A 55,421-nucleotide genomic window follows, 5' to 3' on the forward strand; every position below is an offset into this window, starting at 1 on the left:
ACCTTTCCCTCGGCGTCACACCTGTGATGTCCCTGGGGACACTGCTGCGAAAGGTGTGCGCGTCGCGATGAGACGTCGTTGGTGGTGGGCGGCCGCGCTGACAGCGGCGACGGTGACCGGGGCACTGGTCGTCCAGGGCGTGCCCGGTGATACGTCGGACAGCGCCGCGGACGACGGCAAGTCACGGCCCGTCAGGAGCACTGACCGCGCGGCCGAGCTGACTGTGGCCGCCGACGGCGCCTCGGCCCGGCTCGCCCAGCGGGACACCGCGGACTTCAGTCTGCTCGGCCTCACCTGGTCGGACCCGTCCGCGCGCGTGGCCGCGAGGATCGAGGCCCGTGCCCGGGACACGAGAACCGGCACCTGGTCCCCGTGGCTGACGCTGGACACCGCCAACGGGCCGGGCGAGGACGGGGCCACCCGCGGCGGTACGGAACCGGCCTGGGTCGGGCCCTCCGACGGCGTCGAGGTACGCGTGGACGGCAAGGCCTCCGCCAAGCTGCCCGCGGGCCTGCGCCTCGACATGATCGACCCCGGCTCCGCCACCGGCTCCGACGTGGAACCGGGCGCCTTCGCGCCGGACGACACCGCGACTTCCGCCGCCTCCCCGAGCACGGCGGCCACGTCCCCGGCCCCGGCCGCCGGTTCGGCCTCGGCGACGCCCACCGCGTCGTCCGGCGCCCCGGCGTCCGCGGTCCCGCGGCCCGCGATCACCTCGCGGGCCGGCTGGGGCGCCGACGAGTCGATCAGCCCGCAGGAGCCGGAGTACCTACCGAGCGGCAGGATCAAGGCGGTGACGGTCCATCACACCGTCGGCTCCAACGCCTACACCTGCGCCGAGGCCCCGGCCGTCGTCCGCGGCATCTACGCGTACCACGTGAAGACGCTGGGCTGGAGGGACATCGGCTACAACTTCCTCGTGGACAAGTGCGGCACCGTCTACGAGGGCCGCAAGGGGGGCGTCGACCAGCCGGTGCTGGGCGCGCACACCTACGGCTTCAACACGCAGACGGCCGGCATCTCCGTCCTCGGCACCTACACGGACACCGCCCCGAGCACGGCGGCGATGACCTCCGTCGCCCGGATCGCCGCGTGGAAGCTGGGCCTGTACGGCGTCGACCCGGACGGCACGACCACGCTGACGGCGGGCGCGACCGGCGGGAACTTCTCGGGCAGGACCTGGACGCTGGGCGCCCGGCTGGAGTTCCCGACGATCATCGGCCACCGCGACGGCTACAACACCGAGTGCCCTGGCACCGCCTTCTACGCCGAGCTGCCGACGATCCGCTCCTGGGCCGCGGGCCCGGTCACCGGCCTCGCCCTGAAGTCGGTCACCGGCTCGGGCACGGTCGGCTCGACGGCGTACACCAATGCCTCGGTCACCCTGAACTGGTCGATCACCAGCCCGGCCGCCTTCGTCTCCCGGTACGAGGTGCTGGTCGACGGCGAGGTGGCCGCCACCGCCGCCGGCTCCGCCACCTCGGCCAAGGTCACGCTGCCCGTGGGGACGCACAAGGTCGCCGTACGCGCCGTCCACCAGTCCGGGAGGTCGACCACCACGGCGACGGCCACGGTCGTCGCGGAGACCACCGCGCCCACCTTCTCCACCAGGCCCGCCCCCGCCCTGCGCACCGGCACGGTGAGCGCCACGGCCGTCCCGCTCACCCTGAAGTGGAAGGCCACGGACTCGGCCGCGCTGAAGGAGGTCAGACTGACCGCCCCGGCCACCGCGACCTACGGCCCCACGACGACCAGCACCCTCCAGAACGCCAGGCCCGGTACGGCCACCACCTGGTCACTGAAGGCCTACGACCAGGCCGGCAACACCGCCGGCGCCTCGGTCAGCGGCACCCCGGTGATCCTCCAGGAGACGGCGGCGACCAGGTCGGGCACCTGGACCGCCAAGTCCTCGTACAGCTACCTGGGCGGCACGTCGTACACCAGCAGGACCAAGAACTCCTCGCTCAGCTGGACGTTCACCGGCCGTTCGGCGGCCTGGGTGGTCTCGCGGGCCTCGACCTCGGGGCGGGCGTACGTCTACGTGGACGGCAAGAAGGTCGCCACCGTCGATCTGAGGTCGACGACGACCTCGTACCGGAACGCGATCTGGGCGAAGACCTGGTCGAGCGGTGGCAAGCACACCGTCAAGATCGTGGTCGCCGCCACCAGTGGCCGTCCGACGGTGACGACGGACGGCCTGGTGTACCTGAAGTGAGCTGACCGTGCCCGGGCGAGCGTGCGATGCTGGCCGGGTGAACCGTGAGGATCTGGTGCGACTGCGCAAGGCCCGTGACCGTATGGACCGCGAGTACACCGAGCCGCTCGACATGGCGGCCCTCGCGGGCACCGCGCTGATGTCCCCGGGCCACTTCCAGCGCAGCTTCAAGGACGCCTACGGAGAGACCCCGTACGGCTATCTCATGACCCGCCGCGTCGAGCGCGCGAAGATGCTGCTGCGCCGCGGTGACCTCACCGTCACCGAGGTGTGCATGGCCGTCGGCTGTACGTCCCTCGGCTCGTTCAGCTCCCGTTTCACCGAGCTGGTGGGCGAGACACCGAGTTCCTACCGGGCCCGGTCGCACGAGGAGAGCGCGGAGATCCCGCCCTGTGTGGTGCGGGCGTACACCCGGCCGAGACGGGCGTGAGGACGGTGTCGGCCATAGGTTGGCCCCATGGACCTGAGACTCCACACCTGTTTCATCGCCGTCGACGACCACGACAAGGCGATCGCCTTCTACTGCGACGTCCTGGGCCTTGAGGTCCGCAACGACGTCAAGTACGAGGGGATGCGCTGGACGACCGTCGGATCACCGCTGCAACCGGACGTGTCGATCGTCCTGGAGCCGCCGGCCGCCAACCCCGACCTCTCCCCCGCCGACCGGGACGTCATGGAGCAGCTGCTGGCCAAGGGCGTGCTCCGCGGGGTCAACTTCACCACCGCCGACTGCGACGCCCTCTTCGCCCGCGTCCAGGAGTCCGGCGCCGAGGTGCTCCAGGAGCCGACGGACATGCCGTACGGCGTGCGCGACTGCGCGTTCCGTGACCCCGCCGGAAATATGCTGCGGTTCATGCAGGCCCCCTGACCTACGATCCCCGGCATGAGCATCCGCTGGACGTACGCCTTCATCGACCGCCCCGCCGAACTCGTCGCCCGCGCCCATGAGTTCTGGACGGCGGTCACGGACACGCGACTCTCCCCGTTCCGGGGTGAGTTCGTGACGCTGGTGCCGTCCGGTGCCGACCCGTGCGTCAAGGTGCAGGGCGTCGACTCGGGCGCGGGTGGGGCGCACCTGGACTTCTGCGTGGACGACGTACCGGGGTTCGTGCGGTCGGCGCTCCGGCTCGGGGCGTCGACGGCCGCCGAGCACGAGGGGTGGGCCGTACTGCGGTCCCCCGCCGGGCAGTTGTTCTGCGCGGTGCCCTGGCACGGCGAGTCAGTCCGCCCGCCCGTCGTCGACGGCTCCCGCCTCGACCAGGTCTGCCTGGACCTCGCGCCTTCGGCCTACGAAACCGAAGTGGCGTTCTGGACCGCCCTGTTGCCCGAGTGGCAGTCCCGCGCCGGTTCCCTCCCCGAGTTCCACGTCCTCGCGCCACCACCCGGTCTCCCGGTCCGTATCCTCCTCCAGCGCCTCGGCGAGGACCGCCCCGCCTCCGCCCACGTGGACCTGGCCTGCGCCGACATCGAGGCGACCCGGCTGCGCCACGAGAAGCTGGGCGCCGAGACGGTCGCCCACGGCCGGCACTGGACGGTGCTGCGCGACCCGGCCGGCGGCACCTACTGCCTGACCGGCCGGGACCCGGAGACCGGCGGGCTGCCTAGCGTGTCCTGATGAAGCACAGGGCGTCGCCCTTGCCTTCCGTGAGCGCCGGGCACATGCTCTCCCACCCCTCCGGAAGCGAGGGCGCTGGGCTGAACTCCGTCCCGCCTGCGGGCTGCTGCGGCTCGCCCGAGTCCTGGAGCCACCAGGTGAGCCCGGCCCCGACGGCCACCACGACCGCCCACACGACCAGGACCCACCGCCATAACCGGGGCCGCCTCGTCACCCCCACGCCTCCACGTCGACCACGGCGTCCACCGCGAGCGGCCCGTAGATGTGCGGGAACTCGTCGGCGCCGGGCTCCGGGGCCTCCCATTTCAGGGGCACTCCGAGCCGGTCGGGGTCGATGACCAGCAGCACCAGTTCGTCGGGGCCGTCGTAGGAGCCGTACAGGAAGGCCGCGACCTCGGGGAGCTGGGCGCGGGTCGAGCAGTGGATGAAGCCCTCCTGCTGAAGGGTCTTGCCACGGGTCGACATCTCGTACGTTCCCCGGGCGCGGGCTTCCTCCCAGAGGGAGCGTTCGGTGAGGTGCACGATGCGTTGGGACATGCCGCCACGCTACGGCCTCAGCCGGGCCGCCCGCCTCCGCAAATAGCGCTGCTCGGGCAGGCTCAGGGTCTGCGCGGCGGCCGACTCGTAGGCGGCGCGGGCCTCGTCGTACGACCCGGCGCGCTCCAGCAGATGCGCCCGTACGGCGTCCCGGCGGTGCCCCAACCCGCCCTCCAGCACGTCCAGTTCCGCGAGGCCGGCCGCCGGACCATGGACCATGGCGACGGCGACCGTGCGGTTGAGGCGTTCGACGGGGCCGGGGACGAGGCGGACCAGGAGGTCGTAGAGGCCGAGGATCTCCCGCCAGTCGGTGGTGTCCGCGGACGGCGCCTCGTCGTGGACGGCGGCGATGGCCGCGCGCAGTTGGTAGGGGCCGGCCGGGCCGTGCGCGAGGGCCGTGGTGATCAGGGCGACGCCCTCCTCGATCGCGGCCTTGTCCCAGCGCTCGCGGTCCTGTTCGTCGAGGGGCACGAGATCGCCGTCCGGGCCGGTGCGGGCCTCGCGGCGGGCGTCGGTGAGCAGCATCAGGGCCAGCAGCCCGGTCACCTCGCCGGTGCCGGGGAGCAGCCGGTGGACCGCGCGGGTCAGCCGGACGGCCTCACCGGCGAGGTCACGGCGTTGCAGCGCCGGGCCGGAGGTCGCCGTGTAGCCCTCGTTGAAGATCAGATACAGGGTCTGCAGGACGGCCGGCAGCCGTGCCTCCCAGTGGTCCGGCCGGCCGAAGGACACGCCTCGCACCTTCTGCTTGGCGCGGCTGATCCTCTGGGCCATGGTCGCCTCGGGCACCAGGTACGCGCGGGCGATCTCGGCCGTCGTGAGGCCGCCGACCGCGCGCAGGGTGAGGGCGATCTGGGCGGGCTGGGGCAGGTCGGGGTGACAGCAGAGGAAGAGGAGGGCGAGGGTGTCGTCCTCCCGCGGCGCCCGGTCCGCCCCGGACGCCAGGCGTTCGCCGAGCGCCGCGGCCCGCTCCTCCCGCGCCCGCAGGGCGTGCTCCGCCCGCATTGCGTCGACGAGCCGCCGCGAGGCCACCCTGATCAGCCAGCCGCGCGGATTGTCCGGGACGCCGGCCGACGGCCACTGCCCGGCCGCGGCGAGCAGTGCCTCCTGTACCGCGTCCTCGGCGGCGTCGAAATGGCCGTACCGCCTGATCAGCGCGCCGAGGACCTGCGGCGCGTGCAGGCGCAGCAGGTCCTCGGTCTCGGTCGTCCGTCGCACGGGGCTCAGATGTCGCCGGCGCCGTCCAGGATGGGACGGATCACCACCGCGTAGACGGGTGCGCCCGCGGGTTGCGGGCAGCGGGTGACGCGGTCGGCGATCTCGGTGACCCGCTCCAGGCTCGCGCAGTCCAGCACCCAGTAGCCGGCCATCAGCTCCTTGGTCTCGCTGTACGGCCCGTCCGTGATCACGGCCTTGCCGTCCGCGCCGAGCGTGACGTGACGGATCTTCGCGGGCTCGGCGAGACCCTGTGCGTCGATGAACTCACCGGTCTCGGCGAGGTCGTCGTTGATCGCGGACATATGGGCGTACATCGCCTGGATCTCGTCGTCGTTCCAGGCGGGGGAGCTCTCGGAGGCCTTGCCGCGCATGGCCTCGTAGTCCTGCTGCGTGCCCTGCACCATCATGAGGTACTTCATGGGTCCGCTCCTTCGGCTCCGGCCGCGCCTTCCGTGGGCGGCTTCTCATCGGGGACGTCGGAGCCGGGCCGGGGTTCTCGACAGTTTCACGACACGGGTTCAGGAATTCTTTCCGGCGGATTCTCCGCCGACCTGCCCGGCGGGCTTCCTGGCGGACCTTCCGGCTGCTCTCTTCGCGCGCTCGTCGTCGGGCTCGGTGCCCTCCTCGGCGTATGCCGCGCAGTCCGGATTGCGACAGGGTCCCGCCACCCAGACCGGGACCCACGCGCCCAGCGTCTTGTGACGGTGGACGACTGTTTCGACAGGCTGTCCGCAGACGGGACAGACGCGTTCTTCGCTGTCCATGCCTTCAGGGTAGGGCGGCCCGGGCGTCAGCGCTTCCTGCTGTACGCGCGCACGACGACGCCGTTCTTGAAGACGCGGACCTCGTCGAGGGCGAACTCGGCGACCGAGAAGCCGGCGGCGAACATCGGCATGCCGGTGCCGAGGGCGACCGGGTAGGTCTTGATGACGAGCTCGTCGATCTCGTCGCGCAGTTGGCCGGCGAGCTGTGCGCCGCCGCAGAGGTAGATCCCCAGCTCACCCTCCTCCGCCTTGAGTTCGCGGACCTTCCCGAGAAGGTCGGCGCCGACGATCTCGACGTGCGGGTCGGGGGACTCGGTGAGGGTGCGGGAGGCGACGTACTGGCGCAGATGGTCGTAGGGGCTGGTGATGCCCTCCTTCAGGCCGACGTCGTAGCTGCCGCGGCCCTGGATGACGGTGTCGAACCGCCTGGGCGGCAGGTCGTGGACGCCGAGGGCCCTGCGGCCGTGGGCGGCCATGGTCTCCGGGTACTCGGCGGTGAGGAACGCGATGAACTCCTCGTCGACGTACGGGTACATGAAGGACGCGTCGCCGCTCTCGTCACCGATGAAGCCGTCGATCGAACAGGCGACGAAGTACGTGAGCTTTCGCAAGCTGGTCTCTTTTCGTAGGCTGCGCCCTGTCGTGTGAACCACTCCAGATGTAGTGCTTCAGTTGTAGTACTTCACTTGTAGTGGTTGCAAGGGTTTTTCTGTGCGTGAGTGGAAGTACCGGAAAAGAGGAGAGGTGATTCCGCATGGCCGGCAATCCGGAGCGGCGGGCGGCGCTGGTCGACGCCGGGGTCGCGGTGCTCGCCCGGGAGGGGGCGCGGGGGCTGACGTTCCGCGCGGTGGACGCCGAGGCCGGGGTGCCGGTGGGCACGGCCTCCAACTACTTCACCGGGCGCGACGAGTTGCTGCGGCAGATCGACGCGCGGCTGCATGTGCGGCTGGCGCCCGATCCCGAGGTGCTCGCCGGGCTGCTGGCGAGGCCGAAGGACCGGGCGCTGGTCACGGCGTTCATGCACGACCTGATGTCCCGCGCGACCGCCGACCGCACCGGCTATCTGGCCCTCCTGGAGATGCGCCTGGAGGCCACCCGCCGCCCCGAGCTCCGGCAGTCCTACACCCGCTCGGTGCGCGCCGACCTGGAGCAGGGCATGGAGTTCCACCGCGACGCGGAGCTGCCCGGCGGCGACGAGACGGTCACCGTCCTCTACCTCGCGATGCTCGGCCTGCTCCTGGAACATCTGACCCTGCCCGGCGTACTGGAGGGGGTGCTGCCGGGGGTGGGGGTACCGGAGGGCCTGGTGGAACGGATCGTGGAGACGGTGGTGCCGGAGGGGTGAGGAGGGCGGCGGCAGGGGGCGAGGGGTGGGGTGGACGTGGGCTGCGGGCTCGTGCGGTCGGAGGCGGGGGCGCAGGATCGTGGTTCAGGCGTCGACGACCTTCGCTCCGGCTCCATGGGGTAGGGGCTGCAGCTGGGGCGTCAGGCCGAAATGCGGGCCCGCGGGGCGCAAGTGCGGGCCTCGCTGAGCGAGAGGTGTGGGCCGCGCCGGTGTCGGCGGCTCGAGTGTGGAGGCTGCTCGGTCAGGGGCGGGGTTCGCGCCACATCGGCCACATCTGGGGGCCGTCGGGGAGGTCCAGCGGGCGGTTCTGGAGGGCGAAGCCGAGGCGTTCGTAGAGGACGCGGCTGCGGGCGCTGCTGGCCTCCAGGTAGGCGGGCAGCCCCTCACGGTCGCAGCGGTCGAGGACGGCGCCGATGAGGGCGGTACCGAGGCCCGCACCCTGACGGTCGGGGCTCACGCCGATCATCCAGAGGTATTCGTGGGCGCGGCCGACGGGGTGGATGTCCTCCGTGAGCCGGGCGATCAGCTCGATGCGCTCGTTGGCGGGGTCGATGCTCGCGCGCATCTGGGCGGGGCCGTCGTCACCCTCGCCTTCCTTGTCACCGCCCTCGCCGTTCGCCTCGGCCGGCATCGGGAGCCACAGCGCGCAGGCCGCGCCGTCCTCGGCGAGGTCGATGCGGCCGTCGGCCAGCACGACGTCGGTGAAGGCGGCCATGAGCTTGTGGTGGGTGGCGCGGCGGTACTCGTCGCCCGGGAAGACCCACCGGCTGACGGGGTCGTTCTGGAAGGCCCTGTCCAGCAGCCGTACGACCAGATCGCGGTCGTCCTGGCCCGCCGCCCGTATCGCCACACCCATGGCCCGCCCCTTTTTCTCAACTGGCCGTGCTCGTCCGGCCGTTGACTCTATCGGGGACGGTGTGGCGGGCGCGCCGAAGGGGCGGGGCCCGCACGCCGTGGGGATGTGCGGGACCCGCCGGACCGGAGCCCCTCGGGGCCGCGCGGGGTCAGGAGCCGCGCGGCCCCGGGGGTTCCGGGGTCTGGGGTCGGCCGCCTGAATCCGCCGCGCCCCTGTCCGTAGCCGTGCCGGTGCCGGTGTCTGTACCTGTGTCCGTGCAGCAGTACGGCCCTCTGTTGTCCCAGCGCTCAACCGCCGCGCCGTGTCACGTACTCCGCGGGGCCCCGCAGTGGAGCGGGGTCACCGCCAGCGGCCGATCTCGACGTTCTCCAGGACGCCGAGCGCGTCCGGCACGAGGACCGCGGCGGAGTAGTAGGCGGTCACGAGGTACTTGATGATCGCCTGTTCGTTGATGCCCATGAACCTGACGGACAGGCTCGGCTCGATCTCGTCCGGGATGCCGGCCTGCTGGAGTCCGATGACGCCCTGCTCGGCCTCACCGGTACGCATGGCGATGATCGAGGTCGTACGGGCCTCGGTGACCGGGATCTTGTTGCACGGGTAGATCGGGATACCGCGCCAGGTCGGGATGCGGTTGCCGCCGACGTCGATGGTCTCGGGGACGAGTCCGCGCTTGTTGAACTCACGGCCGATCGCGGAGATCGCGCGCGGATGGGCGAGCAGCAGCTTGGTGCCGCGCCGCCGGCTGAGGAGTTCGTCCAGGTCGTCGGGGCTGGGCACACCGTCGTGCGGCTGGAGGCGCTGGTCGTACTCGCAGTTGTGGAGCAGTCCGAACTCACGGTTGTTGACCAGCTCGTGCTCCTGGCGCTCCTTCAACGCCTCGACGGTCAGCCGGAGCTGGTGCTCGGTCTGGTTCATCGGCTGGTTGTAGAGGTCGGCGACGCGGGAGTGGATGCGCAGGACGGTCTGGGCGACGCTCAGTTCGTACTCGCGCGGCCGGGCCTCGTAGTCGACGAAGGTGTGCGGGATGTCCGGCTCACCGCTGTGGCCCGCCGCGAGCGCGATCTCCTTCTCGCCGTATTTGTTGGTGCTCTGCTCCGGGATCGAGCGCAGCTCCTGGAGGTGCTCACGCAGGGTGTCGGTGCGCTCGGCGACCTGGTCGACGTCGCCCCGCGGCAGGACCAGCACCGTGCAGGCGGTGACCGCGCGGGCGGTGTACTCCCAGATGGCGTCGGGGTCGAGCAGGGCCTGGTCGCCGAAGTAGGCGCCGTCGGCGAGGACTCCGAGCACGGCGTCGTCGCCGTAGGGTCCTGTGCCGATCTTCTCCACCTTGCCGTGCGCCAGCAGATAGACCTCGTCGGCCTGGCTGCCGAAGGAGGCGATCACGTCGCCCGGCGCGAACTCACGCTGCTGGCAGCGCCGGGCGAGTTCGCCGAGCACCTCCTCGTCCTCGTACGACCTGAGCGCCGGCAGTTCGCCCAGCTCGGCCGGGATGACCTCGACGCGGTCGCCCGTCTTGACGAAGGTGACCCGGCCGTCCCCCACGGCGTAGGTCAGTCGGCGGTTGACGCGGTACGTACCACCCTGGACGTTCACCCATGGCAGCGTGCGCAGCAGCCAGCGGGAGCTGATCTCCTGCATCTGGGGTGCGGACTTGGTCGTGGTGGCCAGGTTCCGCGCGGCTGCCGTACCGAGACTCTGCTGCGGACGGCCCTGCTCCGCACGGACCTCTTCGCCTACCGACATATGAGAAACGCCCTCCCGTACATGCCCGGGCGCCGGTCTGCGCCGGGACATCTGTACGCGCAAGCCTTCCTCACGGAGCGTGGCGGTGGTATTACCCGAAAGAGGGGGACTGGATCTTCGATTGCTGGGCATTGATGCAGCTCTCGCACATGCGTGCTGTTCCGGTCGGCTCCACGGCCTTTGTCCGAAACGGCTCGCACGCCGTACGAACAAGGAGTCCCGGCCGTCCGCTTTCGGTACAAGCACCGTGACGAGACGTCCGCGGCAGGCGGCCGTCGGCGCGCAGCTGAAGGAGGCGGCATGGCCCCACCCATGTCCGCGGCGGATTTCCTGGACGCCCTGAGGGGCGAGGGCGTCACCGTCGTGGAGGTCGGCGACTGGAGACATCACAACCGCAACCACAAGGGCCCGTGGGGCCCGGTGCACGGCGTGATGATCCACCACACGGTCACGCAGGGCAGCGAACACACGGTCGAACTCTGCCGCGACGGTTACGCGGAGCTCCCCGGCCCGCTCTGCCACGGCGTCATCACCAAGGACGGCCGGCTCCACCTCGTCGGCTACGGCCGCGCCAACCACGCGGGCCTCGGCGACGACGACGTGCTGCGCGCGGTGATCGCCGAGAAACGCCTCCCGCCGGACAACGAGGCGAACACCGACGGCAACCGTCACTTCTACGGCTTCGAGTGCGAGAACCTCGGCGACGGCCACGATCCCTGGCCGGACGCCCAGCTGGAGGCGATCGAGCGGGTGTCCGCCGCGATCTGCCGCCACCACGGCTGGACGGAACGGTCGGTCATCGGCCACCTGGAGTGGCAGCCCGGCAAGGTGGATCCCCGCGGTTTCACCATGGCGTCGATGCGGGAGCGCATCGGAGACCGCCTCCGGTGACAATGGGGGCGTGACCGGCCTCGATCTCGCCTCCCTGCGCCCTCGGCTCCCGTCGCCGTTGCAGGAGATCGAGGACGACCGCTGGTCCCGCCACGGCGTCCGCCTGCTCCTCAAGCGCGACGACCTGATCCACCCGGACCTGGTCGGCAACAAGTGGCGCAAGCTGGCCCCGAACCTGGCCGCCGCGGCCGGCCGCCCCCTCCTCACCTTCGGCGGCGCCTACTCCAACCACCTCCGCGCCACAGCCGCCGCCGGCCGACTGCTCGGCCTCCCGACGGTGGGGGTCGTACGCGGCGACGAACTGGCGGACCGCCCCCTCAACCCGTCCCTGGCCCGCTGCGTGTCCGACGGCATGCGGCTGCACTTCGTCGACAGATCGACCTACCGCCGCAAAGGCGAGCCTCCGGTGCTTGGGGAGATCCTGCGGGCAGCGGGGGCTCAGGACGCGTACGTCGTACCGGAAGGCGGCAGCAACACCCTCGCGGTACGAGGGTGCCGGGCGCTCGGCGAGGAGCTGCGGGACCGGGCGGAGGTGGTCGCGGTCGCGTGCGGCACCGGGGGCACGTTCGCGGGGATGGCCGCGGGCCTGGGGGCGGGGCAGCGGGCCCTGGGGATACCGGTTCTCAAGGGCGGTTTCCTGACCGCCGACATACAAGGCCTCCAGGAGGCCGCCTTCGGGGAACCCCGCGGCGACTGGTCCCTCGACGACCGCTTCCACTTCGGCGGCTACGCCCGTACGACCCCCGAACTCGACGCCTTCGCGAAGGACTTCAAGGACCGGCACGGGGTGGCAGTGGAACGTCTCTATGTCGCCAAGTTGCTGTACGGACTTGTCGCTCTGGCCGGGGAAGGGGCGTTTCCGGTGGGGAGCAGGGTGGCCGCGGTGGTCACGGGGGCGCCGTTCACCGGGTGACTAGCGGGACTTCTTGCGGAAGCGGCTCTTGGTGGACTTCTTGGCGGTGAGTTTCTGGGCTTTGCGGTTCTGGCCCATCCGCTTGTAAGTCGCTGTCAGGACCTGGACGGTCTTCTGCGTGTCCTTGTGGCCGTCCCCGAGTATGCCGCGACGGCGCGCCAGTACGTCTTCGAGCACCGCGGCGGCGGCCTGGAAAGATCGCGCTTCGTACAGGATGGCCCCGAGGTTGAAAGCGGGCTTGAGGGTCTCCGGGTGATCCTCCCCGTATGCCTTGCTCCGCCAGGCGACAACGTCCTCCAGGAGACGCACAGCCTCCGTGTACTGCCGCAACTCGCTCAATGTGAGCGCGAGTTGGTTCATCGCCACCAGGGTCTCGGCATGATCCCGACCCAGGACGCTGCGTTGCAAGGCCATGAGGTCCACGAGGATGCGACGGGCCTCTTCATGGTTGTTCAGGCCGAACATGACGCAGGCATAGGTGTACGTCGCCCTCCTGCTGTCGGGATGGCTCTCCCCGTAAATACGGCGACACCGGTCCAGCGCGTCCTCGATCATGCTCTTGGCCTCGTCCCTGCCCATCTCGGCCAGCGTGTTGGCCAGGCACCCGGCAGCACCGAGGGTCACGGGATGGTTGTCCCCCAGCGCGGTACGGCAGCGCTCCCAGGCTTCCGTGTGCATGCGGTGCGCCTCGGTCACCTCGCCGAGCTCGAAGCAGACCTCCCCCAACTGCAGCGCCGACCGAAGCGTCTCTGGATGGTCCTCCCCGAGCACACGACGCCGTCGAGCCAGCGTGTCCTCGTCCAACTCACGTGCCGCGGCGATGCCGCCCATCCGGTACAGGGACGCCGCGAAATTGGCAGCCGACTGGAGAGTGTCGGGATGGTCGTCACCCAGCACATGGCGGCGCCGGTCCAAGGTGTCCTGGTGCATGGCATGCGCCACGCTGTACAACCCGAGCCGCGTGTGGATGGCTGCGAGGTCGTTGGCCGACTGGAGCGTGTCGGGGTGGTCGTCACCCAGCGTCGCGCGGCGGCGGGTATGGGTGTCCTCGATGATCGGCCGCGCACCGTAGATGTCACCGAGGTCCGATGTGGCGTGGCCGAGAAACTGCGTCGCGGTCAGCACATCGGGGTGGTCACGACCCAGCTGAGCGGTCCACGTGTCGCGCAGGGTGCCGGCCAGTTCGGCGGCCGCCCGGGGCTGGGCGCTGCGGATGAGGAAGTTCACCGCGCCGCGGAGTGTCGCGCGCAGTTCCGGCCGGTGGTGGATGTCGATGTGCTGCGAGACCAAATGCGAGGTCAGGCTGGCCCACGCGGACCAGTGGCCCGGAGTCTCCGGGTCCCCCGGGGTGACGGAGGCCAGGACTGCCGCCACATCGTCACGGATCGCCTCCTTTCGCGCCGGGTCGACCTGGTCCCGAAGGACGGCCTGTGTCAGCCGGTGGACCTGGAAGCCCGAGCCGTCGATGCGTACGAGGCTGTTACGGCGCAGCGGTTCGAGCGTGGTCCTCATCCACGTCAGTGCGTCCGTCTGGGCCGGAATCGTGGACAACCGCTCCCGCGCGTCCACCAGCCACTCGGTGGGAATCGGATCGGGGCCGAGGAACGCGGCGAGCCTGAGCAGGGCCGCGGCGTCCGGGTGCTTCCCGTCGAGGTCCTCGACAGCAATGGCCACGGCGGCGGCCAGCGGCTCGGGATAGTCCGGGACCTCGCCCTCGCGCAGCACCGGGCTGGTGTTCTCGTGCAGGAGCCGTAGGTAGAGATCGACGTGCGTGCCGCGCTCGATCATGTCCGCGGCCTGGGCCAACGCCAGCGGAAGATCGCCGAGTTCGCGGGCCAGCACATCGGCGTCGGCTTCGCCGATCCCCGGCACCCGCGTCCTGAAATAGGCCAGCGAGTCCGCCCGCGCGAACACGTCGAGGGACGTCGGACGGGCCAGGCGGCGCCAGTTGGGGTTGCGTGAGGTGATCAGGACGTGTCCGGGGCCGTCCGGCAGCCACCGCTCCACCTGGTCCGGATCCTCCGCGTTGTCCAGGATCACCAGCCATCGCGACCGGCCGCTCAGATGCTGCACCAGCATCCGCGCGTTGTGCTCCGCCCCCGCCTCCTTGACGGCGATACCCAGCCGGTCGGCAAGCTCCGTGTAGTGCACCGGTATCTGGTCCGCCTGCTCCGCGTCGATCCACCACACCAGGTCGTACTGGCCGGCGAACCGGTGCGCGTACTCCAGCGCCAACTGTGTCTTGCCGATGCCGCCCATGCCGTGCAGGGCGTACACGACGGAGTGCTCGCCCCCAAGCAGACCGTCGCGGAGGTCGGCGATCTGGGCCTCGCGGCCGGAGAAGTCGAGGTTGCGGCGGCGCACGTTCCACACGTCGGGCCGCCCGGTGCTGCCGGGCAGACGGGGCTTGTCGGCAGCGCCCACCGCGACCACCTCGGCCACCGCCGCCTCTTCGGCCTCCGGTACCGGCAGCGGCGGAGCCTCCGTCGGCCTGCGACCGCCGTTCACGGCCTCCCTCAGGGCCGCCACCGCGGCCTCCTCCTCCAGCCCGTGGAGATCCTTCCGGATGCGCGAGGCGAGCAGGGGACGGACGTCATCGTTGGTGAGCGGTTCGATGGCGAGGGGGATGAACCGGTCCCGGCGCGCGACCGCGTTGGACCACTCGTCCCCGGTCCACCGCCCGTCCTCGAAGTACGCCTTGGAGAACAGCGCGACCACCGCGTCGGCACGCTCCAGCGCCTCGTCCATGCGCCGGACGAAGTCGTCCCCGGTACGCCAGTCCCACACGTCGAGGATGATCCGGTGGCCGCCACGCTCCAGGTGCCAGGCCACCCACTCCGCCCAGGGGCGGTCCACGCCCGCGTAGCTGATGAAGAACCGCTGCCCGGTGCCGGTCATCACGTCCCCCGAGTCACCCCGTACCGATCGTTTCCCTCCTATGATCCCCCGTCAGGCTGACAGCGGGGTACGGAACTCCGCGCACCGGCCTCGCCCTCACTCCGCCTCCCGGTAAGCCGCCGCCTCCTCCAGGTCCAGCCGGCGCAGCAAGGTGCGCAGCATCTCGTCGTCGATGTAGCGGCCGTCCCGGAGTTTCACGAAGACCGTGCGCTCGGCGCTGATCATTTCGCCGGAGAGACGGCGATAGGTGTCGTCGACGGTTTCGCCGGTCACCGGGTTGACCGCGCCGAGGCGCTCCCAGACGGCGTTGCGGCGGCGCTCCAGGACGGTGCGGAGGCGGTCGGCGAGCGGGGGCGGGAGGGTGTTGCGTTCGTCGGACAGGAGCTCGTCCAGGCGGCGTTCGGCGGCCCGGGAGGCCTGCGCCTGGGCGTTGGCCTCGGCGAGGGTCTCGGCCTGGGCGTCACGGCCGGGGAGCTTGAGGAGACGGATGAGCGGGGGCAGGGTGACGCCCTGGACGACGAGCGTGCCGATGACGGTCGTGAAGGTGAGGAAGAGGATCAGGTTGCGGCCGGGGAAGGGCTCGCCGCCGTCCAGGTGCTCGGGGATGGAGAAGGCGATGGCCAGCGAGACCACTCCGCGCATCCCGGCCCAGGCGATCACGAACGGGCCCTTCCAGGTGGGGTTCTCCTCGCGTTCCCTGATCCGCGCGGACAGCACGCGCGGGAGGAACGTCGCCGGATAGACCCAGATGAACCGGGAGGCGACGACCACGAGGAAGACGGCGAGCGCGTACCAGGCGGCGCTGCCCCCCTCGTACTCCCCGAGGCCCTTGAGGACGACCGGCAACTGGAGTCCGATCAGCGCGAACACCGACGATTCGAGAACGAAGGCAACCATTTTCCACACGGCGTCCTCCTGGAGGCGCGTCGCGAAGTCGACCTCCCACGCGCGGTGTCCGAGGAAGAGCGCCACCACGACGACCGCGAGGACCCCGGAGGCGTGGAACTGCTCGGCGGCCGCGTACGCGACGAAGGGGATCAGGAGGGAGAGGGTGTTCTGGAGGAGGGGCTCCTTCAGGTGGGTGCGCAGCCAGTGGATCGGCACCATCAGGACCAGGCCGACCACCACACCGCCGATCGCCGCGAGCAGGAACTCGCCGATGCCGCCCGCCCAGGACGCGCCCTCGCCGACCGCCGCCGCGAGGGCGACCCGGTAGGCGGTGATCGCGGTCGCGTCGTTCACCAGGGACTCGCCCTGGAGGATCGTGGTGATCCGGGAGGGCAGTCCGACCCGGCGGGCCACCGCCGTCGCCGCGACCGCGTCCGGGGGTGCCACCACCGCGCCGAGCACGAGCGCCCCGGTCAGCGAGAGGCCCGGCACGATCCGGTACGCGGCCCAGCCGACGACGAGGGTCGCGAAGAGCACGTACCCGACGGACAGCAACGCCACCGGCCGCATCTGTGCCCGCAGGTCGAGGTACGAGCTGTCGGTGGCCGCCGAGTGCAGCAGCGGGGGCAGGATCAAAGGCAGGACCACATCCGGGTCGAGCGTGTATTCAGGGACCCCTGGGACGTACGAGAAGACCAGCCCGGCGGCGACCAGCAGCAGCGGCGCCGGCACCGGGGTGCGCCGGGCCGCCGCGGCGATCGCTGCGCTCCCCGCCACCAGCAACAGCAGTGGCATCACGTCCATGGCCCTCGCCCGCCCTCGTCCATCGGTATCCGCCCCGCCGTCGATTTTCCGCGCGGCCGTCCGCACACCCGTCGTAACCTGGCAATCATGAAACAGTGCACGCACGCCGACGCGCTGCCGCACCCGGAACCCGCTCCGCTCAACGACACATGTCCCGAGTGTCTGCGCGACGGTACCCACCCGGTGCAGCTGCGGCTCTGCCTCACCTGCGGTCATGTCGGCTGCTGCGACTCCTCGCCCGGCAGACACGCCACCACGCACTACAAGGAGTCCGGCCACCCGATCATGCGCACGTTCGAGCCCGGCGAGGACTGGCGCTGGTGCTTCGAGGACCACGTTCTCGTGTGACCGGGTCCGGGTCGCGACCAGGCCGGTACCGACTCCGTTTCCGGACGGTTCGACGGTCTGACGTCTGGGTACGTCAACCCGGCGCGCGTTCTTCCCAATTGGAGCCGCAGACCCCTAGACACGGAGCGTGTCCACAGTTTTACTGTGAGTGACGGCACGGGGTCGGGGTCCCGGGGACAGGAAAGTTGAGAGCGCGATAGCGTCACCGCTGAACCACACTTCGCGTTACTCCGGGGGGCGACCCTCGGCCCCGAAAAGCTTGTACCACCTTGGAGGTGAGGGTGTCCCAGATCGCAGGCGAGCCCGCGACCCAGGACTTCGTGGAAGTCCGGCTGCCGGCTGCGGGTGCCTACCTGTCGGTGCTGCGTACGGCGACTGCCGGCCTCGCGGCCCGTTTGGACTTCACCCTCGACGAGATCGAGGACCTGCGCATCGCGGTGGACGAGGCCTGCGCGATCCTGCTCCAGCAGGCCGTGCCCGGCTCGGTGCTCAGTTGCGTCTTCCGCCTTGTCGACGACTCTCTGGAGGTCACCGTCTCGGCGCCGACCACGGACGGTCACGCCCCCGCGCGTGACACCTTCGCCTGGACCGTCCTGTCCGCTCTCGCGGGCAAGGTCTCCTCCGCCGTGGACGACGACAAAACCGTTTCGATCAGCCTCTACAAACAGCGCGGCGCGGGACCCGGGCCGGCGTGAGGACAGGGGACGGGCCGGTGCGTGACGAAGAGCGCGGCACACGGGAGCTGCCGGCCGAGGGCACAGGCGGGTCCCGACACACGGGGGATTCCATCGACGGCGCTGTCGATGCGGCCGGAGTCGCCGGCATCCCCGAACAGGCCCGGCCGCATCCGGAGGACGGCTCCCCCGGGGCCGGCTTCCTGGACGACGGGCAGCGGGATCAGGAAGGTGCCGTGCGGAGCACGCCTCTGGACGGACGGATCGGGGTCTCCCCTGTCCGAGCGGAGACGCCGGCTCGGGGAAGGGCGACGGGCAGGACGATGAGCGAGCACGAGCGAGACGATCAGCAGGGCGAGCAGAGCGGCCAGGCCACCCAGCACCACCCTCAGGACCGCAGCGGAGCGCGCGCGCTGTTCATCGAGCTGCGCAAGCTGCAGGACGGCAGCCCGGAGTACGCGGAGCTGCGCAACCGGCTGGTCCGGATGCATCTGCCGCTCGTCGAGCACCTCGCGCGCCGCTTCCGCAACCGCGGTGAGCCGCTGGACGACCTCACCCAGGTCGCCACCATCGGCCTGATCAAGTCGGTCGACCGCTTCGACCCGGAGCGCGGCGTCGAGTTCTCGACGTACGCGACCCCGACGGTCGTCGGCGAGATCAAGCGGCACTTCCGCGACAAGGGCTGGGCGGTCCGCGTCCCGCGCAGGCTTCAGGAGCTGCGCCTCGCGCTGACGACGGCCACCGCCGAGCTCTCCCAGCAGCACGGCCGCTCCCCGACCGTGCACGAGCTGGCCGAGAAGCTGGCCATCTCGGAGGAGGAGGTCCTGGAGGGCCTGGAGTCGGCGAACGCCTACTCGACCCTCTCCCTGGACGTCCCCGACACCGACGACGAGTCCCCGGCGGTCGCCGACACCCTCGGCGCCGAGGACGAGGCGCTGGAGGGCGTCGAGTACCGCGAGTCCCTCAAGCCACTCCTGGAGGACCTGCCGCCGCGGGAGAAACGGATCCTGCTGCTGCGCTTCTTCGGCAACATGACCCAGTCGCAGATCGCGCAGGAGGTCGGCATCTCCCAGATGCACGTCTCCCGTCTGCTGGCCCGCACCCTGGCCCAGCTGCGGGAGAAGCTCCTCGTGGAGGAGTGACGGTCCGGTCGGGGCTTTCCGGCGCCTGTGACGCCGTACGACCGACTAGCGCTCCCCGTCCTGTGCGCGACCCGGCCCCTTGATCCCGAGGGCCTGGGTCGTCGCCGGGTTGACCAGCAGGACCAGCGCGGTCACCGCGACGACCGCGAGGGCGATGCCCGCCGGGATCGCCATGCTGTCGGCCTGGAGCAGGTTGTAGGCCACCGGCAGGGCCAGGATCTGGGTGATGACGGCGGGCCCCCGGCTCCAGCTCCGCAGCGCGAGCAGACCGCGCGCGGCGAGCAACGGCAGCAGGGCGAGGACCACGAGCGTGATGCCGCCGGTGACGGCGGTCTGCCGGTCGTCGGGGTCGCCGGTGAAGCCCTCCACGAGCATCCAGACCCCGCCGACGACGAGCGCGAGCCCCTCCAGTGCGGCCAGGGCGGCGGCGTAGGTCAGGCGCCGCGGGCGCGGTCCTGCGGTTTCCTCGGGGGCGGGCGTCTGCTCTCTGGTCACCCCTGAAGGGTATCCGTCGCCCCTCCGGCTCCCCCGGCCAGGCGGGGTGACGCACGGCCGCTCGCCGGGGTTGCCCGGCCCGCCCGTGGCAAGATTCACGCACCGAAGTCTTACGTGATCCCTACCTCGGCCTGTGCCCGGTACCCCCCAGTAGGTACGCTGCAACTCATGCGTGCACTTCTCGTGGTCAATCCGGCGGCAACCACCACAAGCGCACGTACGCGCGATGTCCTGATCCATGCGCTCGCGAGCGAGATGAAACTCGAGGCGGTCACCACCGAGTACCGCGGCCATGCGCGCGACCTCGGCCGGCAGGCGGCGGAGAGCGAGGACATCGACCTGGTCGTGGCCCTGGGCGGCGACGGCACGGTCAACGAGGTGGTCAACGGCCTGCTGCACGCCGGCCCGAACCCCCAGCACCTGCCCGGTCTCGCCGTGGTCCCCGGCGGTTCCACCAACGTCTTCGCCCGCGCCCTGGGCCTGCCCAACGACGCGGTCGAGGCGACCGGCGCGCTGCTCGACGCCCTGCGCGAGGGCAGCGAGCGCACGGTCGGCCTGGGGCTGACCTCCGGCACACCCGGCACCGAGGACGAGGCCGTCCCGGGCCGCTGGTTCACCTTCAACGCGGGGCTCGGATTCGACGCCGGTGTGGTGGGGCGGGTGGAGCAGCAGCGTGAGCGCGGCAGGAAATCCACACACGCTCTCTACGTCCGCCAGGCATTGCGCCAGTTCTTCGGCGAGGCCCACCGCCGGCACGGGACGATCACCCTGGAGCGTCCGGACGCGGAGCCGGTGACCGATCTGGTCCTCTCCATAGTCTCGAACACGTCTCCGTGGACCTTCCTGGGCAATCACCCGATGTACGCATCGCCTAAGGCGTCGTTCGATAAAGGACTCGACGTACTCGGTCTCAGCCGTATGACGACGACCGCTGTCGCCCGGTATGGCACCCAGTTGCTCACTTCGTCCCCCGAGCGTGGACCCCATGGCAAGCACGCGGTGTCCCTGCACGACCTGGACCAGTTCACCTTGCATTCGAAGGTCCCTCTGCCCCTTCAGATGGACGGCGACCACCTCGGGCTGCGTACGAGCGTGACGTTCACAGGCGTACGCCATGCACTGCGTGTGATTGTGTGAGCAGAAAGGGCTGAAGTCCTTTCACTCGAACGTTTAGGCCAGCATCCACCCCATGGAAGTACGGCTGTGACCTAGTCGACACCGAGGAATCAAAAAAAACTTTCCAGAAGGGGTTGTATCCGCCGCTGAGGTTTGCGAGTCTCTACGTGGCGATCGGGACAGCCCGCAACACCGGCTCCACAGATCACCGGAACCCCTCTTCAACTCACAGGACCTCGCCAGGGAAACCTGACGGGCGGCCCTTCACTTGTTGAGGGATTCGTGAAAGCGTTCACATTCACAAGCAACTTGCACGTAATACCAAGGAGAGGTAGCAGCCATGGACTGGCGTCACAACGCCGTTTGCCGCGAGGAAGACCCCGAGCTCTTCTTCCCCATCGGCAACACCGGTCCTGCGCTGCTGCAGATCGAGGAAGCCAAGGCCGTCTGCCGTCGCTGCCCCGTTATGGATCAGTGTCTGCAGTGGGCGCTCGAGTCCGGTCAGGACTCCGGCGTCTGGGGTGGTCTCAGCGAGGACGAGCGTCGTGCGATGAAGCGCCGCGCCGCCCGCAACCGGGCCCGTCAGGCTTCTGCCTGACACACCCACCCCGCCTGAGCTTGGCGGCGCGTACAGCGAGTACGCATCTCCCGCCCCCGAGCCGCAGCGCGCAGTACCCCCGGTGCGCAGCACAAGCTGGCAACGAGCATTCGAGCCCCGGACCGATTCTGGTCCGGGGCTTCTTGCTGTGCCCTTGTTCTGAACACAGGCTGTTTCACTCTGAGTTGCCGACTTCGATCCCGCCTGCCGGTTCCGGCGCTACTTGTTGGCGCGCACCGGGACGTCGAGGATGACCCGGGTACCGCGCTCCGGCGCCGGGACCATGTCGAACGTGCCGCCCAACTCCCCCTCCACCAGCGTCCGTACGATCTGGAGGCCGAGGTTGCCCGCGGTGTGCGGGTCGAAGCCCTCGGGCAGGCCGACCCCGTCGTCCTGAACCGTGACGAGCAGGCGGGCCTCCTTGGTCGTGCCCCCGCGGACCGCCGAGACCTCGACCGTGCCGGTCTCGCCCTCACGGAAGCCGTGTTCCAGGGCGTTCTGGAGGATCTCGGTCAAAACCATCGACAGCGGGGTGGCGACCTCGGCGTCGAGGATGCCGAAGCGTCCGGTGCGCCGGCCGGTCACCTTGCCGGGCGAGATCTCCGCGACCATCGCGAGCACCCGGTCGGCGATCTCGTCGAACTCCACCCGCTCGTCCAGGTTCTGGGACAGCGTCTCATGCACGATCGCGATCGATCCGACCCGGCGGACCGCCTCTTCGAGAGCCTCGCGGCCCCGGTCGGAGTCGATCCGGCGAGCCTGGAGACGGAGCAGGGCGGCGACCGTCTGGAGGTTGTTCTTCACCCGGTGGTGGATCTCCCGGATGGTGGCGTCCTTGGTGATCAACTCGCGCTCGCGGCGCCGCAGTTCGGTGACATCGCGGAGCAGCACCAGGGAACCGATACGGGTGCCCTTGGGCTTGAGCGGAATGGCCCTGAACTGGATGACCCCGTCACCCGACTCGATCTCGAACTCGCGCGGGGCCCAGCCGCTGGCGACCTTGGCGAGCGCCTCGTCCACCGGGCCACGGGTGGGGGCGAGTTCGGCGGTGGTCATGCCGAGGTGGTGGCCGACGAGGTCGGAGGCGAGGCCGAGACGGTGGTAGGCGGACAGTGCGTTCGGCGACGCGTACTGGACGACGCCGTCGGCGTCGAGGCGGATCAGGCCGTCGCCGACGCGTGGGGCGGCGTCCATGTCCATCTGCTGGTTCGCGAACGGGAAGGAGCCGGCCGCGATCATCTGCGCGAGATCCGACGCGCTCTGGAGATAGGTCAGTTCGAGACGGCTCGGGGTGCGCACGGTGAGCAGGTTGGTGTTGCGCGCGATGACGCCGAGGACACGGCCCTCTCGTCGTACCGGAATCGACTCGACCCGGACCGGCACCTCCTCGCGCCACTCGGGGTCGCCCTCGCGCACGATCCGGCCCTCGTCGAGTGCGGCGTCGAGCAGGGGGCGGCGGCCGCGCGGGACGAGGTGGCCGACCATGTCGTCCTGGTAGGAGGTGGGGCCGGTGTTGGGCCGCATCTGGGCCACCGACACATAGCGGGCGCCGTCCCGGGTGGGGACCCACAGGACGAGGTCGGCGAAGGAGAGGTCGGAGAGCAGCTGCCACTCCGAGACCAGCAGATGGAGCCACTCGAGGTCGGAGTCGTCGAGGGCGGTGTGCTGGCGGACCAGTTCGTTCATGGAGGGCACGTGTGCGAGCGTACCTGGCGGTACGGACCAGGCCGGAAACCAGTCACCCGGCCCTGAGAACACCCGCGGGCCGCGGCGCCTGGGAGGGACCCTCAGCCCTCCCGGCACCGCAGCCCGGAGCAATATCGGCCACGGGGTGTGCGGTCCCGGACGGCCGAAGGATGAGGATCCGGGGCAGTCAGGGCAGAGAGCACCGGTTCCTCGGTCCGCCTTCCTGTGCGGGGAGGGCGGAAGTCTGTCGTGTTCTGTTTTCAACTCTCTTACGCATTGTGGACTAGACCACTCGGTGTGTCCATGCGTTGGAGGCTGTTTGTTGTTGTCAGTTCTCCGAGGGTCCCGCGAGCGCCTCGACCCGTGCTGGAGAACTACTGGGACGCCCTAGCATCCACCACGCAGCCTAACCCGTGTGGGTTCATGTGCGGGGCCAGATGGCCATGGCAATTTCCGCGAGCGCTTCCAGTTCCTCCCGGCTCGCCCCGTCCCGCGCCTGTTGCGACATGCCCTGGATCATCGCTCCCGCGTGCCGGGCGAGGGCCGCGGCGTCGGTGCCGGCCGGCAGCTCCCCCGCGGCGACGTCCGCCCTGATACGGCTCTCGAAGGCGGCGATGTTCGCGTTGCGCCGGTCGCGCAGGGACTCCTCGACCTCGGCGCTGGTGCAGTTGGTGGCCGCGTGGATGACGAGGCAGCCGTGCGGGCGGCCGGGGGCGGTGTACTCGACGGCCGCCTCGCGCAGCATCCGCTCGACGGCGGCCCGGGCGGTGGGCTCCTCGGCGAGGGCCCGGTCGCCGAAGGAGCCGTAGCGCCTGCCGTACTCGAGGACGACCTCCTCGAACAGGGCCCGCTTGTCACCGAACGCGGCGTACAGGCTCGGGGCGCCGATGCCCATGACCCGGGTGAGGTCGGAGACGGAGGTGGCCTCGTAGCCGTGCTCCCAGAAGGCGAGGATCGCCTTCTCCAGGGCGGTGGCACGGTCGAAGGAGCGGGGACGGCCACGCGGTTTCGCCTGCTTGACCTGCGGGTTCGTCTCCTCGATGCGCTCCATGGAGTGAATTCTATAGGGGCTGCTAGAGAAATGTCGGCGGACTGTTGTACGGTCTTTCTGTAGCGAACGCTAGGAAACTGAGAAGGGGGCGCCGACATGGGCGTGCTTGCAGGCAGGACGGCTCTCGTCACGGGGGCGAGCAGGGGTATCGGGCGGGGCATCGCCGAGCGGCTGGGGCGCGACGGGGCGCGGGTCGCCGTGCACTACGGCACGAACGAGACGGCGGCGAAGGAGACGGTCGCCGCGATCGAGGAGGCGGGCGGCTCGGCGTTCGCGATCGGGGTGGAGCTGGGGCGGCCGGGTGACGCCGAGGCGCTGTGGGAGGAGTTCGACCGGCACGCGGACGGGGTGGACATCCTGGTGAACAACGCGGGGATAGGGGTGTCCCGCCCGATCGAGGAGATAGACGAGGCGGAGTACGACCGTGTCTTCGCCGTCAATGTGAGGGCCCCCTTCTTCCTCGTCCGGCACGGCATGACCCGTCTGCGGGACGGCGGCCGCGTCATCAACATCTCCTCGGGCCTCGCCCGCACCGCCGCCATGCCGAACAACATGGCCTACGCGATGACGAAGGGCGCGCTGGACGTCTTCTCCCGGGACCTGTCCAAGGTCCTGGGCCCGCGGAACATCACGGTGAACTCGGTGGCCCCGGGCATCATCGCGACCGACAACACCCATGAGCTGCTGCACGCGAGCGACGAGGCGTGGGCACAGGCGGCGGCCTACTCCGCGCTGGGCCGGGTGGGCGAGCCGGCCGACGTGGCGGATGTGGTGGCGTTCCTGGCGTCGGACGCGGGCCGGTGGGTCACGGGGAGCTGGGTCGATGCGACAGGAGGTTCCCTTACGTAGGCCCCTCTTGGTTCGTGGCTCCTTGGCTTTTGGTCCTACCTCACCCCGCGTTCATCGCGTCTCCGTCACCTTGGCCAGCGCACGGGGCGCGTCCGGATCCTGGCCGCGGGCGATGGTGACCTCGTAGGCCAGGAGCTGCAACGGGATGATCTCCAGCACGGGTTGGAGTTCCTCGGGGACACCTTCGGTGGGCAGGACGAAACCGGCCGAGGCCTGCTCGACCTGTCCGCGCGGCCCGATGACGACCAGATCGGCGCCCCGCCCGCGGAGCCGGTCGAGGACGGGCTGGAGCGCCTCGCCGCCCTTGCCGTCGGTGACGACCGCGATGACCGGGGAGACGTTGTCGACCATGGCGAGGGGGCCGTGCAGCAGGTCGGCGCCGGAGTAGGAGAGGGCGGGGATGTAGCTGGTCTCCATCAGCTTGAGGGCGGCCTCCTTTGCGGTGGGGTAGCCGTAGCCGCGCGAGGTGATCACCATGCGCTCGGCGAAGCGGTAGCGGGCGGCAAGGGCGCGGATCTCGTCCTGCCGGGCCAGGAGCTGCTCGGCGAGGTCCGGCAGGGCCTTGGCTCCGGCGCCGTCTCCGTCGCGCAGTCCCTCGACGAAGAGATAGAGCGCGAGAAGGGAGGCGGTGTAGGTCTTGGTCGCGGGCAGGGCCTTCTCCGGTCCGGCCATGATGTCGAGGTGGTACTCGGAGACGCCGGCCAGCGGTGAGTCGGGGTTGTTGGTGACGGCGAGGGTGAGCGCACCGGCCTCGCGGGCGGCCCGGGTCGAGGCCACGAGGTCCGGGGAGCCGCCGGACTGACTGACGGTGACGACGAGGACGTCGGTGAGATCGGGACGGGCGCCGTACGCGGTGGTCGTGGACATGGAGGTGAGGCCGCAGGGCAGGCCGAGGCGGATCTCCAGGAGGTACTTGGCGTAGAGGGCGGCGTTGTCGGAGGTGCCGCGGGCGGTGAGCAGCACGAAGCGCGGCCGCCGGGCGGCGATCTCCCGGGCGGTCCGCCGGATGCCGGGGGCGCCCTGCTCCAGGATGCGGCGCAGCACCGCCGGTTGCTCGGCCATCTCGCGGGCCATGATCCGGCCGGGGAGGTCGTCCTGGGGGGCCTGGGGCGGAGTCGGGGCGGTCATCGCGGGGGCCTCCCGGGGCGTGAGGGACGGGGTGCGTAGGGATTCTGTACGGGGGGTGCGTACGGGTTCGGCGGCGCACCGGGCAGTGCGCCGGCAGTGCGCCGGCAGTCCCATTTCACTCCCCGGGGCGGAACGGCGCCTGTCCTCCGGGTGACGCAGGGTCGGCGTTCGGCTGGTGGGGAGCCGTCCGTCCTCGTCACCAGCGGCTCCGACCGGCCCCGCGCCCCCTCGTCCCCGCCCCTCGCCCCTGGGCCCGTTGGCCTGATTCTGTTAGATTGGTCTAAACCACATGGCCCTTTTGGGGTCCAGTCGAGCCCTCTCACAGACCGTCTCTCAGATCGGCAGGCCCAGCGTGGAAGTTGTCATCGTTCCGGACGCCAAGGCGGGTGGCGAGCTCATCGCCGAGGCCATGGCGCAGCTCCTGCGGCGCAAGCCCGACGCCCTGCTCGGGGTGGCCACCGGCTCGACGCCGCTGCCCATCTACCAGGCGCTGACAGCCAGGGTGCGGTCCGGTGCCGTGGATGCCTCGCGGGCACGGATCGCCCAGCTCGACGAATATGTGGGGCTGCCGGCGGAGCATCCGGAGTCGTACCGCTCGGTGCTGCGCCGTGAGGTGCTGGAGCCGCTCGGGATCGGGATGGACGCGTTCATGGGGCCGGACGGGACCGCGGAGGACATCCCGGGGGCCTGCGAGGCGTACGACGCGGCGCTGGCGGCGGCCGGGGGCGTGGATCTGCAGTTGCTCGGGATCGGGACCGACGGGCACATCGGGTTCAACGAGCCGTGTTCCTCGCTCGCCTCCCGGACCCGGATCAAGACGCTGACCGAGCAGACGCGGGTGGACAACGCGCGGTTCTTCGACGGGGACATCGCGCAGGTCCCGCATCACGTGATCACCCAGGGCATCGGGACGATCCTGGAGGCCCGGCACCTGGTGCTGCTGGCCACCGGTGAGGGCAAGGCGGACGCGGTGGCGGCGACGGTGGAGGGACCGGTGGCGGCGGTGTGCCCGGCGTCGGCGTTGCAACTGCATCCGCATGCCACGGTCGTGGTGGACGAGGGAGCGGCCTCCAAGCTGAAGCTGGCGGACTACTTCCGGCACACGTACGTCAACAAGCCGGACTGGCAGGGGATTTAAGCCGCCGGGTCAGGAATGCGTCGCAGGCGCCGGTCCCCTTGCGGGAACCGGCGCCTGTTCTGTCGTACGACTTCCTACTCCCCCGCGATGACCTCCGCCGCGGCCCGGCCGCAGACCCGGGCCGCGCCGTGCGTGGCGATGTGCAGGGCGCCTCGGGGCGGTGCCTGCGGGACGCCCATCTCGACCACGATCGTGTCCGGGCGGGTGCGCAGGACCGAGTCGAGGGCCGAGGTCATCCAGGGGTGGCGGTGTTCGTCGCGGACGACGGCGACGATGCGGCGGCGTCCCGCGGCGGCCAGGGCGGCCATGCCGGCGCCGTCCCCGGCGAAGCTGCCGGTGTCGGTGCCGGGGAGGAGGCGGGTCAGTTCCGCGGCCACGCCCCACGGGGTCTCGTCGCCGACCGCGAAGTTCGCGACCGGGGTGAAGGCGGCGACGAACGGGGCCTCGGTGGGCGGGGTGAAGCCGGCGGCGCCGGTGAGCGTCAGGGCGCGGCGGGCCGCGCGCAGGCCGACGTCCGGGTCGCCGGTGGCCGAGGCGTCCGCCGCGGATGCCGCCGCCGTCCAGCGGGCGAGGGAGCGGACGCGTTCGGCGGCGTCCGCGAGGCGTTCCTCGGGGAGGTCGCCGGAGCGGACGGCCGCGACCAGGGCATCGCGCAGGCGCCGTACGGTCTCGTCGTCGGCGAGGCCGCCGCCGACGCAGATCGCGTCCGCTCCGGCCGCGATGGCGAGGACGCTGCCGCGTTCGATGCCGTAGGTGGCGGAGATGGCCTGCATCTCCATGCCGTCGGTGACGATCAGGCCGTCGTAGCCGAGGTCGCCGCGGAGCAGGTCCGTCAGGACCTTGCGGGACAACGTCGCCGGGTGGTCGGGGTCCAGGGCCGGGACCAGGATGTGAGCGCTCATCATCGCGCGGCTGCCGGCGGCGATCGCGGCGCGGAACGGGGCCAGTTCGCGCTCCGGGAGGACCGAGGCGTCCGCGTCGATGCGGGGCAGCGCATGGTGGGAGTCGGTCGCGGTGTCGCCGTGGCCGGGGAAGTGCTTGGTGCAGGCGGCCACGCCCGCCGACTGGAGGCCGGTGACATAGGCGGCCGTGTGGCGGGCGACCAGGTCGGCGGAGGCGCCGAAGGAGCGGACGCCGATCACCGGGTTCTCCGGGTTGGAGTTCACGTCGGCCGACGGAGCCCAGTTGAGGTTCACCCCGCAGGCGGCGAGGCGGCGGCCCAGTTCGAAGGCGACCTCGCGGGTGAGCTCCACGTCGTCCACCGCGCCCAGGGCGTGGTTGCCGGGGAAGCTGGAGCCGGTCCGCACCTCCAGGCGGGTGACGTCGCCGCCCTCCTCGTCGATGGCGACCAGGACGTCGTCGCGTTCGGCGCGCAACTGGGCGGTGAGCGCGGAGAGTTGGTCGGGCGAGGCGATGTTGCGGCCGAACAGGCCCACCGAGGCCAGGCCCTCGCCGAGGCGGCGCAGCAGCCAGTCGGGGGCGGTGGTGCCGGTGAAACCGGGCTGGAGGACCGTGAGCGCGTCGCGCGTGAGGGTGTCGGTGCCCTTGGCGAAAGTCGTCATCGGGTGGCGTTATCCCTTCACCGCGCCGGCCGTCAGACCATTGACGGCCCTGCGCTGCAGGAAGACGAAGAGGATCAGGATCGGGACGGCGAAGAGGGACGAGGCGGCCATCGTCGCGCCCCAGTCGTTGCCGAAGGCCGTCTGGAAGCTGGACAGCCACAGCGGCAGGGTCTGGGCCTCGGCCTCCTTGTTGAGGATCAGGACCAGCGGGAACTCGTTCCACGCGGTGATGAAGCCGAAGAGCGAGGTGGACATCAGGCCCGGGGCGAGGAGGGGGAGGATCACCTTGCGGAAGGCCTGGCTGCGGGTGCAGCCGTCGACCATCGCCGCCTCCTCCAGTTCCTTGGGCACGGCGGCGACGAAGCCGCGCAGCGTCAGGATCGTGAAGGGCAGGATCATCATCATGTAGAAGACGGTCAGCGGGACCAGGCTGTTCAGCATGGAGGCGTCCCGCACGATCATGTACATCGCGATGATCATGACTTCCCAGGGCGCCATCTGGGCCAGCATGAACCCGATGATGAAGCCCCGGCGCCCCTTGAACCGCATCCGGGCGAGGGCGAAGGAGCCGAGCAGGGCGACCGTCAGGGACAGGGCGACCGCGCAGACCGTGACGATCAGCGAGTTGGAGACGTACGTCCAGAAGTGGTCGACGCCCGTGGCGGTCTTGAAGTGCTCCAGCGTGATGTGGGTCGGGAACCACACCGGGTCCTCGGAGATGATGTCGCCGGTCGGCTTGAAGGCCGTGGCGAACATCCAGTACACGGGGAAGACGAAGCCGATGAACAGGATGACGGCCGTCGCGTTGGGCCAGATGCGGCTGAACAGCGAGCGCTTCACAGCTCGTCCTCCTCTTGCTTGAGCACGATCCGCAGGTAGTACGCGGTGATGACCAGCAGGATCAGGATGGTCAGGACGGCGATCGCGGCGCCCATGCCGTAGTGCTGGTTGCCGACGCCCTCGATGTAGGCGTAGACGGGCAGGATCTCGGTGAGGCGGTCGGGGCCGCCGCCGTTGATGGTGAAGACCTGCACGAACGCCTTGAAGATCCAGATGACCTCCAGGAACGTCGTGGCGTAGAGGAAGGGCCGCAGGAACGGGAGCGTCACCGTGGTGAAGCTCTTCCAGGAGCCGGCGCCGTCCAGGGCCGCGGCCTCGTACAGCTCGCCGGGGATCGTGGTCGTGGCGGCGTACAGGTTGATGGCGACGAACGGGATCGACTGCCAGACGATCAGCACGGTCACCACGAAGAACGTCGACAGCTGGCTGCTGGTCCAGCTGTAGTCGGCCATGGAGTGCCAACCGAGCTTGTCCAGGACCCAGTTGACGACGCCGAAGCGCTGGGCGAAGAGCCACTGGTAGACGGTGGTCGCGGCGACCACGGGCATCGCCCAGGCCAGCACGAGCCCGATCATCAGGGTGACCCGCATCCGCTTGCCGAGGCGGGCGAGCAGCAGGCCGACCAGGGCGCCGAGGAGCATGGTCAGGACGACGTTGACCGCCGTGAACAGCACGGAGCGGCCGGTGACGCGCCAGAAGTCCTCGCCGGTGAGGGCCTGCTTGTAGTTGTCGATGCCGTTCCACTCGGTGACATGCTGGATCAGCTGTCCCATGTTGAGGTTCTGGAACGACAGCAGGAGGTCCTTCAGCAGCGGCCAGCCGAGCAGCAGCACGGTGGCCGCGCAGGCGGGCAGCAGCAGGAGGTACGGGGCGAGCGCGCCCGCGCGGGACGCCGGTCGCTGCTCACCGGGCCCTCGCTGGTCCACTTTCGTCACGTCCACCGGACCGGAGGGCGGCCGTTCGGTCTGCACGGTCATGCTCGCGTTCTCTCTACTCGACCTACCGGAACGCGGGGCGGGGACCGTTGGCCGGCCCCCGCCCCGTTGCCCTTACTGCTGCTGGGCGAGGCGCTTGTTGAACTCGCTCTCGACCTGCTTGGCGGCCTCGGCCGGCGTCTTGCCGTTGAGGACGGCGGTCATGTAGGTCTTGACCGGGTTGGGCGCGTTCTCGACCGCGGCCCACTCCGGGATCAGCGGCGTGGTGCCACCACCGGCGGCGGCCGGAGCGGCGGCCTCGGCGACGGCGTTGCCCGTCAGGTTGGTCTGGAGCGACTCCTTGTTCGGGATGACGCCGTTGAGCTTGGCCAGCTCGCCCTCGTACTTGTCGGACAGCGCGATCTTCAGGAACTCCTTGGCGAGCGCCTGCTTCTTGCTGCCCGCGGCGACCGCGAGGTTGGAGCCGCCGAGGAAGACACCCTCGGGCTTGTCGGCCGTGGCACCCGGGATGGTGAAGTAGCCGATGTCCGACTCGATCTTCTTGTTGGCGGCGACGGCCGTACCGGCCTCCCAGCCCATACCGATGAAGGCACCGACGTTGCCCTTGGCGAAGACCTCGGCCTGCTGCGGGGTGGCCTCGTCCTTGTCCTTGGGGGCCTTGGACAGGGCCTGGAACTTCTTGTAGGTCTCCATGGCGGCGGCGACCTTCGGGTCGTCGAGGTTGGAGACGTACTTGTCGCCGTCCTTCTTCACCAGCTCGGCGCCCTCACCGATGGTGAGACCGACGAAGTGGTACCAGTTCTGGCCGGGCAGGTAGATCGGCTCGGCCTTGGTCTTCTCGCCGATCTGCTTGAGGTCGTTGTAGAACTCGTCCCGCGTCTTCGGGGTGTCCTTGATGCCGGCGTCGGCCCAGACCTTCTTGTTGTAGATGACCACACGGTTGGCGAAGTACCAGGGCGCCGCGTACTGCTTGCCGTCGTAGATCGAGGACTTGTTCAGCGACTCGGTCCAGTCGGCGCCGACCGACGACTTGAGGTCGGCGAGGTCGGCGAGGCCGCCGGTCTTGGCGTAGGCCGGGGTCTGGGTGTTGCCGATCTCGAAGACGTCCGGCGGGTTCTCCTCCGACAGGGCGGTGGTCAGCTTCTGCTGGATGCCGTTCCACTGCTGGATCTCGAACTTGACCTTGGCCTTGGTCTTCTTCTCGAAGGCGGCCTGCACGTCCTTCTGCCACTGGTCCGGCGAGGAGCCGTCCATGACCCAGACGGTGAGGGTCTGGCCGGCGTAGCCGTCCGCCCCCGCCTTGTCACCACTGTCGCCGCCGTCGTCGCCCCCACACGCCGCGACGGAGACCAACATGGCCGCGACACCGATCGCGGTAATCAGCTTGCGCTTCACGCCATCCTCCTCAGGATGCCCACACCCCCCGCCCACGAAGCTGGGGCCCTGGACCAATGGTGTAGACCAGTACCGGGAGCTTGGACCAGACCACGGGGCCTGTCAAGGGCGTCCGAACAGCCTCTGACCAGCCGTTATCCGACCTACATATGCAGGAACCTTTAAGTAAGAAGCCAGCGAAAACAGCGCCGCCGGAGTACTGTCTTCCACTAGACCACTTGAGGCTATGGACTAGACCAACAGAGTCGGCGACGGTATACAGAGGGGATCACGATGTGATCCGCATCCGGAGCCGGGAAGGCAGAGGCATGAGCACCGAGGTCAGCAGCGCGGAGAACGAGGGTGGGGCGACCGTCCGTACCGCGCGCGTGCCCAAGTACTACCGCCTGAAGAAGCACCTGCTCGACATGACCGAGACCCAGGCGCCCGGCACGCCCGTCCCGCCCGAGCGCACGCTCGCGGCCGAGTTCGACACCTCGCGCACCACCGTGCGCCAGGCCCTCCAGGAACTCGTCGTCGAGGGCCGCCTCGAACGCATCCAGGGCAAGGGCACGTTCGTCGCCAAGCCGAAGGTCTCCCAGGCGCTGCAACTCACCTCCTACACCGAGGACATGCGCGCCCAGGGCCTCGAACCCACCTCGCAGCTCCTCGACATCGGCTACATCACCGCCGACGACCGCCTCGCCGAGCTCCTCGACATCACCGCCGGCGGCCGGGTACTGCGCATCGAGCGGCTGCGCATGGCGAACGGCGAGCCGATGGCCATCGAGACGACCCACCTGAGCGCGAAGCGCTTCCCCGCGCTGCGGCGCAGCCTGGTCAAGTACACCTCTCTCTATACGGCGTTGGCCGAGGTCTACGACGTCCATCTCGCCGAGGCCGAGGAGACCATCGAGACCTCGCTGGCCACCCCGCGCGAGGCCGGCCTGCTCGGCACCGACGTGGGCCTGCCGATGCTGATGCTGTCCCGCCACTCCATCGACAAGGACGGGGAGCCGGTGGAGTGGGTGCGCTCGGTGTACCGGGGCGACCGGTACAAGTTCGTGGCGCGGCTGAAGCGCCCCCTCGACTAGTGGTGTAGCGCACCCGCGCTTCCTGCTCTACGGTCCTCCCGTCTCCGTATGGACGGGAGGACCGCTCTGTCGACCGGACGAGGGCCGCCCCCGCCGCCGTACGTCGAGTCGCAACTCGTCGCCCCGGCCGGGCTGTTCCCGTCGCGGGACGAGAAGGAGGAGGACCCGCGTCAGGGCTTCCGCCGCTGCTGAGGCTCGCGGTTGACACCGATGTCGGACCTTCACCGAATCGACATACCGATATGCGGACGAGGTCTTCCACTCCTGTCACACCGTGACCTAGATTGCCTGCGCGTTACACGGTGATCAGTGAGGGGATGGAGCCGCCGCATGTCATCAGATTCGCCCGAGGCCAGACCACCGGTGGTGACACCCGTCCGCGTGGTCATCGCCCTGTGCCTCTTCGCGCCCTTCGTAGCGATGTTGTGGGTGGGGTCGTACGCGAAGGTCGACCCGACCTTCATCGGCATCCCGTTCTTCTACTGGTACCAGATGCTGTGGGTGCTCATCTCCACCGCGCTGACGATGACCGCGTACCAGCTCTGGCAGCGTGACCAGCGCGCCCGTCGTGGAGGTACCAAGTGAACGACGGCGTGAACGGCGTCGCGCTCGGCGTCTTCATCTTCTTCTTCCTGGCCGTCACGGTCATGGGCTTCCTCGCCGCGCGCTGGCGCAAGGCCGAGAACGAGCACTCGCTGGACGAATGGGGCCTGGGCGGCCGGTCGTTCGGCACCTGGGTCACCTGGTTCCTGCTCGGCGGCGACCTCTACACCGCGTACACCTTCGTGGCCGTCCCGGCGGCGATCTACGCGGCGGGCGCGGCCGGCTTCTTCGCGGTGCCGTACACGATCCTCGTGTACCCCCTGATCTTCACCTTCCTCCCCCGCCTGTGGTCGGTCTCGCACAAGCACGGCTATGTGACGACCTCCGACTTCGTCCGCGGACGCTGGGGTTCGAAGGGCCTGTCGCTCGCGGTCGCCGTCACCGGCATCCTCGCGACGATGCCGTACATCGCCCTCCAACTCGTGGGTATCCAGGCCGTCCTGGACGTCATGGGCGTCGGCGGTGGCGAGGACACCAACTGGTTCGTGAAGGACCTGCCGCTGCTGATCGCGTTCGGCGTGCTCGCGGCGTACACGTACTCCTCCGGTCTGCGTGCCCCCGCCCTGATCGCGTTCGTCAAGGACACGCTGATCTACATCGTCATCGCGGTGGCGATCATCTACATCCCGATCAAGCTGGGCGGGTTCGACGAGATCTTCGCCAAGGCGGGCGAGGCGTACAGCCAGACCAACCCGGCGACGGGCGCGCCGCGCGGTGCGCTGGTGCCGGGCGAGCCGGGCCAATGGACGTACGCCACGCTGGCGTTGGGCTCCGCGCTCGCGCTCTTCATGTACCCGCACTCGATCACCGCGACGCTCTCCTCCAGGAGCCGTGAGGTGATCCGCCGCAATACCACGATCCTGCCGCTGTACTCGCTGATGCTGGGTCTGCTGGCGCTGCTGGGCTTCATGGCGATCGCGGCCGGGGTCAAGGTCACCAACGGCCAGTTGGCGATCCCGCAGCTGTTCGAGGACATGTTCCCGGCGTGGTTCGCGGGTGTGGCCTTCGCGGCGATCGGTATCGGCGCGCTCGTGCCCGCCGCCATCATGTCCATCGCGGCGGCGAATCTCTTCACCCGCAACATCTACAAGGACTTCATCAAGCCGGACGCGACTCCGGAGCAGGAGACCAAGATCTCCAAGCTGGTGTCCCTGCTGGTGAAGGTCGGCGCGCTGGTCTTCGTCCTGACGATGGACAAGACGGTCGCCATCAACTTCCAGCTCCTGGGCGGCATCTGGATCCTCCAGACGTTCCCGGCCCTGGTCGGCGGTCTGTTCACCCGCTGGTTCCACCGCTGGGCCCTGCTCGCCGGCTGGGCGGTCGGCATGATCTACGGCACGGTCGCCGCGTACGGCGTCGCCTCCCCGACCCAGAAGCACTTCGGCGGCTCGTCGAAGGAGATCCCGGGCATCGGCGAGATCGGCTACATCGGCCTGACGGCGTTCGTGCTCAATGTCGTCGTCACGGTGGTCCTGACCTTCGTCCTGAAGGCCGTGAAGGCCCCGGAGGGCGTCGACGAGACGAGCCCCGAGGACTACACGGCGGACGCGGGCGACCCCGGCGTCCAGGTCGAGCTGCCGCCGGCGACGGCGGGCACCTCGCACTGAGGATTTCCGTGCTCAGCGGGCCGTCGGAACATCCGGCGGCCCGTTGTCGTACCGGTCGGGCACACTCGCTCCCATGGACATCGAGATCCGGGCTGCGGAACCCAGCGAATACGACACGATCGGTGAGATCACGGCCCAGGCCTATCTCCTGGACGACCTCCTCGCCTTCGGCGAGAGCGACTGGTACCTGGGCGAGTTGAGAGACGTCGCCAAGCGGGCCGCCTCCGCCGAGGTACTCGTGGCCACCCTGGGCGGCGAGCCCGTCGGCACCGTCACCTACGTCGCCGCCGGCGGCGCCCTGGCCGAGCACGCCCGGCCCGACGAGGCCGTGATCCGCATGCTCGCCGTCAGCCGCGCGGCGCGCGGCAGAGGGGCCGGCGAGGCCCTCGTCCGCGCCTGCGTCGACCGGGCGAGGGCGGCGGAGGGCTGCACGGGCATCGTGCTGTCGACCCAGGAGATCATGTACGCCGCCCACCGCATCTACGAACGCCTCGGTTTCGTCCGCGCGCCCGAGCGCGACTGGCAGCCGATCCCGGGTGTGGAGTTCACGCTTCTCACCTATGAGTTGACGCTCTGAAGTCGCCGCGACACAACATCTAGGGGTGCCACCCGAACCCGGCACAAGATGTATGCTCATGCTCGCTGTCGCCACAGGGGAATCCGGTGCGAATCCGGAACTGTCCCGCAACGGTGTACTTGTGCATGTCTTGTGCGTGTACGGGAGTCAGTCCGAGGACCTGCCGACAGCGTGCCCAGGCCGCCGTGGCCCGGGTGCCATGACGTCCGGGCCTCGTGGAGTGGGCCGGTGGACGCGACGCCGTGTGCGCTCGTGCTGCCCCCTGCTCTCCGCCAGGCCCCGTGCCGAGCGAGGGAGAGCCCCCCAGTGACCATCGCGCCAGCCGATCCGGCTTCAGCGGTCCAGGCGGAGAACGACGGTCCCGGTACCGCCCTGTTGCGGACCCTGACCGAGCTGACCGCCGACCTGCCCGACGCCGACCCCGGACGGGTCGCCGCCGCCGCGCTGCGCGGCCGCTCCGGCCGGGCGGACTCCGATGGCGGCGCGGAGCTGCGCGAGCTGGCGACGGAGGCCGCTGCCGGTCTCATCTCCGAGGACCCCGCCTACTCCCGGCTGGCCGCCCGGCTGCTGACCATCAGCATCGCCGCCGAGGCCGCCTCCCAGGGCGTCACGTCCTTCACCGAGTCCGTCGGGGTCGGCCACCGCGAGGGCCTGGTCGCCGACCGTACGGCGGAGTTCGTACGGGTCCACGCGGCGCGGCTCGACGCGCTGATCGACCCGGCCGGCGACGACCGCTTCGGCTACTTCGGGCTCCGCACCCTGCACAGCCGCTACCTCCTGCGGCACCCGATCACCCGCCAGGTCATCGAGACTCCCCAGCACTTCATGCTGCGCGTCGCCGCCGGCCTCGCCGAGGACGACACGACCCGCGCCCTGGACGAAGTCGCCGCGCTCTACGGGCTCATGAGCCGCCTCGACTACCTGCCGTCCTCCCCCACGCTCTTCAACTCCGGCACCCGGCACCCCCAGATGTCGTCCTGCTACCTCCTCGACTCCCCTCTGGACGAGCTGGACTCCATCTACGACCGCTACCACCAGGTGGCACGGCTGTCCAAGCACGCCGGTGGCATCGGGCTGTCGTACAGCAGGATTCGTTCCCGCGGCTCCCTCATCCGGGGCACCAACGGGCACTCCAACGGCATCGTGCCGTTCCTGAAGACGCTGGACGCTAGCGTCGCCGCGGTGAACCAGGGCGGTCGGCGCAAGGGCGCGGCCGCGGTGTACCTGGAGACCTGGCACTCCGACATCGAGGAGTTCCTGGAGCTGCGCGACAACACCGGTGAGGACGCTCGGCGTACGCACAACCTGAACCTCGCGCACTGGATCCCGGACGAGTTCATGCGCCGCGTGAACGCCGACGCCGAGTGGTCGCTGTTCTCCCCGGCCGACGTGCCCGAGCTGGTCGACCTGTGGGGCGAGGAGTTCGACGCCGCGTACCGCAAGGCGGAGGCGGCCGGTCTCGCGAAGAAGACCATCCCGGCCCGTGACCTCTACGGCCGCATGATGCGCACCCTCGCGCAGACCGGCAACGGCTGGATGACCTTCAAGGACGCCGCCAACCGCACCGCCAACCAGACGGCGCTGCCCGGCAGCGTGGTCCACTCCTCCAACCTCTGCACGGAGATCCTGGAGGTCACGGACGACGGGGAGACGGCGGTCTGCAACCTGGGGTCGGTGAACCTGGGTGCGTTCGTCGACCAGAGGACCGGCGACCTCGACTGGGAGCGGCTGGACGAGACCGTCCGTACCGCCGTCACCTTCCTCGACCGCGTGGTGGACATCAACTTCTACCCGACCGAGCAGGCGGGCCGTTCCAACGCCAAGTGGCGTCCCGTCGGCCTCGGCGCGATGGGCCTCCAGGACGTCTTCTTCAAGCTGCGGCTGCCCTTCGACTCGCCGGAGGCCAAGGCTCTCTCCACGCGCATCGCCGAGCGCATCATGCTCGCCGCGTACGAGGCCTCCACCGACCTGGCCGAGCGCAACGGGCCGCTCCCGGCGTGGGAGAAGACCCGTACCGCCCAGGGTGTGCTGCACCCCGACCACTACGGCGTCGAGCTGACCTGGCCGGAGCGCTGGGCGGCGCTGCGCGAGCGGATGGCGACCACGGGCCTGCGCAACTCCCTGCTCCTCGCCATCGCGCCCACGGCCACGATCGCCTCGATCGCGGGCGTGTACGAGTGCATCGAGCCGCAGGTCTCGAACCTCTTCAAGCGCGAGACGCTGTCCGGCGAGTTCCTCCAGGTCAACTCCTACCTGGTGGCCGAGCTGAAGAAGCTCGGCGTCTGGGACGCGCAGACCCGGGAGGCGCTGCGTGAGTCCAACGGCTCGGTGCAGGGCTTCACCTGGGTCCCGCAGGACGTCCGCGACCTGTACCGCACGGCGTGGGAGATCCCGCAGCGCGGCCTCATCGACATGGCCGCCGCGCGCACCCCGTTCCTGGACCAGTCCCAGTCGCTGAACCTGTTCCTGGAGACGCCGACCATCGGCAAGCTCTCCTCGATGTACGCGTACGCCTGGAAGCAGGGCCTGAAGACGACGTACTACCTGCGCTCGCGCCCGGCGACGAGGATCGCCCGCGCCGCACAGGCAACTGTCCCCGTACAGCAGGCCGCTGACCCCGAAGCGATCGCCTGCTCCCTTGAGAACCCCGAGTCCTGCGAGGCCTGCCAGTAATGAGCTCCGCCCACCCGTCGCCCGACCACCACCCCTCAACGGCGGCACTGCGTGCCGGCACCTCCACATTCAAGAACCTGCTCGACCCGGGCTTCGAGCTGACTCTGCGTCCCATGCGCTACCCGGACTTCTACGAGCGTTACCGGGACGCCATCAAGAACACCTGGACCGTCGAGGAGGTCGACCTCCACTCGGACGTCGCCGACCTGGCGAAGCTGACGCCGGAGGAGCAGCACCTGATCGGCCGCCTGGTGGCGTTCTTCGCGACGGGCGACTCGATCGTGGCGAACAACCTGGTGCTCACGCTCTACAAGCACATCAACTCCCCTGAGGCGCGCCTGTACCTGTCGCGCCAGCTGTTCGAGGAGGCAGTGCACGTCCAGTTCTACCTGACGCTCCTCGACACCTACCTCCCCGACCCGGAGGACCGGACGGCGGCGTTCGCGGCGGTGGAGAACATCCCGTCGATCCGCGAGAAGGCGGAGTTCTGCTTCAAGTGGATCAACGAGGTCGAGAAGCTGGAGCGCCTGGAGTCGAAGGCCGACCGCCGCCGCTTCCTGCTCAACCTCATCTGCTTCGCCGCGTGCATCGAGGGCCTGTTCTTCTACGGTGCCTTCGCGTACGTCTACTGGTTCCGCAGCCGGGGTCTGCTGCACGGTCTCGCCACCGGCACCAACTGGGTGTTCCGCGACGAGACCATGCACATGAGCTTCGCGTTCGAGGTGGTCGACACCGTCCGCAAGGAGGAGCCGGACCTCTTCGACGAGCAGCTCCAGCAGCAGGTCACGGACATGATGCGGGAGGCGGTCGAGGCGGAGCTCCAGTTCGGCCGCGACCTGTGCGGTGACGGTCTGCCGGGCATGAACACGGCCTCGATGCGCCAGTACCTGGAGTGCGTCGCCGACCAGCGCCTCACCCGCCTGGGCTTCGCCCCGGTGTACGGCTCGGAGAACCCCTTCTCCTTCATGGAGCTCCAGGGCGTCCAGGAACTGACGAACTTCTTCGAACGCCGCCCGTCCGCGTACCAGGTCGCCGTGGAGGGCACGGTCGACCTGGACGAGGACTTCTAGCCCGACGGGATGGATCCCTTCTCGCCGCCGAACGTCATGCGGCGAGGAGGGATCCGTCGCGTGCCAGGGGGTTCAGGAGCGGTGGGTCACCGTGGCGGTGACGTAGCGGCGCCGCGGCTGGGCCTGGGGGGCGGCGCTCTTCGGGCGGCCCTGCTCGGCCTCCCTGATCTCGCGGTCGATGCGCCGGTCGCGGGCGATGCCGATCACCGACGGCAGGACCAGCACGAACAGGATGGCCAGCACGGTCAGCATTCCGATCAGTCCTTCTGTCTGTGCGGTAGTCATGACACCACTCTCGCGCTGAACACTCCTGACAAACAGTGGCAGGACTGCCGCACACCCTCGATTTACTGCCATACGCGAGGCACACTGGCAGCATGCTGAAGAACGTGGTCGCCGTGTTGCTCGACGGAGTGCATCCCTTCGAACTCGGTGTCGTGTGTGAGGTGTTCGGTATCGATCGCAGCGACGAGGGGCTGCCGACGTACGACTTCGCCGTGGCCTCGGCCGAGGGGCCGACGCTCGGCACCCATGTCGGCGGGCTCAGCATCTCCACGCCGTACGGGCTGGAGCGGCTGGAGGAGGCCGACCTGATCGCCGTACCGGCGGGGGCGGACTATGTCGTGCGGGAGTATCCGCCCGAGCTGCTCGACGCCCTGCGCAGGGCCGTGGACCGCGGCGCCCGGGTCCTCAGCGTCTGTTCCGGCGTCTTCGTGCTGGGCGCCGCCGGGCTGCTCGACGGGCGGCGGTGCAGCGTCCACTGGCGGCAGGCGGACGAGCTGGCCGTCAGGAATCCGCGGGCGATCATCGAACCGGACGTGCTCTACGTCGACGAGGACCCCGTGATCACCTCCGCCGGCACCGCCGCCGGTATCGACGCCTGTCTGCACATCGTCCGCAAGGAACAGGGCCCCGAGGTCGCCAACAAGATCGCCCGGCGGATGGTCGTACCGCCACACCGGGACGGCGGACAGGCGCAGTACATCGAGCGGCCGCTGCCGAAGGACCGCTGCGACACCGTCGGCGAGGTCCTCGTCTGGATGGAGCGGCATCTCGACGAGGAGGTCACCGTCGAGCAGCTCGCCGAGCGCGCGCTCATGTCCCCGCGCACCTTCGCCCGCCGCTTCCAGCAGGAGACCGGGACCACGCCGTACCGCTGGATCCTGCGGCAACGCGTCCTGCTCGCCCAGCGGTTGCTGGAAGGGACGGACGAAACGGTGGACGCGGTCGCGGGCCGAACCGGGTTCGGCACCGCGGCCGCACTGCGCCATCAGTTCGTACGGGCGCTGGGGACCACCCCGAACGCCTATCGAAGGACGTTCAGGGGGCCGGAAGCCGCCTGATCCGCCTGCTCATCGCGCCACCGGCCGCAGCAGCAGCTTGTGCGGGCGGAGCGTGATGCCCACCCGGGTCCCGTCGTTCGACCCCGCCACCTGCTCGAAGCGGTACTTCGTGGCGAGCGCCGCCGTGATCAGCGTCAGCTGCGCCATAGAGAAGTGGTCGCTCGGGCACTTGCGGTTGCCGACGCTGAAGGGGCTCATGGCGTATTTCGGCACCTCCTTCACCCGTTCCGGAAGCCAGCGGTCGGGGTCGAAGCCGAGGCTGTCCTTGTACGACTTCGGGTCGCGCTGGACCGCGTACGGGCTGTAGACGATGTCCGCACCGGCCGGAATGCGATAGCCACCGAGTTCCGTGTCGGTGACCGCGCGGCGCGTCAATATCCACACCGCGGGACGCAAACGCATGGCCTCGACGACGACATTGTTGGTGTGCCGGAGCGAGCGGACGTCGTCGAATGCGACGGGACGGCCGCCCGTTACGGATTCGACCTCGTCGCGCACCCTGTCCGCGTGTTCCGGATGTTCCGCGAGGACTTGGAGCAGCCACATGATCGTGGACGCCACCGTTTCGCTGCCCGGGGTGACTATCGCGACGACCTGGTCGTGGATCTCCTGTTCCCCGATGGGGTCGCCATTGTCGTCCTTCGCCTCCAGCAATGCCGTCAGCAAATCGTCCGGCTTTTGACCAGACGCCCGGCGCTCGGCGATGATCTCGTCGACGAGGAGATGCAAATCGGCCAGGGCCGCGTTGAATTTCCGGTTGGGCGGCAGGGGCAAGTCGTAGAGCGGCCCGAGGGGCACGACCATCCGCCGGTACATCCCGCGGAAGACGGTGGCGAGGGCGACGCAGAGCCGCTCGGCCCGCTCGTCCATGAAGTCGCCGCGCAGCAGACAGCGGGCCGCGATCCGGACGGCCACCCGGAAGGACTCGGTGGTGCAGTCGACGGTCTCGCCGGGGCGCCAGCGCTCGGTCAGCGCATGCGCCTCCTCCTCCATGATCGGCCCGTACGCGGGGATCGCGTCGAGCCGGAAGGCGGGCTGGATGGTGCGCCGCTGACGCCGGTGCTGCGGGCCGTTGGCGGTGGCCACGCCCTCCTTGCCGAGCAGGCCTTCCAGGGACTCCCACAGCGGCCCGGCGATGACGAAGTCGGGGTTGAGCGCGAGGGCTCCGGTGAGGGCCGGCGTGGTCGGCGCGTAGACCTCCTTCGGACCCAGTTTGAGCCGGACGACCTCGCCGTGGTCGCGGAGCTGGGACATGAAGGCCAGCGGGTCGCGCAGCAGCTTCAGGCCGTGTCCGAGGAGCGGGACGCCGCCGCCCGCCAGGGGTGCTTCACGCAGCCCGGACGCCGGGGTCGCCGGCGCTTCGGGCTTCACAGACTCGACGGTCATTTCTCACCTGCCGCTTCGTTGTTGACGTACGGGGGCGTGGACCGGTCGTCCCAGCTGTCGACCGTGTAGCGGCCGGACTCGTGGTGGAACCAGTAGACGGTGCTGAACCAGTTGCGCATATTGCCGACGCAGGCGCGCACGGTGTGACTCAGCTCCTTTCCCAGGACCGTTCCGTCGGCGAGGGAATCCGCGAACCGTAAGGCGTCGTTCTCGGCGACGAGGAATGCGTCGATGCATTCCTCGACCCGTCGCCTGACATCGCGTACCGCCTGTTTGAGGCTCATTCCCTCGTGTTTGATGAGGCTTATTCCGAGGTTGTGGACCTCGTCACCCGCTATTTCCTTCGGCAGTGAGCAGAGGTCGTTGTACCAGGCGGCGAATTCCTGACTCAGCAGTGCCGCCTGCCGATAGGCCGGGTGTTTCCGGACCCGGTCCGGGAGTTCCCGGCCCGCGCTCGGTTCCAGCAGATCGGTCCAGATCCAGTGCGCGAAGGTGAGGCGGCGCAGGGCGAGGTATTCCTCGACGGTCGGCACCACGCCTTCGGTGCGGTTGTGGAATTCCCGGTCGTACGCCTCGATCACCTCGTGGAAGTGCCGGGCGAACCGGGCGTTCCACGTTCGCGGCAGGAAGGAGTAGAGCCGCACCATGCTGTCCGCGAACCCGGCGACCAGCGGATCTTCGTGGTGCAGATGGTCCCCGGGAGCGTCGAGGGCCGCGTGCAGCCGGAACCTGAGCTGCCGCCAGGCCTCGGCCCTCCCGTGGACGATGTCGCGGTCGTGCCGGTCGTCCCAGACGAAGAACCACGCGCTGTAATCCGCTATCGCCTGGAGGACCTCGTCGGGGGCGCCCAGGTAGTAGCCCGCCATGAGGTCGGTGTAGCAAAGACCGTCGGCATATTCCTCCACCTTGTCCGCCGGCATGAGCCGCTTTTCCAGCAGCCAGGTGCGTGTCTTCTCCTGGAGCTGGGGCCAATACGGGTGGAGTTGCCGGGGAAACGCCGCCTCGATCACCGAGAGATGGAGCGAGGGTGGGACCGCGACCGCTGTCGGTGTCGATGTGGTGCCGTGTGAGAAAGCATGCACGAACTAACCCCTCTCAGCCGCCAGTTGCGCACGCCCCTCCCGCTGTACCGGGCGTGCGCCGTTGCGTATCCCCGCACTTCCCATTCAGCCCTACAACTGACCGGTCTGGGAACGGATTTGCACCATTCACTACCCCACAGTGCCGAGAATCTCCCCTTGTGTGACTGATTCTGGATCAGTAAGGGAGCACAAGCGATCGAACGTACGACGGACAGACGAACGGCGCCTGTTCAGGAAGGGGTTCCTGAACAGACGCCGTACGGAGGGGACTTGTGGGGTCCCGGTCGCTCTCAGTCGTTCGCGACGACAGGGTAGCGGGGCTCGTTCTCGGCCATCTGCCGCAGCGCGTCCTTGCGTTCACGCTTGGAGAGCCGGTCGATGTAGAGGTACCCGTACAGATGATCGGTCTCGTGCTGCAAACACCGAGCGAAGTACCCGGTGCCGCGCACCTTGATCGGGTTGCCCTTCTCGTCCTGCCCGGTCACCTCGGCGTAGTCGGGGCGCGCGAGCGGCGCGTACGCCGTCGGCACCGACAGACAGCCCTCGTTGCTGTCGTCCAGGCGGCGCTTCTCGGCGGGCAGGTCGACGAGCTTGGGGTTGCAGACGACACCGACGTGCCGGGCGCCCTCGTCGTCCATGCAGTCGTAGACGAAGACCTTCAGATCGACGCCGATCTGGTTGGCGGCCAGGCCCACGCCCTCGGCGGTGCGCTGAGAGGCGAACATGTCCGCGACCAGCTGGTCCAGCTCCGCGCCGAACTCGGTGACGTCCTCGCACTCCTTGTGCAGCACCGGGTTCCCGACGACGGTGATGGGCCGCGAGGTGCCCCGCTCACGCCACGCGTTCTCGCGCTCCTCGGCGTCCTGGGTGTCGATGACGAAACCCTCGTCGTCCACGGGAAGCACGCCCGCGTGCTGCTGATCGGTGTCCTGCTGCGCCATGACCGACGATGCCTTCCTAAACCAAAACAGGGGGTTGATGCTGATACAGGGTAAGGGGAGCTTGCTTTTAGGGGCGCGGGGCTGTGTCAATATGCGGCTCCGCCGCGTGGGCGCGACCGGCCACGACGAGCCCGCAGCCGAAAGAAGTCAGCACACCTCTTCAAGATCGCGCCAGTCCCGAGAATCAGGGCTGTCGGCGACCCACCCGTCCAACAACCCCCGCACCAGCGAAGCCGGCGCCGCAACCCCACACTCCCGCTCCGGCACCCACAACTGCCCGTCCGTCCGATGCCCCAGCGGCCCGGGATGCCCCGGCTCACTGTGATCGTGCGGATCAAGATGCTCCCCGTCACCCTCGTCCGACGGCATCCGCGACTCCGAGCACATCCGGCACAGCAGCCGCACCGAGGAAGACCAGTCCTCCGCCGCGAACCCCGCGTCGGCCGCGAGCTGCTCCAGCGCGTCCCGATCCGCCTCCGTGGCGGCCTCAAGGAGCACGACCCACGTCGGCACCGGCGAAGGCGCCCACAGCTCGATCTCGTCGAAGACGGGATAGGAGTGCCCGGCGGCGGTCGTCCGCTCCCCATGAGGCACCCCGTCGTGCAGCACGACCTCACCCCACCGCCGCCCGGAGGACGGCAACGGAATGGACAGCACCTCCATCCGGGCCGGATCCAGCCGACGCCCCCACACCACCTCGGCCTCACCCTCGGGCGAGAGCCGTACGGCCGCGCTGCCGAGGTCCATGCCGACCGGCTCACCGGGGTCGGCCGCCCCGCCCGGCACCCGCAGCCCGTAGGCCTGCCAGGCCCGCCGGGCCAGCGGCCAGTCCTGCAACGCGGTGGCCGCGATGCCGACGTTCCACCAGTCGGGTGCGCCCGTCTCCCGGTCGAGGAGGGCGACGGCACGCAGCCCGGCCGCACGGGCCTGCTCCCAGTCGTGCCGGAACTTGTGCAGCAGGGCGAGGTTGAACCAGGACTCGGACAGCCACGGCTCCAGATCGGCGGCGCGCGTCAGCAGCGCGCCCGCGTCCTCGTACCGACCGTCGCCGATCAGCGTGAACGCGCGGTCGGTGGCCTGCCGCCAGGAGGCGGAGGGCCGGTGCCGTCCTTTGCCGAAGATCCTCACGATTCCCGCCTGCCAGTTGCCCTCAGTGACCTCGCCACTGCCCCCGGAATCCCTCTCCTTCGCATCCAACCACGTGCGGCTGGAGGGGCGCTCATTACCCATGGGTTACCCAGCCGAGGGCAGGGTCAGACAGTCTCTCGCCAGCACCCTGGCCAGCGCCTCCACGACCTCCGGCGCGTAGTCCCCCGCGGTCGCGAGCCGCAGCTCCTCCAGTGCGGTGAAGGGCCCTCCGGGCCCGGCGTCCCGCGCCTTCTCCTCGTAGGCGTTCACCGTCCGTACGATCCGCGCGGCGACCGGCTGCTGCCGGTAGGGGTCGGCCTGCCGCTCCACGACCACGGCGACCGCGCCGTCCACCCCGGTCTGCCGTACGACGGCCCCGCCGAGCAGCGCGATCCGCCGCTGCTCCGCTGGGGGCAGGGCGGCCGTGGCCCCGGCGGGCACCGGGTCGACCAGGCTGAGCTGTCCGATGTCGTGCATGAGGGCGGCGTACTCCAGGACGGTGAGGTCTCGCCCGGACAGCCCCAGGTCCCGGCCGACGGCACGGCTGAGCGCGGCGACACGGCGGGCGTGTCCGGCGGGGGTGTATCCGGCGATCTCGGTGGCGCGGGCGAGGGAGGCGATGGTCTGCCGGTAGGTGGTGCGGACGGCGGCGTAGCGCCGGAAGGAGAGCTGGGTGAGCAGCAGGGGCACACAGAACACCGGCAGCGCCCACAGGCCGATGACGGCGACCGCGAGGGCCATGACGGCGCCGGTCGCGCAGACGGCGGAGCCGATGCCGAGCAGCGCCCGCAGCTCGTCGCGCAGCAGGGGGCCGAAGGGCCAGCGGGTGCGGGAGTGCCGTAGCGCGGCGGCGAGCACGGCGTCGCACAGGGCGGTGAGGGCGAGGATCGCGATCAGCAGCAGGGCGTACGCCGGTCCGCCCCAGGCGGTGAACACGCCCTGGTTGTAGAGGGGTTGGAAGCACACGGCGGCGAAGCCGGTGCTGAGCACGCGCCGCGCGAGATGGTCCGGCGCCCGTCCGCTGCCCCGCCAGATGTGCGGCACGCTGCCCAGCAGCCCGGCCGCGACGACGACCGCCACCACCTGGGCCACCCCGTGCTCTGTCGCCCGCCCGGCGTCCGCCCCGAGCAGCGCGTACGACAGCGCCCCGGCGGCCCCGAGCGGCGCGGCCTCCCTGACCTGGGCGCCGGTCCACCGCGTCAGCTCCCCCACGCCGATCAGCACCCCGAAGGCGACCGCGACGCCGCGCTCCTCCAGGCCGGTCCAGAGGGTGACGGCGAGGGAGACACCGGCGACCAGGGCGGCGGAGGTGTGGACGAGACTCAACAGCAGCGGCGCCCGGCACACCCGCGCCGACGCACCGGCCGAGACCGACCCCGCCCTCGCCCCCGCCACGGACACGCCGCCCGCGGCACCCGCCCCAGTGGCGTCACTCCTAGCGCCCGGCACGACCTCGCTCATCGCCGCACCACCCCCACCCGGCCCCGCCCCGCTCATCGCCGTACCCCGGACCGGCCGCCCACCGGACGCCGCGGCGCCGGCAGCCGGGTCGCCTCGTCCGCCGTCACCGCGGGATGCCAGCCGTGGCGTCCCAGGGCCCGGACGAGTGCCGTCACCATCCGTGGGTCGAACTGCGTCCCCGCGCACCGCTCCAGTTCCTCCAGCGCCGTCCCCACCGGCCGCGCCCTGCTGTAGGACCGGGTGGACGTCATCGCGTCGAAGGCGTCGGCGACCGCGACCACCCGCGCCGACTCGGGGATCTGCGCCCCGACCAGCCCGTACGGGTACCCGCTGCCGTCCAGCCGTTCGTGATGGTGCAGTACGGCGGCCCGGGCCTCCCCCAGAAAGGAGATGCCGCGCACCATCTCGTGCCCGTACTCGGGATGCAGCTCGATGATCCGGCGTTCCTCGGGCGTCAGCGGTCCGTCCTTGCGCAGCAGCCGCGTCGGGACGCCCAGCTTGCCCACGTCGTGCAGGATGCCGGCGAAGCGGAGGACCTCGATACGGCCCTCGTCCATCCCCAGCTCACGGGCGATCATCATCGAGGCCTGGCCGACGCGTTCACTGTGTCCGCGCGTGTACTCGTCCTTGATGTCGACGGCCTGCACCAGCGCGCGGATGGTCGCCTGGTGGGCGGCCCGCTCCCGGTGGTACTGCGCGAACGCCCACCAGGACACACACATCGGCAGCAGCACGAGCAGCGCGGCGACGGGCCCGTACGGGCTGCGCCACAGGACGGCCATCATGAGCCCGGCGAGCCCGTGCACGGCGATCGGCGCGAGGGACCGTACGAAGAGCCCCCGCCAGGCCAGCCGGGCCGGGACGCCGTCCGCGAGCGCCAGGATGCCGCCGTCGAGCACGGTCAGTACCAGGCAGAAGGCGACGACGGCCGCCCCCGCCGGGACGAGCGCGTAGGGAAAGTCGGAGTGGACGACGGCGTCGCGGCCGCCCAGCGCCCAGTGCACCCGGGACGCGGCCCAGGCGGCGAGGGCGAGTTGGGAGGCCCGCCAGATCCGGCGCGGCAGCCGTGGCCGTCGGACCACCGGGGAGAGCAGCGCCCCCGGCACCGCGACGAGCGCGGCGGCGGGCGGCGGCAGCAGAAAGGCACCGGCGAGCAGGACGGGGTAGAACGAGCCGGAGAGCCGCTCGCCGCCCGCGTAGAGGACGGCGAGCAGGGCCACCGCCCACCACGGGGCGCGTACCGCCGGCAGCAGGTGCAGGCAGTACAGGGCGGCGAGGGCCACACAGCCGAGGTACACACGGGCCCGTGCGGGTATCGCCTCCATACACCCCTCCCCGGGCACGCGCTTCCAGCACGGGAGCCTAGGGCGGTGAGGGGGAGGTCCGCGGGCTTATGACCCGTGGATTAGCACGTTCGAGTGACGACCGTGCGTTCAGGATTCCTGCGGGGTGGCCGGGGCGGCGGCGACGTCGTGGTCCGGCACGGCCTGTCCGGAGCGGATCAGGTCGAGCCGGCCAAGCACCTTGGAACGCAGGTCCGTGGGGACGTCGTCATGTCCGCAGCACCGCTTGACCAGCTTCTTCACGGCCTCTTCGAGCCCGTACTTCTCCAGGCAAGGCGAGCACTCGGTGAAGTGCTGCTTGAACTTGTCCCGGTCGACGTCCGGCATCTCGCTGTCGAGGAACTCGTAGAGATGGTCGAGTACCTCACTGCAGTCCGTCTCGTGCGGCTCTCCGCAGCTCATGAGCCCGAACCTTTCACTTCGTTCGACTCTCCGGCGCCGGCCGGGACCAGCCCGCGCTCACGGGCGTAGTCCTCGAGCATGCCGCGCAGTTGACGGCGGCCCCGGTGCAGCCGGGACATCACCGTACCGATGGGTGTCCCCATGATGTCCGCGATCTCCTTGTAGGCAAAGCCCTCGACGTCCGCCAGATACACGGCGATACGGAATTCCTCGGGGATCGCCTGGAGCGCTTCCTTCACGTCCGAGTCGGGCAGGTGGTCCAGCGCCTGCGACTCGGCGGAGCGCAGACCGGTCGACATGTGCGACTCGGCGCGCGCCAGCTGCCAGTCCTCGATCTCCTCGGCCGCGGAGCGCTGGGGTTCACGCTGCTTCTTGCGGTACGAGTTGATGAACGTGTTGGTCAGGATCCGGTACAGCCACGCCTTGAGGTTGGTGCCCTCGCGGAACTGGTGGAAGGACGCGTACGCCTTGGCGTAGGTCTCCTGCACCAGGTCCTCGGCGTCGGCCGGGTTGCGCGTCATCCGCAGGGCGGCCGAGTACATCTGGTCGAGGAATTCGAGCGCGTCCCGCTCGAAGCGCGCGCTGCGCTCCGTCGTGGACTCCGTGCCCGTGCCCTGGCCCTCGGGCTGCTCCGCCTGGCCGTGTTCGGTCCCTGCGTCGGTACCGGGAACCGGACCCACCTCCTCAAGTTTCTGGGCGGCGTCGAAGCCGATGCCACCAGAATCGGAGGATAGACGACTACCCGTGCCCGCCGCGCCTCGAATAGGCGTGGTCTTGCCCGCGTGCAGCACCGTCCAGTCCAGGTCAGCGCGGCTGCTGCGGGTCGGGCAGAAGGTCGAACCCATGCGGCGGACTTCCTCTCCTCAGACGTGTGAGCGCTTCTGTCCCGCTCAACAGAGGTCCGCCGCACAACATTCCCGGCTCTTTACCCGAGTGACTGGACCCACTTCAAGACCGCGTCCGTGATGACCGTCACGGCCTCGTCCTGACCGATGTCCGCCCTCTTCGGCACCGCGAATCCATGATCGCCGTAGGGCACCTCGACCAGTTCGTAAGCGCCCCCGGCCGGGAACTCGTCCGGTTTCCCGAAGGGATCGTTGCCGCCCTGTACGACGAGGGTGGGCACCCCGGAGCCGAGCAGCTCCTCGGCGCGCGACTTCTCCGGCTTGCCCGGCGGGTGGAGCGGGAAGCTGAGGGCGAGCACCGCGGCGGCGCCCAGCTCCACGGCGGTACGGCAGGCCACCCGGGCTCCGGCACTGCGCCCGCCGGAGACGACGGGGAGCCCCGGCTTCGCGACCGCGGGCCAGATCCCGCGCCACCCGATGTCGAGGGTCCTGGGCGCGGGGGCGAGCTTCTTGCCCGCCACCCGCCAGGGCTGCTCGACGAGGGCGACGGTCACGCCGTGCGCCGGGAGGGTCCGAGCGAGGGCCTGGAGATCCCGTGCCTCGATGCCACCGCCCGCCCCATGGCTGACGGCGAGGACGAGGCGGGCCTTCTTTCTGGCCTTGTGCCAGGTGATGCGGGCGTCCCCGGCGTCCGTGCTGACGATCTCAGTGGTGGTCACGTCAGAAGAGTGTGCCCTCCTCGGGCCCCTCCAGCTCCTTCAGCAGCTCCGGCCCGTTGTTGCGGACGTTGCTGACGGCGGTGGAGACGGGGTAGGCGCGCATCAGCCCGGGCGGGGGCGGCGCGAGCAGGGAGCGCAGGTCCTCGACGTCCGTGCGGGACGGGTCCAGCCAGGAGTCCCAGCGGTCCGGCGTCAGCATCAGCGGCATCCGGGGGTGGATGTCGGCGAGCGCGTGCGGTCCGTCGGCGGGGGCCACGGCGAGCGGGCTCGTCTCGGCCTCGGTCGTGATCACCGAGCAGGTCACCCACCAGGACTGCGGATGGTCGTCGGGCAGGGTCTTGTCGCGCCAGAACTCGTACAGCCCGGCCATCGCGAACACCGAGCCGTCGGCGGGCAGCACGAAGTACGGCTGCTTGCGCGGCCGCTTCTTCTTCCCCTCGACCTCCAACTCCCGCTCGGCGGCGGCCGTGACCCACTCGTAGTAGCCGTCGGCGGGGATGATGCAGCGGCGCGAGGAGAAGGCCCGCTTGTAGGAGGGCTTCTCGTGGACGGTCTCCGCGCGGGCGTTGATCATCCGGGCGCCGCCCTCGGGGGTCTTGGACCAGCTCGGCACCAGTCCCCACTTGAGCTTGCGGAGCTGCCGAACCGGCTTCGGATCGTCGGCGTCCTTAAGAGGACGGTCGAGGACGGCGTAGACCTCCTTGGTCGGGGCCACGTTGTAGTCGGGGGCCAGGGTCTCCTCGGGCTCCCACTTCTCGATCTCAAAGATTCCTGCGAGATCCTCGGGCCTACGACTAGCTGCATACCGTCCGCACATACGTGCCACACTGCCAGACTCCGTACGACGAGAGGGAGCCACCGCCGAACATGGACACCAGTACCGCGTCCTCTCTCTGGGACGAGCTGATCGGCACCCAGCCCGACCCCGACCTGTGGGTGGTCCTCGCCACCATGGGCGCGGCGCTCGCCATAGTCGTCCCGCACACCCTGTGGCGCATCTCGCGCAACGCCATCACCATCGCCCACGAGGGCGGCCACGGGCTGGTCGCGCTGCTCACCGGCCGCACGCTGACCGGCATACGGCTGCACTCCGACACCAGCGGCCTGACCGTCAGCAAGGGCAAGCCGTACGGCATCGGCATGATCCTCACCGCGTCCGCCGGCTACACCGCTCCCCCGCTGCTGGGCCTGGGCGGCGCGGCCCTCCTCGCGGCCGGCCGCATCACCCTGCTCCTGTGGCTGGCCACGGCGCTCCTGGTCGCGATGCTGGTGATGATCCGCAACGCGTACGGCGCCCTGACGGTGGTGCTCACGGGCGGCACGTTCGTGGTGGTGTCATGGCTCGCGGGCCCTCAGGTGCAGGCCGCTTTCGCCTACGCGGTCGTGTGGTTCTTGTTGCTCGGTGGAGTTCGACCGGCATTCGAGTTGCAGGCGAAGCGGGCACGCGGAGGAGCGGGCGACTCGGACGCGGACCAGCTGTCGAGGCTGACGCATGTACCGGCGGGCCTGTGGTTGTTCCTGTTCCACGCGGTGAGCCTGTGTTCGCTGATAGGTGGCGGCAGGTGGTTGCTGGAGGTATGACGCGCCCCGAAGGGGCAAGCGCCAGGGGCGCGGGGCTGTGTTCATTTGCGGCTACCGCCGCGTGGGCGCGACCAGCCACAACGGCGGCGCACCCGAAAGACCGCCCACCACTAAAGTGGACCTCATGGCTTTGAACCCCTCAGAAACCGCCCTCTGGCCCGCCCCCTATGCAAGCGGAGCCGTCGACGCGACAGTCCACGTCCCGGGGTCGAAGTCCGTCACCAACCGCGCCCTGGTCCTCGCATCCCTCGCCTCGGAACCCGGCTGGCTGCGCCGCCCCCTCCGCTCCCGCGACACCCTCCTCATGGCCGCCGCGCTCCGCGAGATGGGCGTGGGCATCGAGGAGGGCGTGGGCCCCGACGGCACCGGCGAGACCTGGCGCGTGCTGCCGGCCGGCCTCCGTGGCCCGGCCACCGTCAACGTCGGCAACGCAGGCACCGTCATGCGCTTCCTCCCGCCCGTCGCCGCCCTCGCCGACGGCCCCATCCGTTTCGACGGTGACCCGAGGTCGTACGAGCGCCCCCTGAACGGCGTGATCGACGCCCTCCGTGTCCTCGGCGCCCGTATCGACGACGACGGCCGTGGCGCACTGCCGCTGACGGTCCACGGCGGCGGCGCGCTGGACGGCGGCCCGGTGGAGATCGACGCGTCGAGCTCGTCCCAGTTCGTGAGCGCCCTCCTGCTCTCCGGCCCCCGCTTCAACCAGGGCGTGGAGGTGCGCCACGTCGGCGCCACGCTGCCCTCCATGCCCCACATCCGGATGACCGTCGACATGCTGCGCGCGGTCGGTGCCCAGGTGGACACCCCGGAGTCGGGTGGCGAGCCGAACGTGTGGCGGGTGACGCCGGGCGCGCTGCTCGGCCGGGACCTCACCATCGAGCCCGACCTCTCCAACGCCCAGCCGTTCCTGGCCGCTGCCCTGGTGACCGGCGGCAAGGTCGTCGTCCCGGACTGGCCGGCCCGGACCACGCAGCCCGGTGACAAGCTGCGGGAGATCTTCACCGAGATGGGTGGTTCCTGCGAACTCACCGAGTACGGGCTGGTGTTCACCGGTTCGGGTGCGATCCACGGCATTGACGTGGACCTGAGCGAGGTCGGCGAACTGACCCCCGGTATCGCGGCGGTCGCCGCCCTCGCCGACTCCCCCTCGACGCTGCGCGGGGTGGCTCACCTGCGGCTGCACGAGACGGACCGGCTGGCCGCACTCACCAAGGAGATCAACGAACTCGGCGGTGACGTGACCGAGACCGCCGACGGTCTGCACATCCGCCCGCGCCGGTTGCACGGCGGGATCTTCCACACCTACGAGGACCACCGCATGGCGACGGCCGGCGCGATCATCGGCCTCGCGGTCGAGGGCGTACAGATCGAGAACGTGGCGACGACCGCGAAGACACTGCCGGACTTCCCCGACCTGTGGACCGGGATGCTCGGGAGCGACGGGGCGTAGGGACACACCGCCATGCGTCGCTACGGCAAGCACACCGACGAGGACGACATCCGCTCCCGCCCCAACCGCAAGGGCAACCGGCCGCGTACGAACATCCGCCCGAAGCACGAGGAAGCGGTCGAGGGCATGGTCCTCACCGTGGACCGGGGCCGGCTGACCTGTCTGGTCGAGGACCGGGTCGTGATGGCCATGAAGGCCCGCGAACTGGGCCGCAAGGCGGCGATCGTCGGTGACCGGGTCGCCATCGTCGGCGATCTCTCCGGTCAGAAGGACACCCTGGCCCGGATCGTCCGCATCGAGCCGCGCACCTCGGTGCTGCGCCGCACGGCGGACGACGACGATCCCTACGAGCGGGTGGTCGTCGCCAACGCCGACCAGCTCGCCATCGTCACCGCCCTCGCCGACCCCGAGCCCCGCCCCCGCCTGATCGACCGCTGCCTGGTCGCGGCGTACGACGGCGGCCTGGAACCGCTCCTGGTCCTGACGAAGTCGGACCTCGCCCCGGCGGACAAGCTGCTTGAGCTGTACGGCGACCTCGACATCCCCTACGTCGTCACCAGCCGCGAGGAGCTGGAGAACGGCGACGCGGCGGGCCGGGTGCGCGAGCAGCTCGACGGCAAGATCACGGCGTTCGTCGGCCACTCGGGCGTCGGCAAGACGACCCTGGTCAACGCCCTGGTCCCGGTGGAGCGGCGGCGCCAGACCGGCCATGTGAACGCGGTGACGGGCCGCGGCCGGCACACCACGACCTCGGCGCTGGCGCTTCCCCTGGACGGCGACGACGGCTGGGTGATCGACACTCCGGGCGTCCGGTCGTTCGGCCTGCACCACGTGGACCCGTCCCGGGTGATCCACGCGTTCCCGGACCTGGAACCGGGAACCGAGGGCTGTCCGCGCGCGTGCAGTCATGACGAGCCGGACTGCGCGCTCGACCAGTGGGTGGCGGACGGCCACGCGGATCCCGCCCGCCTCTACTCGCTGCGTCGGCTGCTGGCCACCCGGGAGCGGAAGGAAGGCGACTGACCTCCGCGTTGTTTGTGGGCCCGCGAGTCCGGTAAGTGCATAATCGCACCGAGCCGGACCGAGCCGGACCAACGGGAGGACAGCACATGGCGTGGCTGCTGGTAGTGGTGGCCGGGTTGCTGGAAACCGGATTCGCCGTGTGTCTCAAGCTCTCCCACGGCTTCACCCGGCTCTGGCCCACGGTCGCCTTCTGCATCTTCGCCCTGGGCAGCTTCGGTCTGCTGACCCTGTCGCTGAGGAAGCTCGACGTGGGCCCGGCGTACGCGGTGTGGACGGGCATCGGCGCGGCCGGGACGGCGATCTACGGGATGATCTTCCTCGGCGACCTGGTCTCGACCCTGAAGCTCGTCTCGATCAGCTTCGTCATCGTCGGCGTGATCGGCCTCCAGCTGTCGGGCTCGGCGCACTGAACGCCGCTCGCTAGACCGGCTGCCGATACAGCGCGGCACGCACGAGATCCGTGACGCCGCCCTCCCCCGGCGGGGCCGACACACAGGAGAGTGCGAGCCGTACGACGAGTTCGCAGGAGCGGGCCAGCTCGGCCGTGTCCTGCTTGGCCGCGCCGGGCCCGCCCAGTGCCGCCACGGCACGGTCGCGCACCAGCGCCACGAAGTCGCCGGGCGAGGGCAGCGGACCGTCGGCCCGGCGCTGGGCCGGCACCGCGGAGGAGGACGGGACCGCGGAGAGCGTCGGCGCGGGCAGGCGCTCGTTCCAGCAGCCGGTGAGCATGGCCCGTACGAGCGCGTTCTCGCGGGCCGTGCCGGCCGTCCACTCGGCGGTGGCGGTGAGCCGGTCACGGGCGTCGGCGTGGGTGGCGAGCGCGCGTTCGACGCCGGCGAGATACCCGTCGGCCTCCCTTCTGACGAGCGCGCGGGCCAGCCCTTCCTTGCTCCCGAACTCGTTGTACAGCGTCTGCCGGGACACCCCGGCCGCCGCGGCGACGTCCACCATCCGCACCGCGGACCACGGCCGGCGCGCGAGCGCCGTGTACGCGGCGTCGAGCAGGGACTCCCTCGCTGCAGGCATCATCGCCTCCTAGGGGCGAGCGGCTCTGCGCCCAGATTTGACGCGCGTGATGGCACTGTCAAGGGTTCGCGAGGGCACGAGGGGGCGCCCCTGATCCGCCGTACGCCGCCGCACACCCGCCGCTCCACCGGGCTCCGCAGGTGGGCGACGGCCTCCGGTCCGCCGAGCCCGCGGGGAGCGGAGGCCGCCGGTCCGCCAGGTTCCGTCCACTCCGCGCACACTGTCCACACTCCGGCCCCTGTAGCCCCGTACCGCACCCGGCAGATACCGTTCGTCGCATGCCGGACTACCTCGACGACCTCCGCTTCGCCCACGTCCTCGCCGACGCGGCCGACGCGGCCACCATGGACCGCTTCAAGGCCCTCGACCTCAAGGTCGAGACGAAGCCGGACATGACGCCGGTGAGCGAGGCGGACAAGGCAGCGGAGGACCTGATCCGCACCC

General features: G+C 70.1%; 57 protein-coding genes and 1 riboswitch (1 of these 58 cut by a window edge). Of the genes, 27 read left to right on the top strand and 30 right to left on the bottom strand.

Annotation, left to right across the window (positions count from 1 at the left end):
- The first annotated feature begins 67 nt into the window (after positions 1 to 67).
- From OG885_RS15560 to OG885_RS15575, 4 genes are read left to right on the top strand one after another with little or no spacing between them, the layout of a single operon-like run.
- Positions 68 to 2,215: an N-acetylmuramoyl-L-alanine amidase gene (locus tag OG885_RS15560; protein ID WP_405731330.1), complete on the top strand. Its 2,148-nt coding sequence runs from the start codon at positions 68 to 70 to the stop codon at positions 2,213 to 2,215.
- 37 nt (positions 2,216 to 2,252) lie between these two features.
- Positions 2,253 to 2,645 (top strand): helix-turn-helix transcriptional regulator, encoded by a 393-nt coding sequence (locus tag OG885_RS15565; protein WP_329334842.1) that lies wholly within the window; start codon positions 2,253 to 2,255, stop codon positions 2,643 to 2,645.
- Positions 2,646 to 2,672: 27 nt separating this feature from the next.
- A complete protein-coding gene (locus OG885_RS15570; RefSeq protein ID WP_399948382.1) occupies positions 2,673 to 3,083 on the top strand; it encodes a VOC family protein in 411 nt (136 codons plus the stop codon).
- A 15-nt stretch (positions 3,084 to 3,098) separates the two neighbouring features.
- On the top strand, positions 3,099 to 3,830 hold the full coding sequence (locus OG885_RS15575) for a VOC family protein (protein ID WP_405731333.1): 732 nt from the start codon (positions 3,099 to 3,101) through the stop codon (positions 3,828 to 3,830).
- Here the strand turns inward: OG885_RS15575 and OG885_RS15580 are convergent.
- From OG885_RS15580 to OG885_RS15605, 6 genes are all read right to left on the bottom strand, one after another.
- Positions 3,817 to 4,044 (bottom strand): hypothetical protein, encoded by a 228-nt coding sequence (locus OG885_RS15580; RefSeq protein ID WP_405731337.1) that lies wholly within the window; start codon positions 4,042 to 4,044, stop codon positions 3,817 to 3,819. The two genes, OG885_RS15575 and OG885_RS15580, sit on opposite strands and share 14 nt — an antisense overlap.
- On the bottom strand, positions 4,041 to 4,367 hold the full coding sequence (locus OG885_RS15585) for a DUF952 domain-containing protein (protein ID WP_405731339.1): 327 nt from the start codon (positions 4,365 to 4,367) through the stop codon (positions 4,041 to 4,043). The genes OG885_RS15580 and OG885_RS15585 overlap by 4 nt, the downstream gene beginning before the upstream one ends.
- Positions 4,368 to 4,376: 9 nt before the next feature.
- Positions 4,377 to 5,582, bottom strand: coding sequence for an RNA polymerase sigma factor (locus OG885_RS15590; RefSeq protein ID WP_405731341.1), 1,206 nt, complete (start codon positions 5,580 to 5,582; stop codon positions 4,377 to 4,379).
- A 5-nt stretch (positions 5,583 to 5,587) separates the two neighbouring features.
- On the bottom strand, positions 5,588 to 6,001 hold the full coding sequence (locus OG885_RS15595; RefSeq protein ID WP_405731343.1) for a YciI family protein: 414 nt from the start codon (positions 5,999 to 6,001) through the stop codon (positions 5,588 to 5,590).
- A gap of 99 nt (positions 6,002 to 6,100) precedes the next feature.
- Entirely contained in the window at positions 6,101 to 6,346 is a 246-nt protein-coding gene (locus OG885_RS15600) for a hypothetical protein (protein ID WP_405731345.1), read from the bottom strand.
- A gap of 26 nt (positions 6,347 to 6,372) precedes the next feature.
- The gene (locus OG885_RS15605; RefSeq protein WP_405731347.1) at positions 6,373 to 6,957 is read right to left on the bottom strand and encodes a dihydrofolate reductase family protein; all 585 of its coding nucleotides are present in this window, start codon (positions 6,955 to 6,957) and stop codon (positions 6,373 to 6,375) included.
- 143 nt (positions 6,958 to 7,100) lie between these two features.
- Between OG885_RS15605 and OG885_RS15610 the strand changes: the two genes are divergently transcribed.
- Positions 7,101 to 7,691: a TetR/AcrR family transcriptional regulator gene (locus OG885_RS15610; RefSeq protein WP_405731349.1), complete on the top strand. Its 591-nt coding sequence runs from the start codon at positions 7,101 to 7,103 to the stop codon at positions 7,689 to 7,691.
- 241 nt (positions 7,692 to 7,932) lie between these two features.
- Here the strand turns inward: OG885_RS15610 and OG885_RS15615 are convergent, their stop codons facing one another.
- A complete protein-coding gene (locus OG885_RS15615) occupies positions 7,933 to 8,547 on the bottom strand; it encodes a GNAT family N-acetyltransferase (protein WP_405731351.1) in 615 nt (204 codons plus the stop codon).
- A gap of 339 nt (positions 8,548 to 8,886) precedes the next feature.
- Entirely contained in the window at positions 8,887 to 10,293 is a 1,407-nt protein-coding gene (locus tag OG885_RS15620) for a family 2B encapsulin nanocompartment shell protein (RefSeq protein ID WP_405731353.1), read from the bottom strand.
- Positions 10,294 to 10,593: 300 nt separating this feature from the next.
- On the opposite strand from OG885_RS15620, the gene OG885_RS15625 reads away from it, so the two are divergent.
- Together OG885_RS15625 and OG885_RS15630 are read left to right on the top strand one after the other, a co-directional pair.
- Positions 10,594 to 11,184, top strand: coding sequence for an N-acetylmuramoyl-L-alanine amidase (locus OG885_RS15625; protein ID WP_405731355.1), 591 nt, complete (start codon positions 10,594 to 10,596; stop codon positions 11,182 to 11,184).
- A 10-nt stretch (positions 11,185 to 11,194) separates the two neighbouring features.
- Positions 11,195 to 12,097, top strand: coding sequence for a 1-aminocyclopropane-1-carboxylate deaminase/D-cysteine desulfhydrase (locus OG885_RS15630; RefSeq protein ID WP_405731357.1), 903 nt, complete (start codon positions 11,195 to 11,197; stop codon positions 12,095 to 12,097).
- Here OG885_RS15630 and fxsT read toward each other — a convergent pair whose 3' ends face one another.
- Positions 12,098 to 14,995, bottom strand: a complete 2,898-nt coding sequence (gene fxsT, locus OG885_RS15635; RefSeq protein WP_405731359.1) for an FxSxx-COOH system tetratricopeptide repeat protein — start codon at positions 14,993 to 14,995, stop codon at positions 12,098 to 12,100.
- Positions 14,996 to 15,091: 96 nt separating this feature from the next.
- A complete protein-coding gene (locus OG885_RS15640) occupies positions 15,092 to 16,687 on the bottom strand; it encodes a Na+/H+ antiporter (protein ID WP_405731361.1) in 1,596 nt (531 codons plus the stop codon).
- 87 nt (positions 16,688 to 16,774) lie between these two features.
- On the opposite strand from OG885_RS15640, the gene OG885_RS15645 reads away from it, so the two are divergent.
- The 3 genes from OG885_RS15645 to OG885_RS15655 all read left to right on the top strand — a co-directional run bounded on the left by OG885_RS15645 (position 16,775) and on the right by OG885_RS15655 (position 18,851).
- Complete coding sequence (locus OG885_RS15645; protein WP_194079752.1) at positions 16,775 to 17,035, top strand: UBP-type zinc finger domain-containing protein; 261 nt, start codon at positions 16,775 to 16,777, stop codon at positions 17,033 to 17,035.
- A gap of 281 nt (positions 17,036 to 17,316) precedes the next feature.
- Entirely contained in the window at positions 17,317 to 17,730 is a 414-nt protein-coding gene (locus OG885_RS15650) for an anti-sigma regulatory factor (protein ID WP_030784224.1), read from the top strand.
- Positions 17,727 to 18,851 carry an RNA polymerase sigma factor SigF gene (locus tag OG885_RS15655; RefSeq protein ID WP_399948406.1) on the top strand — a complete coding sequence of 375 codons (1,125 nt, stop codon included), beginning with the start codon at positions 17,727 to 17,729 and terminating at the stop codon, positions 18,849 to 18,851. The genes OG885_RS15650 and OG885_RS15655 overlap by 4 nt, the downstream gene beginning before the upstream one ends.
- Positions 18,852 to 18,896: 45 nt before the next feature.
- On the opposite strand, the gene OG885_RS15660 is transcribed toward OG885_RS15655, so the two are convergent.
- Positions 18,897 to 19,346: a hypothetical protein gene (locus tag OG885_RS15660; protein WP_405731364.1), complete on the bottom strand. Its 450-nt coding sequence runs from the start codon at positions 19,344 to 19,346 to the stop codon at positions 18,897 to 18,899.
- A gap of 168 nt (positions 19,347 to 19,514) precedes the next feature.
- Between OG885_RS15660 and OG885_RS15665 the strand changes: the two genes are divergently transcribed.
- Positions 19,515 to 20,483, top strand: coding sequence for a diacylglycerol/lipid kinase family protein (locus OG885_RS15665; RefSeq protein ID WP_399948409.1), 969 nt, complete (start codon positions 19,515 to 19,517; stop codon positions 20,481 to 20,483).
- Positions 20,484 to 20,802: 319 nt separating this feature from the next.
- A complete protein-coding gene (locus OG885_RS15670; protein ID WP_006142322.1) occupies positions 20,803 to 21,060 on the top strand; it encodes a WhiB family transcriptional regulator in 258 nt (85 codons plus the stop codon).
- 219 nt (positions 21,061 to 21,279) lie between these two features.
- On the opposite strand, the gene OG885_RS15675 is transcribed toward OG885_RS15670, so the two are convergent.
- Both OG885_RS15675 and OG885_RS15680 read right to left on the bottom strand, forming a co-directional pair.
- Entirely contained in the window at positions 21,280 to 22,746 is a 1,467-nt protein-coding gene (locus tag OG885_RS15675; protein ID WP_405742746.1) for a sensor histidine kinase, read from the bottom strand.
- 421 nt (positions 22,747 to 23,167) lie between these two features.
- Positions 23,168 to 23,797, bottom strand: coding sequence for a TetR/AcrR family transcriptional regulator (locus OG885_RS15680; RefSeq protein WP_405731366.1), 630 nt, complete (start codon positions 23,795 to 23,797; stop codon positions 23,168 to 23,170).
- Between the two features lie 96 nt (positions 23,798 to 23,893).
- Here OG885_RS15680 and OG885_RS15685 point away from each other — a divergent pair, with 96 nt between their 5' ends.
- Positions 23,894 to 24,646: an SDR family oxidoreductase gene (locus OG885_RS15685; RefSeq protein ID WP_405731368.1), complete on the top strand. Its 753-nt coding sequence runs from the start codon at positions 23,894 to 23,896 to the stop codon at positions 24,644 to 24,646.
- Between the two features lie 51 nt (positions 24,647 to 24,697).
- On the opposite strand, the gene OG885_RS15690 is transcribed toward OG885_RS15685, so the two are convergent.
- Entirely contained in the window at positions 24,698 to 25,774 is a 1,077-nt protein-coding gene (locus OG885_RS15690) for an SIS domain-containing protein (protein WP_405731370.1), read from the bottom strand.
- A 352-nt stretch (positions 25,775 to 26,126) separates the two neighbouring features.
- Between OG885_RS15690 and nagB the strand changes: the two genes are divergently transcribed.
- Positions 26,127 to 26,912 (top strand): glucosamine-6-phosphate deaminase, encoded by a 786-nt coding sequence (gene nagB, locus OG885_RS15695; RefSeq protein WP_405731372.1) that lies wholly within the window; start codon positions 26,127 to 26,129, stop codon positions 26,910 to 26,912.
- A 74-nt stretch (positions 26,913 to 26,986) separates the two neighbouring features.
- Here nagB and OG885_RS15700 read toward each other — a convergent pair whose 3' ends face one another.
- The 4 genes from OG885_RS15700 to OG885_RS15715 all read right to left on the bottom strand — a co-directional run bounded on the left by OG885_RS15700 (position 26,987) and on the right by OG885_RS15715 (position 31,644).
- The gene (locus OG885_RS15700) at positions 26,987 to 28,474 is read right to left on the bottom strand and encodes a glycoside hydrolase family 3 protein (RefSeq protein WP_405731374.1); all 1,488 of its coding nucleotides are present in this window, start codon (positions 28,472 to 28,474) and stop codon (positions 26,987 to 26,989) included.
- Positions 28,475 to 28,483: 9 nt separating this feature from the next.
- On the bottom strand, positions 28,484 to 29,314 hold the full coding sequence (locus OG885_RS15705) for a carbohydrate ABC transporter permease (RefSeq protein ID WP_329334883.1): 831 nt from the start codon (positions 29,312 to 29,314) through the stop codon (positions 28,484 to 28,486).
- Positions 29,311 to 30,291: a carbohydrate ABC transporter permease gene (locus OG885_RS15710; RefSeq protein WP_405731376.1), complete on the bottom strand. Its 981-nt coding sequence runs from the start codon at positions 30,289 to 30,291 to the stop codon at positions 29,311 to 29,313. The genes OG885_RS15705 and OG885_RS15710 overlap by 4 nt, the downstream gene beginning before the upstream one ends.
- A 72-nt stretch (positions 30,292 to 30,363) precedes the next feature.
- Complete coding sequence (locus tag OG885_RS15715; RefSeq protein ID WP_405731378.1) at positions 30,364 to 31,644, bottom strand: extracellular solute-binding protein; 1,281 nt, start codon at positions 31,642 to 31,644, stop codon at positions 30,364 to 30,366.
- Positions 31,645 to 31,952: 308 nt separating this feature from the next.
- On the opposite strand from OG885_RS15715, the gene OG885_RS15720 reads away from it, so the two are divergent.
- From OG885_RS15720 to OG885_RS15750, 7 genes are all read left to right on the top strand, one after another.
- Positions 31,953 to 32,717 (top strand): GntR family transcriptional regulator, encoded by a 765-nt coding sequence (locus OG885_RS15720; protein ID WP_329334889.1) that lies wholly within the window; start codon positions 31,953 to 31,955, stop codon positions 32,715 to 32,717.
- 48 nt (positions 32,718 to 32,765) lie between these two features.
- The gene (locus tag OG885_RS15725) at positions 32,766 to 32,909 is read left to right on the top strand and encodes a hypothetical protein (RefSeq protein WP_405731381.1); all 144 of its coding nucleotides are present in this window, start codon (positions 32,766 to 32,768) and stop codon (positions 32,907 to 32,909) included.
- A 138-nt stretch (positions 32,910 to 33,047) separates the two neighbouring features.
- A complete protein-coding gene (locus OG885_RS15730) occupies positions 33,048 to 33,302 on the top strand; it encodes a DUF3311 domain-containing protein (RefSeq protein ID WP_405731383.1) in 255 nt (84 codons plus the stop codon).
- Positions 33,299 to 34,927, top strand: a complete 1,629-nt coding sequence (mctP, locus tag OG885_RS15735; protein ID WP_405731385.1) for a monocarboxylate uptake permease MctP — start codon at positions 33,299 to 33,301, stop codon at positions 34,925 to 34,927. The genes OG885_RS15730 and mctP overlap by 4 nt, the downstream gene beginning before the upstream one ends.
- A gap of 73 nt (positions 34,928 to 35,000) precedes the next feature.
- The gene (locus OG885_RS15740) at positions 35,001 to 35,504 is read left to right on the top strand and encodes a GNAT family N-acetyltransferase (protein ID WP_405731387.1); all 504 of its coding nucleotides are present in this window, start codon (positions 35,001 to 35,003) and stop codon (positions 35,502 to 35,504) included.
- Positions 35,505 to 35,526: 22 nt separating this feature from the next.
- Positions 35,527 to 35,687, top strand: a riboswitch (cobalamin riboswitch).
- A gap of 123 nt (positions 35,688 to 35,810) precedes the next feature.
- A complete protein-coding gene (locus tag OG885_RS15745) occupies positions 35,811 to 38,177 on the top strand; it encodes a ribonucleoside-diphosphate reductase subunit alpha (protein ID WP_405731389.1) in 2,367 nt (788 codons plus the stop codon).
- Entirely contained in the window at positions 38,177 to 39,247 is a 1,071-nt protein-coding gene (locus OG885_RS15750; RefSeq protein ID WP_405731391.1) for a ribonucleotide-diphosphate reductase subunit beta, read from the top strand. Before OG885_RS15745 ends, OG885_RS15750 begins: the two co-directional genes overlap by 1 nt.
- Positions 39,248 to 39,319: 72 nt before the next feature.
- Here OG885_RS15750 and OG885_RS15755 read toward each other — a convergent pair whose 3' ends face one another.
- A complete protein-coding gene (locus OG885_RS15755) occupies positions 39,320 to 39,532 on the bottom strand; it encodes a hypothetical protein (protein WP_405731393.1) in 213 nt (70 codons plus the stop codon).
- A 92-nt stretch (positions 39,533 to 39,624) separates the two neighbouring features.
- Here OG885_RS15755 and OG885_RS15760 point away from each other — a divergent pair, with 92 nt between their 5' ends.
- Positions 39,625 to 40,590, top strand: a complete 966-nt coding sequence (locus OG885_RS15760) for a helix-turn-helix domain-containing protein (protein ID WP_405731394.1) — start codon at positions 39,625 to 39,627, stop codon at positions 40,588 to 40,590.
- Positions 40,591 to 40,599: 9 nt separating this feature from the next.
- On the opposite strand, the gene OG885_RS15765 is transcribed toward OG885_RS15760, so the two are convergent.
- From OG885_RS15765 to OG885_RS15810, 10 genes are all read right to left on the bottom strand, one after another.
- A complete protein-coding gene (locus OG885_RS15765) occupies positions 40,600 to 41,976 on the bottom strand; it encodes a cytochrome P450 (protein ID WP_405731396.1) in 1,377 nt (458 codons plus the stop codon).
- Entirely contained in the window at positions 41,973 to 43,058 is a 1,086-nt protein-coding gene (gene cyc1, locus OG885_RS15770) for an epi-isozizaene synthase (RefSeq protein WP_405731398.1), read from the bottom strand. The genes OG885_RS15765 and cyc1 overlap by 4 nt, the downstream gene beginning before the upstream one ends.
- Before the next feature lie 290 nt (positions 43,059 to 43,348).
- Positions 43,349 to 43,999, bottom strand: a complete 651-nt coding sequence (def, locus tag OG885_RS15775; protein WP_405731400.1) for a peptide deformylase — start codon at positions 43,997 to 43,999, stop codon at positions 43,349 to 43,351.
- Positions 44,000 to 44,146: 147 nt separating this feature from the next.
- On the bottom strand, positions 44,147 to 45,127 hold the full coding sequence (locus OG885_RS15780) for a tetratricopeptide repeat protein (protein WP_405731402.1): 981 nt from the start codon (positions 45,125 to 45,127) through the stop codon (positions 44,147 to 44,149).
- A gap of 105 nt (positions 45,128 to 45,232) precedes the next feature.
- Complete coding sequence (locus tag OG885_RS15785; RefSeq protein WP_405731404.1) at positions 45,233 to 46,588, bottom strand: HD-GYP domain-containing protein; 1,356 nt, start codon at positions 46,586 to 46,588, stop codon at positions 45,233 to 45,235.
- 32 nt (positions 46,589 to 46,620) lie between these two features.
- On the bottom strand, positions 46,621 to 47,913 hold the full coding sequence (locus tag OG885_RS15790; protein ID WP_405731406.1) for an HD-GYP domain-containing protein: 1,293 nt from the start codon (positions 47,911 to 47,913) through the stop codon (positions 46,621 to 46,623).
- A gap of 108 nt (positions 47,914 to 48,021) precedes the next feature.
- On the bottom strand, positions 48,022 to 48,333 hold the full coding sequence (gene rsrA / locus OG885_RS15795) for a mycothiol system anti-sigma-R factor (RefSeq protein ID WP_405731408.1): 312 nt from the start codon (positions 48,331 to 48,333) through the stop codon (positions 48,022 to 48,024).
- Positions 48,330 to 49,013: an RNA polymerase sigma factor SigR gene (gene sigR / locus OG885_RS15800; RefSeq protein WP_399950000.1), complete on the bottom strand. Its 684-nt coding sequence runs from the start codon at positions 49,011 to 49,013 to the stop codon at positions 48,330 to 48,332. The genes rsrA and sigR overlap by 4 nt, the downstream gene beginning before the upstream one ends.
- A 245-nt stretch (positions 49,014 to 49,258) precedes the next feature.
- Positions 49,259 to 49,897, bottom strand: coding sequence for an alpha/beta family hydrolase (locus OG885_RS15805; RefSeq protein ID WP_405731410.1), 639 nt, complete (start codon positions 49,895 to 49,897; stop codon positions 49,259 to 49,261).
- A 1-nt stretch (position 49,898) separates the two neighbouring features.
- Positions 49,899 to 50,714 (bottom strand): SOS response-associated peptidase, encoded by an 816-nt coding sequence (locus tag OG885_RS15810; RefSeq protein WP_405731412.1) that lies wholly within the window; start codon positions 50,712 to 50,714, stop codon positions 49,899 to 49,901.
- A gap of 50 nt (positions 50,715 to 50,764) precedes the next feature.
- On the opposite strand from OG885_RS15810, the gene OG885_RS15815 reads away from it, so the two are divergent.
- The 4 genes from OG885_RS15815 to OG885_RS15830 all read left to right on the top strand — a co-directional run bounded on the left by OG885_RS15815 (position 50,765) and on the right by OG885_RS15830 (position 54,361).
- Positions 50,765 to 51,478: a M50 family metallopeptidase gene (locus OG885_RS15815; RefSeq protein WP_405731414.1), complete on the top strand. Its 714-nt coding sequence runs from the start codon at positions 50,765 to 50,767 to the stop codon at positions 51,476 to 51,478.
- Positions 51,479 to 51,602: 124 nt separating this feature from the next.
- Positions 51,603 to 52,928, top strand: a complete 1,326-nt coding sequence (gene aroA / locus OG885_RS15820) for a 3-phosphoshikimate 1-carboxyvinyltransferase (RefSeq protein ID WP_405731416.1) — start codon at positions 51,603 to 51,605, stop codon at positions 52,926 to 52,928.
- A gap of 12 nt (positions 52,929 to 52,940) precedes the next feature.
- Positions 52,941 to 53,951: a ribosome small subunit-dependent GTPase A gene (gene rsgA / locus OG885_RS15825; RefSeq protein WP_405731418.1), complete on the top strand. Its 1,011-nt coding sequence runs from the start codon at positions 52,941 to 52,943 to the stop codon at positions 53,949 to 53,951.
- An 86-nt stretch (positions 53,952 to 54,037) separates the two neighbouring features.
- Positions 54,038 to 54,361 carry a multidrug efflux SMR transporter gene (locus tag OG885_RS15830; protein WP_059192440.1) on the top strand — a complete coding sequence of 108 codons (324 nt, stop codon included), beginning with the start codon at positions 54,038 to 54,040 and terminating at the stop codon, positions 54,359 to 54,361.
- Between the two features lie 10 nt (positions 54,362 to 54,371).
- Here the strand turns inward: OG885_RS15830 and OG885_RS15835 are convergent, their stop codons facing one another.
- Positions 54,372 to 54,980 (bottom strand): TetR/AcrR family transcriptional regulator, encoded by a 609-nt coding sequence (locus tag OG885_RS15835; RefSeq protein WP_405731421.1) that lies wholly within the window; start codon positions 54,978 to 54,980, stop codon positions 54,372 to 54,374.
- 275 nt (positions 54,981 to 55,255) lie between these two features.
- Here OG885_RS15835 and hisN point away from each other — a divergent pair, with 275 nt between their 5' ends.
- Positions 55,256 to 55,421, top strand: the start of a protein-coding gene (gene hisN / locus OG885_RS15840; protein ID WP_405731423.1) for a histidinol-phosphatase. The gene runs 635 nt beyond the window's last position; only the first 166 of its 801 coding nucleotides appear in the window; its start codon is at positions 55,256 to 55,258; its stop codon lies beyond the right edge, outside the window.

Source organism: Streptomyces sp. NBC_00028 (assembly GCF_045041065.1).
Taxonomy (GTDB): domain Bacteria; phylum Actinomycetota; class Actinomycetes; order Streptomycetales; family Streptomycetaceae; genus Streptomyces.

Excerpts from the sequence above, each read along its gene's own strand:
- OG885_RS15585 (WP_405731339.1), bottom strand. The coding sequence starts at position 4,367 with ATGTCCCAACGCATCGTGCACCTCACCGAACGCTCCCTCTGGGAGGAA.
- OG885_RS15755 (WP_405731393.1), bottom strand. The coding sequence starts at position 39,532 with ATGACTACCGCACAGACAGAAGGACTGATCGGAATGCTGACCGTGCTG.
- OG885_RS15835 (WP_405731421.1), bottom strand. The coding sequence starts at position 54,980 with ATGATGCCTGCAGCGAGGGAGTCCCTGCTCGACGCCGCGTACACGGCG.
- OG885_RS15675 (WP_405742746.1), bottom strand. The coding sequence starts at position 22,746 with ATGAACGAACTGGTCCGCCAGCACACCGCCCTCGACGACTCCGACCTC.
- OG885_RS15720 (WP_329334889.1), top strand. The coding sequence starts at position 31,953 with ATGAGCACCGAGGTCAGCAGCGCGGAGAACGAGGGTGGGGCGACCGTC.
- OG885_RS15740 (WP_405731387.1), top strand. The coding sequence starts at position 35,001 with ATGGACATCGAGATCCGGGCTGCGGAACCCAGCGAATACGACACGATC.
- OG885_RS15815 (WP_405731414.1), top strand. The coding sequence starts at position 50,765 with ATGGACACCAGTACCGCGTCCTCTCTCTGGGACGAGCTGATCGGCACC.
- def (WP_405731400.1), bottom strand. The coding sequence starts at position 43,999 with ATGGCGCAGCAGGACACCGATCAGCAGCACGCGGGCGTGCTTCCCGTG.
- OG885_RS15560 (WP_405731330.1), top strand. The coding sequence starts at position 68 with ATGAGACGTCGTTGGTGGTGGGCGGCCGCGCTGACAGCGGCGACGGTG.
- OG885_RS15790 (WP_405731406.1), bottom strand. The coding sequence starts at position 47,913 with ATGGAGGCGATACCCGCACGGGCCCGTGTGTACCTCGGCTGTGTGGCC.
- OG885_RS15810 (WP_405731412.1), bottom strand. The coding sequence starts at position 50,714 with ATGTGCGGACGGTATGCAGCTAGTCGTAGGCCCGAGGATCTCGCAGGA.
- OG885_RS15625 (WP_405731355.1), top strand. The coding sequence starts at position 10,594 with ATGGCCCCACCCATGTCCGCGGCGGATTTCCTGGACGCCCTGAGGGGC.
- OG885_RS15645 (WP_194079752.1), top strand. The coding sequence starts at position 16,775 with ATGAAACAGTGCACGCACGCCGACGCGCTGCCGCACCCGGAACCCGCT.
- OG885_RS15690 (WP_405731370.1), bottom strand. The coding sequence starts at position 25,774 with ATGACCGCCCCGACTCCGCCCCAGGCCCCCCAGGACGACCTCCCCGGC.
- OG885_RS15595 (WP_405731343.1), bottom strand. The coding sequence starts at position 6,001 with ATGAAGTACCTCATGATGGTGCAGGGCACGCAGCAGGACTACGAGGCC.
- OG885_RS15600 (WP_405731345.1), bottom strand. The coding sequence starts at position 6,346 with ATGGACAGCGAAGAACGCGTCTGTCCCGTCTGCGGACAGCCTGTCGAA.
- OG885_RS15575 (WP_405731333.1), top strand. The coding sequence starts at position 3,099 with ATGAGCATCCGCTGGACGTACGCCTTCATCGACCGCCCCGCCGAACTC.
- OG885_RS15640 (WP_405731361.1), bottom strand. The coding sequence starts at position 16,687 with ATGGACGTGATGCCACTGCTGTTGCTGGTGGCGGGGAGCGCAGCGATC.
- OG885_RS15570 (WP_399948382.1), top strand. The coding sequence starts at position 2,673 with ATGGACCTGAGACTCCACACCTGTTTCATCGCCGTCGACGACCACGAC.
- rsrA (WP_405731408.1), bottom strand. The coding sequence starts at position 48,333 with ATGAGCTGCGGAGAGCCGCACGAGACGGACTGCAGTGAGGTACTCGAC.
- OG885_RS15615 (WP_405731351.1), bottom strand. The coding sequence starts at position 8,547 with ATGGGTGTGGCGATACGGGCGGCGGGCCAGGACGACCGCGATCTGGTC.
- OG885_RS15685 (WP_405731368.1), top strand. The coding sequence starts at position 23,894 with ATGGGCGTGCTTGCAGGCAGGACGGCTCTCGTCACGGGGGCGAGCAGG.
- fxsT (WP_405731359.1), bottom strand. The coding sequence starts at position 14,995 with ATGACCGGCACCGGGCAGCGGTTCTTCATCAGCTACGCGGGCGTGGAC.
- OG885_RS15830 (WP_059192440.1), top strand. The coding sequence starts at position 54,038 with ATGGCGTGGCTGCTGGTAGTGGTGGCCGGGTTGCTGGAAACCGGATTC.
- OG885_RS15750 (WP_405731391.1), top strand. The coding sequence starts at position 38,177 with ATGAGCTCCGCCCACCCGTCGCCCGACCACCACCCCTCAACGGCGGCA.
- OG885_RS15730 (WP_405731383.1), top strand. The coding sequence starts at position 33,048 with ATGTCATCAGATTCGCCCGAGGCCAGACCACCGGTGGTGACACCCGTC.
- OG885_RS15700 (WP_405731374.1), bottom strand. The coding sequence starts at position 28,474 with ATGACGACTTTCGCCAAGGGCACCGACACCCTCACGCGCGACGCGCTC.
- OG885_RS15725 (WP_405731381.1), top strand. The coding sequence starts at position 32,766 with ATGGACGGGAGGACCGCTCTGTCGACCGGACGAGGGCCGCCCCCGCCG.
- OG885_RS15765 (WP_405731396.1), bottom strand. The coding sequence starts at position 41,976 with ATGACCGTCGAGTCTGTGAAGCCCGAAGCGCCGGCGACCCCGGCGTCC.
- OG885_RS15680 (WP_405731366.1), bottom strand. The coding sequence starts at position 23,797 with ATGGAGCGCATCGAGGAGACGAACCCGCAGGTCAAGCAGGCGAAACCG.
- rsgA (WP_405731418.1), top strand. The coding sequence starts at position 52,941 with ATGCGTCGCTACGGCAAGCACACCGACGAGGACGACATCCGCTCCCGC.
- OG885_RS15620 (WP_405731353.1), bottom strand. The coding sequence starts at position 10,293 with ATGTCGGTAGGCGAAGAGGTCCGTGCGGAGCAGGGCCGTCCGCAGCAG.
- OG885_RS15665 (WP_399948409.1), top strand. The coding sequence starts at position 19,515 with ATGCGTGCACTTCTCGTGGTCAATCCGGCGGCAACCACCACAAGCGCA.
- OG885_RS15710 (WP_405731376.1), bottom strand. The coding sequence starts at position 30,291 with ATGACCGTGCAGACCGAACGGCCGCCCTCCGGTCCGGTGGACGTGACG.
- OG885_RS15610 (WP_405731349.1), top strand. The coding sequence starts at position 7,101 with ATGGCCGGCAATCCGGAGCGGCGGGCGGCGCTGGTCGACGCCGGGGTC.
- aroA (WP_405731416.1), top strand. The coding sequence starts at position 51,603 with ATGGCTTTGAACCCCTCAGAAACCGCCCTCTGGCCCGCCCCCTATGCA.
- OG885_RS15785 (WP_405731404.1), bottom strand. The coding sequence starts at position 46,588 with ATGAGCGAGGTCGTGCCGGGCGCTAGGAGTGACGCCACTGGGGCGGGT.
- OG885_RS15670 (WP_006142322.1), top strand. The coding sequence starts at position 20,803 with ATGGACTGGCGTCACAACGCCGTTTGCCGCGAGGAAGACCCCGAGCTC.
- OG885_RS15760 (WP_405731394.1), top strand. The coding sequence starts at position 39,625 with ATGCTGAAGAACGTGGTCGCCGTGTTGCTCGACGGAGTGCATCCCTTC.